The sequence below is a fragment of the Streptomyces sp. CS113 genome (assembly GCF_002188365.1).
GTDB classification, from domain to species: Bacteria; Actinomycetota; Actinomycetes; order Streptomycetales; family Streptomycetaceae; genus Streptomyces; species Streptomyces tendae.
In genome coordinates this window covers 288,358-346,028 of record NZ_KZ195574.1, presented here as the reverse complement: position 1 = coordinate 346,028, position 57,671 = coordinate 288,358, and the positions used below count along the sequence as shown (strand labels likewise).

The window sequence follows — 57,671 nt, the reverse complement described above, 5'->3', positions numbered from 1 at the left end:
GTACGAGCACCGCACCAGCTTGGCTTCACCGGCTCCGGAGCGCAGGTGCAGGCCGCGCAGCACCCCCCGGACCGAGCGGGACACGCTGTCCTGCACGAAGGCGGCCGGGTCGAGCCCCACCGAGCGGACGACGTCGGCGTCGAAGGTGCGGCAGAAGAAGCCGCGTTCGTCGGCGTGCGGCGTCGGTTCGAACAGGTACGCGCCGGAGATCTCCGGCACCTCGGTCGCCTTCATGGTGCCTCCCGCAGGGCCTGGGGGTGGTCGGTCGCCGGGAACAGCGCCGTGGTCAGGTCGGTGAACTGCTGCTCGACGCGCCGTGCGACGGCGAGATTCCGCTCGAAGACGGTCCGGCGCACCTCGGCCGACCGCCGCTCCAGCTCACGGAACTGTTCGAGCAGCCGGTCGGCGTCGGCCTCGCGCGCCGGGTGGCAGTACGCGCTCATCCCCATCTCGGCCATGAGCGCGTCGCTCTTCGCCGAGTAGCTGAGCGCGAGGGTCGGCGTACCGACCTTCAGGGCGCAGACCAGGTTGTGGTAGCGGGTCGCCACCACGGCGTCGGCACACGCCGTCTCCTTCATCAGGTCGGCCAGCGAGGCCGCCTCGGCGACGGTGACCAGCGGCGAGCCCACCGCGTCGACGATCGCGGCGGCCACCGGGCGGTCCAGCTCGTCGCCGGTGAGCAGCCGGACCGTCCTGCCGTCCTCGACCAGCGCGCGGACGAACCGCGTCGTCCCGTCGAGGTAGCGCCGGTGGATCTCCTCGGCCACGGTCCGCTCGTCGTTGCTGCCGTGGAAGTCCATGACGCCCACGCAGACCGGGCCCCGCGCGTTCGAGGGCTCGTTCGCCGACGGCGCGGGCAGGGCGAACACGAGGTCCGCGTAGACCTCGTCCCGCGCCGTGTCCACGCCCATCGCCCGCATGGCGTCGCGCGACTGGACGTCCCGGTAGGACCGGTACGCGGCCAGCCGCGTCGACCAGCGGGTCAGGACGCGGGTCGACCGGTTGCCGATCGCGCCCGCGCCGACGCTGACCAGCGCGACCCGGGTGCCGGACAGCCGGCCCGTCAGGCACAGCAGGAACAGCGAGTACGGGAAGCCCCAGGGCCTGAGCGGCAGCGTGGTCTCCAGGACGCCGGTGCCCGGCACGATCACCGCGTCGTGCCGGCGCACCCAGGCGGCGGTGCGGAAGACGTCGACGAGTTTGCCCAGGGCCTTGGCCGCGATCGCGCTCACGCGTGAAGCGGTCCGGTACTCCCCGCGGTACCAGTTCAGCCGCGTCGCGGGAACCCCGTACCGGGTCGCGACGGTTTCGGGGCCGCCGCACATGGCGTCCACGACCGCGCCGGGATGTGCGGCCCTGAGGTGGTCGAGCACGGCTTCCAGCGACCCGTCGTTGCCGCTGTTGCCGGCTCCGAACAGTCCGAACACGCCGATGCGTAAAGGCTTCTCGCGCATGGAGGTCATGCCTGCCTTCCCTCGCGGCCGGCGACCAGGTCGTCGACGGAGACGGTGAGCCGGTCCGGGTCGACGGGAGCGCGGTCCTCGACCCGCTCGCCGGCGCCCGGCCGGACCCGGCTGGTCAGCCACGCGGCCAGATGGCGGTGGCACGCCCGCCGGTCGGCCGAGGACAGCGGTGCCCGCCCGATCGCCGAGGCGAATCCCCAGACGTACTCGGCGAGCAGCCGGGGTGTCGGGTGCAGCGGGCCCGCCCGGCGCGGGTCCAGGTTGACGCACCGGGCGCGCTTGGAGGGGTTCGCCCGCTCGGCCCGGGTGGGGTGGTCGCGGCGGAAGTACAGCAGCTCCGGCACCTGGTGGAAGGGACCGTGCAGGGTGATCTCGGCGACGAACGTGCGGTCCGCGTGGTGGTAGCTGTCGTGCGGCTTCACGCGGCGCAGCATCGCGGACCGCATCACCCCGTAGAAGTCGTCGCCCCCGGGCTCGAACAGCAGGCTGCGGAACCGCTCCGGAGCGCGCGGGGAGTCGGTGGCGAGTCCGTACTCGTAGGGGACCTTCACCTTGCCGTCGCCGTCGATGACCGCCTGGCCGCTGTGCGCGAGGACCAGCTCCGGCCGCTCGTCCAGCGCCGCCACGCAGCTGCGCAGCAGGTCACGGGCGTAGAGGTCGTCGTGCGAGGCCCATTTGAACAGCTCGCCGCGGCACTCGGTGAAGACGTAGTTGTGGTTCGGCGCGGCGCCGATGTTGCGGGGCAGCCGGATGTACCGGATGCGCGAGTCCCGGGCGGCGTACCGGCGGCAGATGGCCTGGGTGCCGTCGGTCGACGCGTTGTCGGAGATCACCAGTTCGAAGTCCTCGTAGGTCTGCCCCAGGAGGGCGTCCAGCGACTCGGCCAGATACTCCTCGCCGTTGTAGACGGGAAGGCCGATGCTCAGCCGGGGGTGGGGGGTCATGTGGTCCTCACTTCGGGAATGGGATGGTGGTCGCGCTCGCGCAGGGCGGCCCGCAGTTGCAGCCACCACACGACCGAACCGCAGACGGACGCGGCGGCGGCGCCCCAGGCTGAACCGACCGTGCCGCCCGCGACCGCACCGCCGAGCCCGCCCGCGACGTAGCAGGCGGAGGCGAACAACTGGCAGCGCAGACTGCGCCGGGCCGCGGCCAGCGCGCGCAGCCCGGCCGCCGCGCCGGTGCCGAGCCCGGCGCCCGCGACGCTGAGGGTGACCGGCACGATGAGCTCCGAGGCGCCGCTCCAGACGTCGCCGAGGACGAGTTCGCCGAGCCGGTCCGGCACCAGCAGCAGTGCCGCGCCCCACAGCAGCGCGGCGACGGTCTGCCCGGCGCCGAGCAGGAAACAGAACTTCCCGAGCCGCTCGGGTGCCTGCCGCAGCACCCGTGCCGACTCGGCCACGGTGACCAGCGACAGTCCCATCAGCACCGCGAGGAACGGGCCGAGCAGGAGTTCCGCGCCCCGGATCACACCCACCGCGCCGACCCCGACGATCGCGCCGAGTCCGTACGCCCGGATCTGGCCCGCACCGCTGACGCCGACGTTCTCGACCAGGTAGCGGTAGCCGAGGTCGCGGTGGTCGCGGTGCCACTCGCGTGCCCCGGTCGGCCTCGGCCGGATCCCGGACTGGAACCAGCCGTACGCCGCGGCCACCGCGGCCGACCCGCCCCAGGCGAGCAGGAAGGCCGGCACGGTGCCCACCCGGGCCGCCACCACCATGGCCGGGACGAGGGCGACGGCCCACGCGACGTCGTTGACGAACGCCTTGCGGCCGACGCCGGCGGCGAAGAACGAGTAACGCCAGGCGTCCTGGAGCAGCAGGCCCGGCAGCACGATGCCGAGCGCCGCGAACGCGGCCCCCACCCGGCCGCCGATGCCGAGCCCGGCGATCAGGGACACCGCCCCGATCCCGGCGCCGACCAGGAGGGCGGCGCCCGACGCCCGGGCCACCGCCCCGCGCCAGGACGCCTCCGGCACTGCGCTGAAGCGCACCACGAGCGGGTCGGTGGCCAGCCCGCGGGAGACGTTGAGGACCACGCCGTAGGTCACCCAGGCCAGGCTGAACACACCGAAAGCGGTCAGCCCGAGCGAGCGGGCCACGTAGATGCCCACCACGAAGTTGGACAGGCTGGAGGCCGCCTGGTCGGCCAGCCCCCAGGACAGCCTGCCGACGACGCCCCGCCGGGCGGCCCCCGCCGCCGGCGTCGTCTTCTCCCCCTCGACGGTCATCGGCGTCATGCCTTGATCAGACCGGCGCCGTGCAGGGCGTCGGCCGCCGCGGCGACGGTGTCGAACGGCAGCCCCGACCGCTCGGCGACGTCCAGCAGACCGTGCTCGCCGTCGGCGAGGCTGAGCACCCAGAGCATGGCCATCTGGGCCTGCTTGGCGTCACTGCGGCCGCCGAGCGACTCGTACAGCCCGCGCCGTCCCAACTGCGGCTCCCCGTACGGACTCAGGTTGACGTAGTGCCGGTTGCGGTCGAGGACGGCGAACGCCTCTCGGCAGACGGCGAGCGTGTCCGCCATCGCCGCCGGGGAGACGAAGCCGAGGTTGTCCGCCGACGTGTGGTACTCGGGATAGCCCGCGTACGGGGTCCGGGTGAGAGAGCCCACGCCGAGGTCGAACCCGGGCGAGCAGTACTGCCGCTCGTCGTAGCCGTAGGGCGTGAACTCGGTCACGCGGTGCGGGCGTTCGGAGTCGGCCAGCACGTGCCGCAGCACTCGGTCGATCTCCGCGTCGCCGCGCCTGCTCTGCTTGTACGTCAACTGCCCCGGGTCTCCGGCGCAGGCCAGCACCAGGCCGTGCTTGACCCGCTCGACCCGCTCCCGGTTGCGGGCCAGCCAGGTGATCGCCCCGATCGTGCCGGGCGCGAAGACGAACCGGTAGGTGTAGTACGGGTCGCGCTGCGCCAGTTCCCGGGCCAGGAACGTCGCCACCGCGATGCCGGCCAGGTTGTCGTTGGCCAGCGACGGGTGGCACGTGTGGCAGGAGACGAGCACCTCGTCGGGCACCTGTCCGGGGACCACGTGCTCGGCGTAGGTGAGGTGGCCGTCCGTCAGGGTGGAGTCGATGCGGACCTCGTAGTCGCCCTCCGGCAGCGCGTCCAGCGTCTCCTGGGCCAGGCAGAAGCCCCACTCGGGCTGGTAGTAGCTCGTGCGGTACGGCACCCAGGACGGGTGGTCCGGCAGGGTGTGCAGGTGCGGGCGCAGCTCGGCCAGCGGCATGGTCGCCGACACCGGCACGCTGTAGCCGAGCACATGGAGGCTGGACGCGGCGAAGTCGACGACCCGGCGGCCGGCGGCGTCGGCGACGTACGCGTCCCGGATGTTCCACTCCTTGGGCACCGTCCAGTCGAGCACCTGCGTCCCGGTCGGTACCTCGTGCACGTGCAGAGGGATGTACTCGTCGACGATGCGCAGGGTGGCGCGCACCCCGTCGCCCGTGATGCTCCGGCAGAGCGGATACAGCCGCTCCACCAGGGCGTACATCTCCTCTCCGGGCTCGGTCATCGGCGCCACCGCAGGGTGTCGTCGACGGCCCCGGCATCGGAGGCGGCCCGCAGCACGGCCAGGCGGGTGAAACGACGCTCGAAGTCCTCCCGGGTCAGCCCGTGCTCGCGGTAGGCGTCGGCGAGTTCGAGCGCGCCCTGCTTGACCGTCCACTCGCAGTCGAAGCCGGGGATCGCGGCCCGGAACCGGGAGAAGTCCACCCGGTAGGAGCGCGGATCGGCCCCCGTCTCCCCGGTGATCACCACCTTCGAGCCGGACACCGCCGCGGCCACCTCCTCCGCGATCTCGGCGACTGTGACGTTGTTGACCTCGCTGCCGATGTTGAACGCCCGGTCGTGCACCGCCTCCCGGGGCGCATCCAGGGCGGCGGTGAAGGCCCGGGCGATGTCGGCGGCGTGCACCAGGGGGCGCCACGGGGTGCCGTCGGAGAGCACGAGCACCTCGCCGGACAGCAGCGCGTGGCCCACCAGGTTGTTCAGCACGATGTCCGCGCGCAGCCGGGGCGAGTAGCCGAAGGCGGTGGCGTTGCGCATGTACACCGGACTGAAGTCGCCGTCGGACAGCGCGTGCAGATCGTCCTCCACCCGCACCTTGGACTCCGCGTACGGCGTCACCGGGCGCAGCGGGGCGTCCTCGGTCACCAGGTCGCCACCGCCCGCGGCGCCGTAGACCGAGCACGTCGAGGCGTACAGGAAGCGCTGCACCCCGGCGTCGCGGGCCAGCCGGGCCAGCCGCACCGACGCGTGGTGGTTGATGTCGTAGGTCAGCTCCGGCGCCAGCGAGCCCAGCGGGTCGTTGGAGAGCGCGGCCAGGTGGATCACCGCGTCCACCCCGGCCACGTGCTCGGCCGTGAGGTCGCGCAGGTCCACCCGCCGCCCCGGGGGGTCGGCGGGCGCCGGTCCCAGGACGCAGTCGGCGAACAGGCCGGCGTCCAGCCCGACGACCTCGTGTCCGGCGGCCGTGAGGACCGGTGCCATCACGGTGCCCAGGTAGCCCTGGTGTCCGGTGAGCAGTACGCGCAAGGTTCAACCCCCCAGGTTGAGAGTGAGTTTGGCGACGTCGAACGCCTCGGCGTAGCGGGCGTGGCATTCGATGCCGCGGATCCGGGCGAGGCCCAGGAAGGCCTCCCGGTCGTACCAGGGGCGGTGCCGCTGCGAGGGGTAGTGCTCCTGCAACAGCCGCACCTTCTCTTCGGCGACCTCCGGCGTCAAGGGCTGGTACGCCGACGGGCGGCCCAGGTCGCCGTCCCACTTGACGATCTCGTACCGCAGCACGAGGTGGTCGCGGAACGCGGTGGTCATCAGCTTCGCCAGGCCGCGGTGGTCCTGGTGGGCGTCGCCGGTGCGCGGGGCCAGGACGAGGTCCGGTTCGGTCCGCTCGCGCAGCTCCTCGACCGCGGCCTTGGCCTCCTCCCAGTGGGCCGGTATCCGGCCGTCCGGCAGCTTGAGCACCGTCAGCCGCAGGTCGGCGTCCGGGCAGAAGGCGGCGAGGGCGGCCCGCTCCTCCCGCTCCCGTTCGCCGCCACCGCCGGAGAGCACCAGCGCGTCGACGCGGATGCCCGGCCGGGCCCGGCACAGCGTCAGCAGGGTGCCGCCGGCGCCGATGGCGATGTCGTCGCAGTGCGCGCCCACCGCGACGATCCGGTCCGCCCGCCCGGCGCCGAGGCGGATCACGCCCTCACCCCGGCGGGCGCCCCCGCGCCGTTCCGTTCCCACACGGCCCACGGACGCTCGCCCCGGGTGTAAGCGGTGTCCAGCGCGGCCCGCTCCTTCACGGTGTCGGTCGGCTTCCAGAAGCCGCGGTGCTGGTGCGCCACCAGCCGCCCGCGCTTGGCCAGTTGGGTGCAGCCGTCGGCCACCAGGTCGCCGTTCTCCGGGATGTGGTCGAAGACCTCCTGGCGGAGCACGAAGTAGCCGCCGTTCTCCCACAGCGGCAGGTCGCTCACCGGCGTGATGCCGCCCACCAGACCGTCCTCGCCCAGGTCCACGCAGTGGAACGAGGACTGCGGCGGCACCACCATCATGGACGCGCCGGCGTCGCGCCGCGCGAAGGAGTCGATCATCTGCGGCAGGGGTGCGTCGGTGAGCACGTCGGCGTAGTTGGCGAGGAACATCTCGTCGCCGTCCAGATGGTGCCGCACCCGGCGCAGCCGCTCCCCGATGGGCGACTCGATGCCGGTCTGCGCGAACGTGATCGTCCAGTCGGCTATGTCGGCGGACAGCAACTCGGTCCGGCCGCCCCGCAGCACGAAGTCGTTGGACGTCGTCTCCTCGTAGTTGAGGAAGAAGTCCTTGATGTGGTGGGCCCCGTAGCCCAGGCACAGGATGAACTCCTTGTGCCCGAAGTGCGCGTAGTAGCGCATCACGTGCCAGATCAGCGGCCGCGGCCCGACCATCGCCATCGGCTTGGGCACGTCGTCGGACGCGCCCTCGCGCATCCGCATCCCGTAACCGCCGCAGAACAGTACGACCTTCATGCTGTGACCTCTCGGGACGCGGCCTCGACGATGCTCAGCTCCGGGATGGGAAAGACCAGCCGGCCTCCCCACTCGTGCACGAACGAGAGCTGCTCGACCAGCTCGGCCCGCAGGTTCCACGGCAGGACGAGGACGTAGTCCGGCCGGTCGGCCGCGATCCGCTCGGGCGCCAGGATCGGGATGCGGGTGCCCGGAGTGAACCTGCCGTGCTTGTAGGGGTTGCGGTCGACCGTGTACGCGAGCAGGTCGGGCCGGATGCCGCAGTGGTTGAGCAGCGTGTTGCCCTTGCCGGGCGCTCCGTAGCCGACCACCGTCTCGCCGCGCTCGGCCGCCTCGATCAGGAACCGCAGCAGGTCCCGGCGCACCTTGGCCACCCGGGCGGAGAACTCGGTGTACCCGGACAGCTCCCGCAGCCCGGCCGCCTTCTCCCGGTCCAGCACCTCGGCCACCCGCCTGCCCGGCTCGCCGGCCACCTCCGCCGGCCGGGCCCACAGCCGGATGGACCCGCCGTGCGTGGGCAGCAACTCGACGTCCACCAGGGCGAGTCCGCCACTGGCCAGCGCCCGGATCGCGGACGCGACCGTGTAGTACTGGAAGTGCTCGTGGTAGATCGTGTCGTACTGGTTCTCCTCGATCAGCGTCAGCAGGTGCTGCACCTCGATCGAGACCCAGCCGTCGTCGGCGACCAGGGCGCGCAGCCCCTTGGTGAAGCCGACGACGTCCGGGATGTGCGCGTACACGTTGTTGGCCACGACCAGGTTGGCCGGGCCGTGCTCGGCGCGGACGGCCGCTCCGGTGTCCGGGCTCAGGAACTCCGTGAGCGTGGGCACACCCGCCTCCCGCGCCGCGGCACCGACGTTCACCGACGGCTCCACGCCGAGGCAGCGGATCCCTCGGTCCACCAGGTGCCGCAGCAGGTACCCGTCGTTGCTGGCGACCTCGACCACGAACGCGTCCGGGCCGAGGCCCAGCCGCTCCACGGCGCCGGTGACGAAGGTCCGCGCGTGCTCCACCCAGGAGGTCGAGTAGGAGGAGAAGTACGCGTACTGCGTGAACGTCTCCTCCGGTGTGATCAGCGCGGGGATCTGCGCCAGCCAGCAGTCGGTGCAGACCCGCAGGTGCAGCGGGTACGCCGGTTCCGGCCGGTCCAGTTGGTCCGCCGCGAGGAAGCTCTCGCACGGCGGAGTCGCTCCGAGATCGACGACGCTCTCCATCGCCGCCGAACCGCACAGTCGGCATCGTGTCATCTACTGCCCCCATCCCCCCTGCCCGCGCGGGTGTCCCCGCCACGAGCCAGTGCCGACCGCCCCGCGATCGCGGTGCGGTACCCCTCCAGCAGGCGCTCCAGCCCGACGGCCGGGCTGAACCCCTGTTCGTAACGGCGCCGGGCCGCCCGGCCCATCGCCTCGTTGCGGTCCGGCTCCGCCGTGATCCGGCGCAGACAGGCCGCGAGCGAGGCGGCATCCCCGGGACCGTGCAGCAGCCCGGTCGCCCCGTCCTCGACGAGTTCGACGAAGGCGCCGTGCCCGGCGGCGACGGCCGGTACCCCCGCCGCCATCGCCTCCACGACCACCAGGCCGAACGCCTCCAGCCACGTCGAGGGCGCCACCACGGCCACCGATCGCGCCAGGGCCCGCCTGCACTGCTCCGGGTCGTACAGACCGACGTACCGCACGTCGTCCCGGCCGGCCGCCCAGGCGGTCACCTCGCGCTCCAGCGGCCCCGTCCCGGCGACGACGAGCGGGACGCCCACACCTCCGGCGGCGGCGATCTCGTCCCACGCCGTCATGAGCAGCCGTACGCCCTTGGCCTCGGCGAGCCGCCCGAGATACAGCAGGTGCTCGCCGGCGCCCGCACGGCGCTCTTCCGGCTCGGGCACGAAGTTGTGCTTCACCGCCAGCCGTTCGGCCGGCATGCCCGAGCCGACCAGCACGTCGCGCTGCGCCGCCGAGATGCAGAAGAACCGCTCCACCCCGGACCACCAGCGCCGCCGGTTGGCCGACAGGCTGACCGCGAGCGGCAGCGTCGCGAGCCGGGAGCCGCGGTAGCAGCCGTGCCGTACGGCGGGCAGCGGCGTCCCCCCGACGCACTCGGTGCAGGGCCGCCCGTCGCGTTGCAGGGTGCCGGGCGGGCAGACCTGCGTGTAGTTGTGCAGCGTGGCGACGGCGGGCACCCCGGCGTCGGCGCAGGCGGCCAGCACCGCCGGCGACAGGAGCGGGAAGACGTTGTGGACGTGCACCACGTCCGGCCGCTCGGCCCGCAGCCGGGCGGTCAGCTCCTTGCGGACCGCCGGGTTCCACGGCACCAGGAGCGGGAGCGCGGCCTTCTCCGGCAGGGACCGGGCGGCGATGTCGTCGCTGCGCCGCTCGAACACCCCGACCCGGTGACCGGCCGTGCGCAGCAGTTCCACCTCCTGGTCGACGACGTTGTTCTCGCCGCTCGGCTGGGCCGAGTTGTACCGGTTGTGCACCACGAGGACGTGCATGCTCAGGTCACCTCCGAGGTCCGCGCCCAGCGCGGGACGCGACGTCGAGGGGGGTCGGGCACCGGCAGGGGTGTGGCCGCCGCGGGCTGCGCCAGCAGGGAGGCGGCCACGGCGAGATGCAGCAGATACGGCGAGGCGTCGCCGAGCCCCGCCTCGGTGTACGACGCCAGGGCGCAGTAGCCGATCAGGAAGATCGCACAGGCCCTGGCCAGGGACGGCGGCCGCAGCAGCGCGACACCGCCCAGCGCGACGAAGACCGCCGCCACCAGGGCGATGCCGATCAGCCCCTGCTCGTGGTAGACGGCCAGCCAGCTGTTGTCGATCGGCAGCCCGTCGAACGACTTGTCGCCCAGGCCCATGCCGAAGACCTGCTCCCCGATCGTGCGGGGCGCCGCCAGCAGGGCGTCCCACACCTTGGCCCGGCCGGTGAGATTGCTGAAGTTCTCCTCGCTCTGGCCGCGCAGGAACCACGCCTGTAGCGCGGAGGCGAACACCACGGCGGCCACCGCGGCGCACAGCACCGCCCACGAGAAGAACCGGCGGGCGGCGGCGCTGGTCAGGGTGAGCGAGCCGATGGCGAGCGTCAGGCCGACGAGCAGGCCGAGCGTGGCCGTACGGGTGTGGGTGAGCATCAGCAGGACGAGTGAGGGCACGATGACCAGCGCCGCGCTGCGCCGGTCGGTCCGGCCGCCGAGAACGAGCAGCACGGCGAGCCCGATGATCACCGCCGCGTACTGGCCGATCTGCGGCGGGGTGAGCGGCCACAACGCCCCGACCAGCCGTCCTCCGTAGAGGTCGGGCATCGCCGCGCCCGGCGAGACGAGCGCACCGGCGGCCACCGTGCACAGGACCAGGAAGTACATCCGGATGTGGTGCCGGACGAACGTCGGGCCGCCGTCCCACCAGCGGCTCAGCAGCCACAGCGTGCCGACGAAGAGGGCCAGCCGGGCGCACCGGAACAGCGCGCCGAGCCCCGACTCCAGGTCCGCGCTGGCGATCAGGCTCGGCACCAGCAGCAGGGTGAGCAGGAACAGGAAGGCACTGGGGCGCACACGCAGCCGGAGATTGAGCACGAGCGCCAGCGAGAACGCGGCGACCAGCGCACCCATGGTGACCATCTGGATGAGCGAACGGGGGAGCGGGACGACGGTCTCCGCCCCCGTGGAGCCCAGCGTGTTGAGGACCAGCAGCCCCCACACCGTCCCGACCAGCTTCGGTGTGCGCTCCACGGTCATCTCAACCCCCGTCCCGTGCGCGCAGGGTGCTGCCCTTGTCCTGCCGGTAGGGCGACCCCTGCCACTGTCCGAAGTCGAGGACCCGGCTCGGGTCGTGGGCGACGAACTTCCACGGGCCGACGTAGACGTTGTCGTGCCAGCGGTTGTGCTGCCGGTGGGTGATGGCCTCGGCCACCCGCTCGCCCTGGTACGGGGACCAGTCCGGATAGGTGCCGTAGTTCGCCAGCAGCGCCATGCGGTCGCAGCTCGACGTGCACTCCAGGACGGTCTTGTCCAGGACGAAGCGGTTGTCGTGGACGTCCACCCGCTGGGTCTTCCACCGGCAGTCGTCGTACAGCGGTGCCTTGCCGATCGCCGGGCGGGCGCAGCGCTCGATGTCCTTCACCAGCAGGGTGCAGTCGCCGGAGGACGTGTTGGCGGGACTGTTGCAGAACCGGTCGGCGTTCTCCCACAGGGTGATGCCGGACCAGTTGTTCTCCAGGACGTTCCCGTAGATCTCGATCTTGTCCGTGCGGGCCTCGACGCGCGGTTCGCCGCCGGACTCGGAGATGTAGACGGTCGCGAACGGGAAGTTGTCGCCGCCGTCGGTGTTCTCCCGGCCCTCGACCCAGTTGTTCTGCCGGATCGCGTTGTTCCGGACGACCGCGTTGTAACTGGTCTCGTAGATGAGCGCGGCCCCGTCGTTGGACTCGATGACGTTGTCCTCGATGAGGAAGTCGTTGTTGTTGGTGTCCGCCCACAGACCGGTGCCGAGGTTGTCGTGCACCCAGTTGCCGCGGATGTCGGCGCCCTCGACGGCCCAGAACTTGACGCCTCCGGTGCAGCCGCACCCCTGCCGCTTCCGCTCCCAGTCGCCGGTGTTGTTGCCCGTGATCTCGTTGTCCTCGAGCACCAGGTCGTTGATGGTGCCGTTGCCCTTGTACGCGTTGAGGCCGTACTGGCCGTTGCCGCGCAGACAGCTGGAGCGGACCTGCTGGCGGTCACCGGCCATCAGCCCGGCGCCGGAGTTGTTCTGGACCGTGGCGTGCTCGATCACCCACCCGTCGGCCGAGTCGTGGTTGACCACGCCCTCGTCGTGCGGCGCGACGAAACCCTGCACGGTGAAGTGGCTGAGCGTGACGTCGCGGGCGTGGCCGCCGAACGCGTACCGGTTGGTCTTGCCGCCGTCGAGGACCGCGCCCGGCCCGCCGAGGTAGCGGTTCCCGTCCTTGGGGACGACCTGCGCGTACTGGTCGGGTTCGAGGCGGTGCTTGCCCGGCCGCAGCCAGAAGGTGGTGTGCGCGGGGCTGTTGCGGGTCTTGGCCGCCAGGTCGCCGACGACGGCCGGATCGACGGTCACCGCACCGGCCGGTGCCTTCGCCGGTCCGGCCTCGGGCTTCGCGCACACGCGGGCCACGGGGGGCCCGTCCGACCCGGCGGGCGGAGCGGACGAGGCGGACGAGCCGGACGAGCCGGACGGCCCCGGCGACGGCGCGTCCGAGGTGCCGACACAGCCGGCCGCCAGCAGCGCCAGCGCCAGGGGCGCCGCGGCCGACAGCGTGCGGCGCCGCCAGGTGATCCCCATGCGTCCTCCCCCCTTCCTGTGCCTAGTCGCGGAACGCGAGTACGGTCGTGAAGCCCCGCGCGCCGTCGGTGAAGCCCGGCGCGCCGTCGGTGAAGCCGGTGCCGACCAGCGTGGTGGCCGGCTCCTTCCGCCCGAAGCCGGGGGAGTACCAGCCCAGCGGCGGATCGGTCTCACCGCGATGCGCCCGCCAGGACAGCTCGCCCGGCAGGTCGAGCACCGCCGAGCGCTCCTCGCCGTCCCGGGCCCAGGTGAGCCGGGCGCGGCTGCCCACCAGGTCGGCGGCGACCGCCGGGCCGAGGTGGAACGCCAGCCGCACGGCCCGGCGCGGGCCGCGCACCTCGTCCACCACCCGCAGCTCACGGCTCGCGGCCGTCAGCTCCACCCGGCGGCGGTGCACCGACCCCCCGTACCCGTCGTGCTCGGCACACCAGCGGGACACCCCCGCGTCGGAGGTGTCGACGGCCAGCACGCGGCTGCGGGCGTGCCGGGTCCACAGGAACGGGCCGCCGGAGACGGACTGGTCGGTGCCGTCCAGCTCCAGGGTGTTGTGGCCGAGGGTCGAACGGAAGTAGCGCCGCCACCCGGGCTGCCCGTGGTAGCAGTACGTCCCCGGGTCGGCGAGCACGTCGACCCCGTCGTGCCGCACCTCCACCGAGAGCGCGTCCGCGTGGGCGTGCGCCGCGATGGACAGGAAACCGTGCGGACCGCCGTCGCAGCGGCACCAGATCCCGTCGGGGCCGCGCAGCACCGTGAGCCCCGCGTCGGCGAAGTGGGCCGGCCTGTCCGCCGGGCGGCGCACGGCCCGGCCCGCGCCGTCCTTGCCGTACGGCCGGATCAGCGCCGTCAGCAGCGGGGTGCGCACATCGGTGCCGGTCACCGCCGGCCACCAGGGCAGCGACCCGAACACGGCGTCGCCGGTGGCCAGCAGCGATGCCCAGCGGTCGGTGCCCGCGCCGTCCACCACCAGGCCGTGCCCGTCGTCCGCGTCCCCCTGCCGCGGCGGCCGCAGCCGGTCGTCCACGACGGCCGCGAGCGCGTCGGTCATCCGCAGCAGCACCAGCCGGACCGTCGCGGGCACCGGCACCCCGGCGGCGTCCGCCTCCGCGACCGCGGCCAGGCCCAGTTCCAGGACGAGCCCGTGGTACTCGGTGGCCAGTTCGCGGTTGAGGCCGGAGAGGAACGTGTTGGCGCGCAGCTGCCGGTCCAGCGACCGCAGCGCCTCGTCCCGCCACTTCGCCGAGTCGGGGAACCAGCCGAAGGCGCAGGCCGCGGCCAACTGCCCGGCGGCCTCCGCCACGACGTGGTTGTTCGCCGACGACCCCCGGCTGGGGAAGGCGGCCAGCCAGCGCTGGTGGTGCCAGATCTGCCGCAGCGCCACCGGGTTGTCCTCGAAGAGGGCGGCCGCGCCCGGCCAGCCGTCGAGCAGCCGGCGGATCCACACCCACGACAGCAGCCGGATCCCCAGCTCGATGCCGCTGACCCAGTGCACCGAGCGCAGCGGTGCGTTGGCCGCCCACCAGGACCGCAGGTGCTCGGCCACCCGCTCGGCGTACCGCTCGTCCCCGGTGACCGCGTAGGCGGCGGCGAGCACCGTGAGGTAGTGGTGCCGGGACAACTCCCAGATCTGCTTGATGTCCCCGACCGCGTCCTCGTCGCGGTAGGGCACGTCGAAGGCGTAGCCGCCCGGCGCCCGGCGCCCGGTCTTCGGGTCGTACCACCAGTCCGGGTCGGCCAGGTCGTCGCGGACCACGCCGAAGTACTCGACGTGCCCGGCCATCAGGCGGTCCGCCTCCGCGACGAGACGCTTCGCGGCGTCCGGCGGCACCGCCGCGAGCGCTTGGGCGGGCAGGACCGCGGTGAACCGGGCCCCGGTCACGCTCGGGGCGTCCGGCCGCGCCGAGCGCCACCGCCGCCTGCGCACGGTGTCGCCCGCCCGGCCGCCCACCTCCCGCGGCCCCATCCGGGACAGCCGCCGCAGGTACCAGCCCGGGCTCCCCGGGGTCGCGGTCATCGCGCCTCCGCCAGGGTCACCGGAGCGCCGCCGGCCAGGGCGGCCCGCACGGCCAGGGTGGCCGCGGTGGTGGCGACCAGCGACCGCAGCGGCACCGGCATCGGCCCGCCGGTCCGCACCGCCCGGACGAACGCGGCCAGTTCGGCCGCCTGGCCCTTGTCCCGGGCCTTGGGCAGCCGGGAACTGACCCACCGCTTGCGGCCGTCGTAGACCGACGTACGCACGAAGTCGTCGAGTTGCAGCACCTTGCCGTCCGCGACCAGGTCGAGCGTCTCCTTCGGGAAACCCGCCGCGCCGGTGGTGACGTAGCTGAGGGTGGCGGTGGACCCGTCGGGGTAGCCCAGCACGACCTGGAGGTCCTCGTTGCCGGACGGGGCGACGGCGTACACGGAGACCGGGTCGGCGCCCAGCAGCCAGCTCGCCGTGTCGACGAAGTGCCCGCCCTCGCCGGCGAACCGCGAGCCCTCGGTGCCCTGCTGGAGGTACCAGCTGCCGTGGTCGAGCCGCCCCGCGTTGACGAGGTAGCGCAGGCTCGCCGGGCCGGTGCGGGCGCCGAACCGCTTCCGGGCCTCCTGGAGCAGCGGCGCGAACCGGCGGTTGAAGCCCACCTGCAACCGGTCGTTGCCGGACTCCTCCACCGCGTCGAGCACGCCGGCCAGCTCCTCCGAGGTGAGCGCCAACGGCTTCTCCACGAACACGGCCTTCCCGGCCAGCAGCGCCTTGCGGGTCAGTTCGGCATGTGAGCTGTGCCGGGTGACCACGAACACCGCGTCGACGGACGCGTCACCGAGCACGGCGTCCAGATCGGTGGTCGCCTCCCGGAAGCCGAACTTCCGCTGCGCGTTGGCCGCGGACAGCGCCGTCGTGGTGACGACCGTCGACAGCTCGACACCGTCGCGCTGTGCCAGGTGGGGCAGCAGCATCGACGTCGCGTAGTTCCCCGCGCCGACGAACGCGAGGCGCACCGGCGTCTTCGCCGCCCGCGCCGGGGCGGAGGACGTGCCGCCGCCGGGCACCACGGGCACGGACACCACCGGGGCGTCGGCCGACGGCCCGTCCCCGGCGGCCTGTTCGGGGTACCGGAACAGCACGGCCACGGCCTTGAGATCACCGTCCTTGAGACGCTGGTACGTCTCCACCGCGTCGTCGAAGGCGGCCGTGCGGGTGATCAGCGGCTCCACGTCGACGCGGCCCCGGGCGGCGAGATCGAGGAAGCACGCCAGGTTGCGCCGCTCGGTCCAGCGCACGTAGCCGATCGGGTAGTCGCGTCCCTCGATCTCGTACTCCGGGTCGTAACGCCCGGGGCCGTAGGAGCGGGAGAACCGGACGTCCAGCTCCTTCTCGTAGTACGCGTTCCACGGCAGGTCCAGACGGCACTTGCCGATGTCGACGACCCGGCCGCGGTCCCGGCACAGCCGCGCGGCCAGCTCGACGGGCTGGTTGCTGCCACCGCCGGCGGCCAGGTACACCTGGTCCACCCCGTGGCCGTCGGTGAGTTCCGCCACGGCGTTCTCCACCGCCGGGGACGCCGGGTCGCCGCAGGCCGCCGCGCCCAGCCGCTCCGCCAGCTCGCAGCGCGCCGGGTCGGGATCGGCGCCGACGACCCGGACGCCCGAGGCGGTCAGCAGCTGCGCCACCAACTGCCCGATCAGCCCGAGCCCGACGACCAGGGCCACCTCGCCGAGCCGCGACTCGCCCTGGCGGACCCCTTGGAGCGCGATCGACCCGACGGTGCCGAAGGCCGCGTGCCGCGGCGCGAGACCGTCGGGCACCGGGGTGTAGAGGTTCTTCGGAACCCAGTTCAGCTCGGCGTGCAGGGCGTGCTCGTTGCCGGCGCAGGCCACGAGGTCGCCGGCCTTGACGTCGTCGATCCCGTCCCCGACCTGCTCGACCACCCCGCACAGCGAGTAGCCGAGCGGTGTGTACGAGTCCAGCTTGCCCATCACCTTGCGGTAGGTGGCGGGCACCCCGTTGGTGGCTACGCTCTGCACGACCTTGGCCACCTGGTCCGGCCGGGAACGGGCCTTGCCCAGCATCGACATGCCGGCCTCGGACACCTTCATCAGTTCCGTGCCGGTGGAGATCAGGGAGTAGGCGGTCCGCACCAGCACACCGCCCGGCTTGCAGCCCGGTACCGGCACGTCGAGCAGCGCCAGCTCGCCGCTCTTGTAGTTCTGCACAACCTGTTTCACCGAAGGTCCTCTTGTCTCTTGGCCGGTCTTGGTGCGGGAGAAGTGCCGAGGCGCTACGACGTCGACGGGGAGTGGTGGTCGGCCCCGGAGGTCGCGCCGCGGTACCAGTACTCGAGGGTCAGCACGTGCCACAGGTGCTTGGAGAAGTCCCGCTGCCCGGCGGCGTCCTCGGCGACGAGGCGCCGCAGCGCGTCGCGCCGCAGGAAACCGGACCGCACCAGCTCGCCGTCGTTCACCACCTCACGCACCAGCGGCGCCAGATCCCGGCTCATCCAGGCCCGCAGCGGCGCGCTGAACAGGCCCTTGGGCCGGTACACGATCTCCCGGGGCAGGACCGAGGTGGCCGCCTCCTTCAGCACCGCCTTGCCCTGCCGTCCGACGATCTTGCGGTCGCCGGGGAAGGCGAACGCCGCCTTCACCACCTCGACGTCCACGTACGGCACCCGCACCTCGGTCGAGGCGGCCATGCTGGAGCGGTCCGTGTAGGCGAGGTTCAGACCCGGCAGGAACATCCGGGCGTCGCCCAGGCACATGCGGTTCACGAAGTCGTCGAGGTCGTTGTCCTCGTAGACGTCCGCGTGCTCGGTCAGCACGTCCTCGACCGTCCCCGCCAGGTCCGGATCGATCAGGCCGAGCAGCTCCGCCCGGTCGTACATCGTGTAACTGCGCCGGAAGGCCGTCTCCTCCGGCAGATCCGCGAAGGACAGGAAGCGCTTCGCGAAGCGCACCGAACGCAGGCCCCGGCGGCTCGTCGCGACCGGCAGCCGGTCCACGGCCGCGGACAGCCCGCGCCGCAGCGGCCGCGGGACGCGCTGGTAGCGCAGCGCCAGCACGTTGGCCAGGTGCTTGCGGTAGCCGGCGAACAGCTCGTCGGCGCCCATCCCCGAGAGCATCACCTTGACCCCGGCCTCCCGGGCGGCCGAGCAGATCAGGAAGGTGTTGATCGCGGCGGGGTCGCCGATCGGCTCGTCCAGGTGGTACGTCATCCGCGGCAGCAGGTCGAGCACGTCCGGAGCGATCTCGATCTCGTGCAGGTCGACGCCGAACCGCTCGGCCACCTGCCGGGCGTAGCGCAGGTCGTCGGGCATCGCCTCGAACCTGGCGTCCTCGGCGCGGAACCCGATCGTGTAGGCGGAGATCCCGGGCCGGTCGCGGGCCGCCAGCGCGGTCAGATAGCTGGAGTCCAGACCGCCCGAGAGGAACGTCGCCACCGGCACGTCGGAGAGCAGGTGGCGCCGGGTCGACTCCTCGACCACGGCGGCCAGGTCCGGCCGCTCGCCGTCCAGGGCCCGCTCCCGGCCCTCGGCGGCGACGTCCCTCAGGTTCCAGAACCGGCCGCGCTCCACCCGGCCGTCGGGGCGGCACCGCAGCCAGCTGCCCGGCGGCAGTTTCTCCGCCTCGCGGAACGCGCAGCGCGAGTCCGGCACCCAGTAGTACAGCAGCGAGGCCACCAGCGCCGCGTGGTCCACCTCCAGCTTCCCGCCGGACACGGCGGCGAGCGCCTTCAGCTCGGAGGCGAACACCAGACCCCCGCCGCGCCGGAGCAGGAACAGCGGTTTGATGCCGAGCTGGTCGCGGGCGAGCACCAGTTCCCCGGTGCGCTCGTCGAAGACCGCGAACGCGAACATGCCGCGCAGCCGGGCCAGGCAGTCCGTCCCCCAGCGCCGCCAGGCCTCCAGCACCACCTCGGTGTCGGACGTACCCCGAAAGCGCGTCCCGGCGGACTCCAGCTCGGCGCGGAGTTCGGGCGCGTTGTACAGCTCGCCGTTGTACGTCAGGGCGAGACCGTCCGAGACCATCGGCTGGGCGCCGGTCCCGGACAGGTCGATGATGGCCAGCCTGCGGTGCCCGAGCTGCACCTCGCCGTCCCCGGCGGGGTGGCTGTAGCGGCCCGCCCCGTCCGGACCGCGGTGGGCGAGGACGTCGGTGAGCCGGTCGGTCACGGCCTTCCCGTCCGGCCAGTGGTACGTGCCTGCGATGCCGCACATGTGCTACCGCGCCTCCTGATCAGTGTCCGGGACCGTCGCGGCCGGCACCACCGGCCGTTCCGCCCGGACCCGCCCCGTACCGTTGTGCCGCTTCGGAGGTTCGTCGCGGCCGTGTGGCGCGGTGACGTGCGGACCGTCCCACAGGGTGCCGTCGGTCCGGTCCCGCGGATCGGGATCGACCAGGACCACCCCGATCACCGCGATGCGCTGGTCCGCGAGCTGCCGGGCCACGGTGTGCAGCCACGCGGCGCTGCCGTGTCCCGCGCGGACGACGAGCACGGTCCGGCTGCCGAGGTGGTGGAGGTCGGTCCACGCCGTACCGGGCGCCACCGAGCCGACCCCGAGCCGGCGCACGTGGTGCGGCTCGGCCGCGGCACGCTCACCGCTCAGCACCGTCGGGCCGCCGGACTTGCGGCGGGCGCCCGCCAGGTCCGTGCCGGGCAGCGCGTCGACGACGACCACGGGCCCGTCCGCCTCCAGCGCACCGGCGACGTCCAGGGCGATCACACCGGCACCGCGCGCACAGCCCAGCTCCAGCAGCGACACCGGTTCCGCGGAGCCGCGCACCAGGCGGGCCAGGGTGGTCGTGAGCCGTTCGCGGGCCGCCCGGGTGCGCCGGCGCTGCCAGGACCGGACCGACCGGCGCGGCCCGCGGCGCAGCTCCGCGAGGACCGACGCGCCCAGGTTCGCCGCGATCTCCCGGCGCAGCACGGGGCGGTCCGCCACCACCGCGCCGACCGCGGCCAGCGCGAGCCCGAGAACGAGCCCGAGGGCCAGCCCGATACCGGCGTTGGTGACCACCGCCCTGGGCAAGGAGTGCCGCACCGCGTGCGGGGCGTCCACGATCTGCGTCCCGGCGACGACCTCGGGCGTGCCGGTGAGCGCCTCCGCGGCCCGTTGGTCGAACTCGGCGATCCGCGAGTCCAGTTCGGCCCGGCGGGCGAAGAGCGACTCGATGCTCGCCGACGCCTTCGGTTCGTCGTCCGGCGAACGGTCCCCGATCGACCTGTTGACCTCGGCCAGCTCCTTGCGCATGCGGTCGCGCTGGTCCAGCAGGGACTTGGACTCGGCCTCGGCGGCCTCCCGCAGGCGCCGCACGTGGTCCGCGACGAACGTCTCGGCCAGCGCCTCGGCCCGGGCCACCGCGTCCGCGTCGCTGTCGCCCGTCACGTCGATCCGCAGCAGGTTGTTGGTCAGTCCGGTGCCCCGGTAGTCCTGCATGAAGTCCTCCGGGTCCTCCCCGGAGCCGAGCGACCGCAGGGCCTCGGCGGCGATCTGCGTGGTGCCCAGCAGCTCCACGTCGGTGCGGATCAGCGTTCCGGTGTCGTTCGGCTGGTCGTCCTTGTGCGCGACCAGCACTTTGGTGACCGCGGCCGGCCGGGGCGGCAGCAGGACCGCCACCGCCGCACCGGCCAGCAGGCCGAGCAGGGCCAGACCGGCCCACAGACGCCGCCGCCTGCGCACCGCCACGACCAGTGCGTGCAGGTCCAGCAGCGGAGCGGAGGCGGACGACTGCGGAGCCGTACTCGTCGTCATGCGGCACCTCCTGTCGCGTTCTCGGGCACCGGAGCCGCCGCGGTGGCGCTCTCCGCGGGGCGGTCGGCCGGTCTTGTCGCACGGGCCCGGACCGCGCCGGCGACGACGACACCGACGACCTCGTGGCCGCCGTCCGCGCACGCCTCGGCGAGGCCGGCGAGCTCCTCCGCGGTGCGGCTGCCCGCGCCGAGCACGACCAGGACACCGGACTCGGTGTCGCGGTCCGGCACCATCGGCCGGGACACGGCGACCTCCACCACCCGCAGCACCGGTTCACCGTCGGTCTCGACGGCGAGCTGCTCCGCGGCCCGGCGGGCGACCTCGTCGTCGTCCGGGACCACGACCAGCAGGCGCCGGGCGGCCGGCAGCCGTGCCCGCAGGCGCCCGCACACCCGCCGGTAGCGGACGAGCCGCCCGGCCTCGTCGGAGGAGTGCGGAGTCGGCAGGTCCCAGCGCACGTCGATGCCCAGCAGCCGCCGGAACCGGGCCCGCGCGCCGCGTGCCTTCGGCCGGTGGGCGCGGCGGTCACCGGGTACGTCGACGGTGCCCAGCAGTGCCGCGCGCAGCGCCGCGGCCATCTCGGGTTCGGAGCGCAGCCGCCGGTTCACCCGCGCCGCGGCGAGATGACCGACGACGGCGAGCACGAAGAACAGCAGGGCACCGCCGCCGACGAGTTGCAGCCTCGTCGGCGGAGCCTCGCCGGTCGGGCGGGCCGCCGGCCCCATGACGACCAGACCGGCCCTGTTGTTCGCCGGGTCGGCCTCCTCCAGCTTCTGCATGGCCTCCTGCAACGTGCTGCGCAGCTTCTCCAGCTCGGTGCGGGCCTGCACGCTCTCCACCGTCTGCCCGGGATCGGCCGCGTTGGCCAGGTCGGTGATGCGCTGGTTGGTCCGCTTCACCTGCTCCCGCAGCGCCTCGGGCCCCGCCGCCCCGTCGGCATCGGTGCCGCCGCTCGCGATCCGTGCCGAGTACGCCACGAACTGCTGGGCCATCTCGTCGGAGAGCCGCTGCGCACGCTCCGGGGTCTCGGCCGTCCCGGAGATCTTGACGACGTTCCCGTCGGCGGTCGCGGCGCTCACCCGGTCGCGCAGCTCGCTGTCGCTGACCCCGCTCCAGCCGAGCGCCTCGCCCGCCCGGTCGACCACCGACGAACTGGTCGCGATCTCCACCTGGGTGATCAGCTCGCGCTCCTCCCACGGCCCCGGCAGCAGGACCGAGGCGGACGCCGTGTAGCGCGGCGGGAAGAGCACCGAAACGCCGTAGCCGACGAGCGCGCCCACCACGACGAGGACGGCGAGCAGCCGCCGGCGCCGGCGCAGTATTCGCCCGACCGTGACCAGGCGTATCGTGTCATCGCTCAACGGCGCGGCCTTCCCCCTGCTTTGGTCCCGGCGGCGGCGTACGCGGCGAGCAGTGCCTTCTGCGAATTGCGCCAGGAGAGCTGCCCGTTGACGCGTTCCTGGCCGATCTTGCCCATCCGGGCCCGCTCGCCGGGGTCGTCCAGCAACCGCGCGACGAGCCCGGCGAACTCGGACTCGTCGTTGGCGGCGGCGTAGAGGGCCGCCTCACCGGCGGAGACGCGCGCCTCCCGGAGGTCGAACGAGACGATCGGCCGGCCCATCGCCATGTACTCCAGGACCTTGTTCATGGTCGACACGTCGTTGAGCGGATTGCGCGGGTCGGGGGAGAGGCACACGTCCGCCGTGGACAGGTAGCGCACCAGGTCGGCGTCCGGGATGCGCCCGGTGAACTGCACCTGCTCGCCGAGCCCCAGCGACCGGGACAGCTCCACCATCGCGTCGAAGGCGTCACCGGAGCCCACGAACACCGCGTGCCAGTCGGTCCGCCCGGCCTCGTCGCGCAGCTTGGCGAGCGCCCGCAAGGCGTAGTCGACGCCGTCCTGGGGGCCCATGACGCCGAGGTAGCACAGCAGATGGGGCTTGCCCCGCTTCAACTCCGGTTCGGCGGGCACCGGCTGGAAGCGGTCGGTCGCGGGCGCGCTGCGCACCACGAACACGTCGTCCGGGCGCCGGCCGCCGCGGCGCAGCGCGACGTCCTTGTAGCTCTCGTTCGTGGCGAGCACGATGTCCGCGGTCCGGTAGGTGAGCCGTTCCAGGGCGCACACGGCGCGGTAGAGCAGGTCCTTGCCGCGGCCGAACCGCGAGAGGTACAGCTCGGGTATCAGGTCGTGCTGGTCGAAGACGAACCGCGCGCCGCGCCGCTTGAGCCACAGGGCCGGCAGGAACAGCAGGTCGGGCGGATTGCAGGCGTGCACCACGTCGACCGGACCGACCTTGCGGGCCAGCCGGAAGGTGTGCCAGAGCGCCGCCCCGTACTCCCGCAGATAACCGGCCGGCCCTCCGGTCGCCGCGCGCAGCGGGTAGCGGTGGATGCGCACCCCGTCGACGACCGCTTCCCGCTCCGTGTCCCGCTTGGTGCCGCGGGGACAGATGACGTGCACCTCCCAGCCCGCGTCGCGCAGCGTCGTGCACTCCTGCCACACCCGCCGGTCGAAGGGCACCGACAGGTTCTCCACCAGGATCAGCGCGCGCCGCCCCGGCCGGTCGCCGGTGCTGCCGCCGCGCGGCGTGCCCCCGGACGTCGTGTCACCAAGCAAGGCCCATGTACCCCGGTTCGGTCCGGCGCGCGTCGGCGTCGGGAAGGTGGATGAGGTCGATCAGCAGCGGGCCCCCGCCACGGGGGAGCGCCGCCAGCACGGCCGGGTCCCTGGTCCCGACCAGGCACACCTCGGCGTGTTCCAGCACCTCGTCGACGGAGTCCGCGAGCAGCTGGGCGAGGTGCGGCAGCCGGGTCTCGACGTACTCGCGGTTCGCGCCCAGCAGCCGGGACAGGCTCACGTTGGCGTCGTGGATCCTCAGGTCGTAGCCCTTGCCGAAGAGCCGCTCCGCCAGCTCGACCAGCGGGCTCTCCCGGAGGTCGTCGGTGCCGGGCTTGAAGGACAGCCCGAACAGCCCCACCCGGCGCTTCCCGGTGCGCTCCACCAGCTCCACCGCGCGCTCCAGGTGGGCGGAGTTGGAGGGCAGCACATGGGCGAGGATCGGCACCGACACGTCCGCCCGCTGCGCCGCGTGGACCAGGCTGCGCAGGTCCTTGGGCAGGCAGGAGCCTCCGAAGGCGAAGCCGGGCCGCAGGTAGGCGGGGCTGATGTTCAGCTTGCGGTCGGCCAGGAAGACGTCCATGACCTGGTGCGAGTCCACGCCGAGCGCCTGGCACACCGCGCCCAGCTCGTTCGCGAAGCCGATCTTGAGGCCGTGGAAGGCGTTGTCCGCGTACTTGATCGCCTCGGCCGTCGCGACCGGCACCCGGAACACCTCCCCGGGCAGGCTGTCGTACAGCCCCAGCACCGCGTCGCCGCTCGCCGGGTCGAGTTCGCCGATGACGGTCTTGGGCGGGTCGAAGAAGTCCCGCACGCTCGTGCCCTCGCGCAGGAACTCCGGGTTGACCGCGACCCCGAAGTCCACCCCGGCGGTGCCGCCGACGTACTTCTCCAGGATCGGCACCAGCAGGTTCGTGCAGGTGCCCGGGAGCATGGTGCTGCGGAACACCACGGTGTGCCGCCCGGCGCTTCCGCCGTGCCCACCGCGGTCCGCCAGCGCGGCACCGATCTCCTCGGTGACGCGTTCCAAGTACGTGGTGCACAGGCTGCCGTTGGGCTCCGACGGCGTGCCCACGCAGATCAGGGAGATGTCGCTCTCCATGATCGCCTCGCGGACGTCACCGGTGGCGCGCAGCGCTCCGGTGCCCACGACCTCGGCGATCAGTTCCCCGATGCGCTCCTCGACCACCGGGGCCTTGCCGTCGTTGACCAGGTCGACCTTGACCTGGTTCACGTCCACCCCGATGACCTCGTGCCCCATGCCGGCCAGGCACGCGGCCGACACGCAGCCCACGTAGCCCAGGCCGAAAACGCTGACCCTCATGACCCGTTCCTCCCCCCAGGCAGGCCCCGAGGGCCTGCGATCCGCGCGTCGGCCCGGCGGCCCCCGCGCATCAGTACGCCCCCTGCCCGTGGACCACCGCGCGCAGCGTCTTCCACAGGATCACCGCGTCCAGCGCGAGCGACCAGTCCTCCACGTACCGCAGGTCCAGCCGGACCGCCTCCTCCCACGGCAGGTCGCTGCGTCCGCTGATCTGCCACAGGCCGGTGAGTCCCGGCTTGACCAGCAGCCGTCTTCGGATGTCCGGGCCGTACGCCGCGGACTCCTCCGGCAGCGGGGGCCGCGGACCGACGAGCGACATCGAGCCGGTGAGCACGTTGAACAGCTGCGGCAGTTCGTCGACCGAGTACCGGCGCAGCACGGCCCCCACCCGGGTCACCCGCGGGTCCCGGCGGAGCTTGAACAGCAGGCCCGCGCCCTCGTTGCGGTCGGCCAGCGCGGCACGGGCCCGGTCGGCCCCCGAGACCATGGTGCGGAACTTGAGAATCGTGAACTCACGGCCGTCCTTGCCGACCCTGCGCTGGCGGTAGAACGCCCCACCCCGGCTGTCCACCAGGACGAGCAGGGCGACGAACACCATCAGGGGCGCGAACAGCGTCAGCAGGATCGCCGCGCCCAACCGGTCGACCACCGCCTTGACGGCCCGGCGGCCCCCGGTGAAGGTCGGCATGCTGACCCGCAGCAGCGGGATCCCGAGCACCGCGTCGACGTGCAGCCGCGGGCCGGCCACCTCCATCAGGACGGGGGCGACGACCATCTCCGCGTCGCTGCCCTCCAGGTTCCAGGCCAGCCGCTGCAACCGGTGCGGCGACCAGTGCGGGTCCGGGGTGACCGCGACGACCCGGTACCCGTCGCGGCGTACGTGGTGGGCGACGTTCTCCAGTGGGCCGACGACCGGCACCCCGTCCAACTGGTCGCCCTCGATTCCGGGGCCGACCGTCGTGCAGACCGCGTCCACGCGCCAGCCGAGGTGCGGGAACCTCCGGGTCCGGGCGATCAGATCGCGCACGGTGGCCGGGCTGCCGGCGGCCAGCACCGGCCTCAGGCAGCGCCCTTCCTTGCGCTGCCGGTGCAGCCGTACCCGCAGCGCGTAACGCGAGATCATCGTGACGATCGCGATCGCCGGGACGGCGACGAAGATCCAGAGTTTGATGTTGCGCGAGGTGAGGGCGATTCCGCCGAGCGCCAGTACGACGGTCGCCATGAACAGTGAGCGTCCGAGCCGGCGGAATTCCTCGGCACCCTGGCCGAGTACGGCCGGTGCCCACGACCGGCTCACCGCCAGCGCGCCGAGAACCAGCAGCTCGGTTCCGAACGCGAGAATTCCCCATTTCTCATGCCAGTTGGCCGCGTCCCGGACCCCGAAGAAATTGCCGATGCCCGCCACCACGAAGGCGGTGGCCACGGTGTCGCTGGTGATCACGGTACGGCGGTACCGCTGCTCCCAGTCGCTCGCTGACCGGCTGACGGCCCCGTCGGCCAGATGCCCGCGCGTAGACGGAAACGGGCTGACCACTCCCCCTTGCCGCACAGAACCCCCCAGGTCCCCAGTGGTTCGACGTGTTCGCCTAGCACTGTTCCTCCCCCTCGGGAGGCCCCCGCCTCCCGCGCCGCGCTGTTCCTCCCCACGGGCGGCCCCCGCCTGCCCGCGCACAACGTTCCGGCTATGCCACAGCAATACGAGCCATGCACAGTGACAGCAGCAGACCCCCCTGCCCCGGATCTAAAGATCATTACCGGTCGCCCCGTGCCTGAACGGCTGAAGCACGGTCAATCTAGACCATCGGGGCCACCGTGTAGAGGGGATGTGTGTAATTCGTGCTCAAGCTTTGGGAGTTGATCAAGGGGCCTGTGAAACCCCAGGTATCTCTTCCCGCCACCGTGTACTCCGCATTCCCGCCACTACGTACTCCGGTACCCGCCGACGCGTCGTCCGGGGCCGCCGAGCGTCACCGTGATTCTCCCGCCGCCCACGCGCTCGCGCACCGCCGCTTTTCAGGCCACGAGCAGCCGGAGGCCGAGTTCGGCCGCGTCGAGATCCAGGAGATCGCGGTTGCGCTCGGACCAGCGGCCCGAGGCGAGGTCGTCGCGCAGGCCGGCCACCGCCCGCCCCTCGGCCCGCGGGCCGACCCTCGTCCACACGGAGACCGCGCGGCGCACGGGGTCCTCCAGATACGCCTCCGGCCGGCGCCAGTAGGCCTCCAGGAAGCCGTCGGCGCAGTCCCACGGGATGAGCACCGGCTCCAGGCGGCCCCCGATCGCACGGGCCAGCCGGTCCACCGGAGGCCGGTCCGCGACCAGGTCGGCCACCTCGGGCAGGTAGTCACGGGTCAGCCAGAACCGGTGCCGCCAGGCGGCGTCGCCGGCGTCGTGGGTGAACACCACCACGCGACGGGCGACGCGGCGCATCTCCCGCAGCCCGGCGATCGGGTCCCGCCAGTGGTGCACGGTGCTGAAGGCCATCGCGGCGTCGAAGGACCGGTCCGCGAACGGCAGGTTCTCCGCGGCGGCGGCCACGCACCGGGCCGCGCCGGCGGGGCGCCGCGCCCGCATCACCGCCGACGGTTCCACCGCGGTCACCTCGCGGTCCGGGGGCTCGTAGGAGCCGGTGCCGGCGCCCACGTTCAGCACCGTCCGCGCGTCGCCGAGCGCCTCCCAGACCTTCGCGGCGATCCGCGGCTCGGTGCGCCGCGTCGCCGGATAGGCGGCCCCGATGGCCTCGTACAACTCCGTGCCGAACGCCTTGAGTTGGTCCTCCGGCGTGGTCCTGATCCCCATTGTCCGCGCCTCCAGCTCCCGGTCGATGGCCGTCACCATGGAGGCGGCGCGGTCGCGCCGTTCGACCAGCAGGCCGCGCAGCCGGCGCAGCCGCGCCACCGCGTCGGCGGCCGGGTCGTCGACCAGGTCCGCGATGTCGCGCAGCCCGAAACCCAGGCGCCGGTGGGCCAGGACCCCCCGCAGCCGCCGCACGTCGTCCGCCGAGTAGGCCCGGTATCCGGCGGCGGTCCGCGCGGAGGGCCGGACGAGGCCGATGTCGTCGTAGTGGTGCAGCGTGCGGACGCTCACGCCGGTCAGCTCGGCCACGCGTCCCACGGTCAGGTGCTCCTCCATGACGGGGAGGATGCGGCATCACGCCACGTGAGGGTCAAGCCCCGCGGTCAGCCGGCGAGCAGGTGGTCCCGGCCGAACATCGCCGCCGTGGCCCGCGCGGTCGGCGTACCGGAGTCCAGGTCCGCGCCGGCTTCGATCAGTACGGTCACCACGTCGTCGGCCCCCTTGAACAGGGCACCGGCGAGGGGGGACTGGTCCCGGCCGTTGCGGAGGTCCGGGTCGGCGCCGTGCCGGATCAGGGCCCGCACGCTGTCGGCGTGACCGTGGTACGCGGCGAGCATGAGGAGGGTGTTGCCCGCCGGATCGCGTACGTCCGCCGGCAGGCCGTGTGCCAGGAACTCCAGCAGCTGCTCGGTGCGGCCCTCCCGGGCCAGGTCCATGGCGACGGCCACGACGCGCTCCGTCTGCTCGGGAGTCAGGCCACCGCTGTTGTCCATGTCCATGATGTCTCCGTGGCGGTACACGCCCGCACCGGCACGGGCACCTCGGTGGTGCCCGCGCCGGTGCGGTGCACGGCTACCGCGCGTCGTTGTGACCGGCCGGGTCAGCGGTTGCCGGCGGCCAGGGCCTCGATCGCCTTGCGGACGCCCGCGCCGTAGGCCGGGTCGGCCTGGGTGCAGTTGCCGATGTGGCGCTCGATCGTCTGCTCCGAGGCGCCGTCGATCGCGCGCGCCGTGTTCTCGAAGAGCACCTGCTGCTGCTCCGGGCTCATCTGCCGGAACAGGTTGCCGGGCTGCTCGAAGTAGTTGTCGTCGTCCTCGCGGTAGTTGAACCGGTCGGCGACGGCACCCACGGCCTGGCTCGGCTCGCGGTAGGCCGGCTGCTCCTGCCAGCGCCCGTAGGAGTTGGGCTCGATGCCCGGGGTGGCCCCCTGGTTGCCGTCGACGCGCATGCCACCGTCGCGGTGGTAGGAGTTCACCGGGTTCTTCGGGGCGTTGACGGGGATCTGGTGGTGGTTGACCCCGAGGCGGTAGCGCTGGGCGTCGCCGTAGGAGAAGAGCCGGCCCTGCAGCATCCGGTCGGGGGAGAAGCTGATGCCCGGGACCACGTTGGCCGGGCTGAAGGCGGCCTGCTCGACGTCCGCGAAGTAGTTGTCGGGGTTGCGGTTGAGCTCCCACTCGCCGACCTCGATCAGCGGGTAGTCCTTCTTCGACCAGACCTTGGTGAGGTCGAAGGGGTGGAAGCGGTAGTTCTCCGCGTCGGCCTCCGGCATGACCTGGATGAACAGCTTCCACTTCGGGAAGTCGCCGTCCTCGATCGCGTCGAAGAGGTCGCGCTGGTGGGACTCGCGGTCCTTGCCGACCAGGGCCTCGGCCTCGGCGTCGGTGAGGTTCTTGATGCCCTGCTGGGTGCGGTGGTGGAACTTGACCCAGAACCGCTCGCCCTCGGCGTTGATCAGGCTGTAGGTGTGCGAACCGAAGCCGTGCATGTGCCGGTAGGAGGCCGGGATGCCGCGGTCGGACATCACGATCGTGACCTGGTGCAGGGCCTCGGGGAGGTTGGTCCAGAAGTCCCAGTTGTTCTCGGCGTTGCGGAGGTTGGTGCGCGGGTCGCGCTTCACCGCGTGGTTGAGGTCGGGGAACTTCAGCGGGTCACGGAAGAAGAAGACGGGGGTGTTGTTGCCGACCAGGTCCCAGTTGCCCTCCTCCGTGTAGAACTTCACGGCGAAGCCGCGGATGTCGCGCTCGGCGTCGGCGGCGCCGCGCTCACCGGCAACCGTGGAGAACCGGGTGAACAGCGGGGTCTTCTTGCCGATCTCGGAGAAGATCTTGGCGCTCGTGTACCGGGTGATGTCGTGGGTCACCGTGAAGGTGCCGAACGCGCCCGAGCCCTTGGCGTGCATCCGGCGCTCCGGAATGACCTCGCGGTCGAAGTGGGCGAGCTTCTCCAGGAACCACACATCCTGTAGGAGCATCGGACCGCGCGGGCCGGACGTCAGCGAGTTCTGGTTGTCGGGAACCGGTGCACCGGCAACCGTGGTCAGCGGCTTCTGGTTGTTCTCAGGCAAGGCTTGCTCCTCGGTGTGGTTCTTCGCGGGCACCACCCTACCTTGGACAGGATCTAAGGCAAGGAGCCATCTAGAGCCATATCGGCTCTTGAGTTGACGCCGGACCCTGCTAGGGTGCTGCGCATGAGTGATCTCCTGGACCGGCTCCGTGAACGCGGCTGGCGCCTGACCGCGCAGCGCCGCGTGGTCGCCGAGGTCCTCGACGGAGACCACGTGCACCTGACGGCCGACGAGGTGCACGCCCGTGCGGCGGCGCGACTGCCCGAGATCTCCCGGGCGACGGTGTACAACACCCTGCGCGAACTGGTGCACCGGGGCGAGGTCGTCGAGGTGTCGACCGACGGCCGCGCCAAGCGCTACGACCCGAACGCGCACCGCCCGCACCACCACCTGCTCTGCGCGCGCTGCGGCTCGATCCGCGACGTGCACCCGACGGGCGACCCCCTGGCGAACCTCCCGGCCTCGCAGTCCTTCGGCTTCACCGTCCTGGAGGCCGAAGTGACCTACCGCGGCATCTGCCCGGACTGTGCCGCCTGACACCGTCGGCGATCCCGTCCGCTCTCATCCCTTCGGGGCGTTCAAGGCGCAGCCCTCCGCGCGTACCGACACAGTGGTTCCTGAACCACTGTGTCGGTAGAAAGCGAGGCGCGCCGTGAAGATCGCGGTCATCGGAGGTACAGGACTCATCGGCTCCCAGGTCGTCGAGAAGCTGGACGCGGCCGGACACCGGGCGGTGCCCCACTCGCTGTCCACCGGAGTGGACGTCGTCAGCGGCGAGGGCGTGGACCGGGCGGTCGAGGGAGCCGACGTCGTCGTCAACCTGACGAACTCGCCGACCTTCGACGACGCCTCGCCCGGCTTCTTCCAGGCGTCGATGGACAACCTGCTGGCCGCGGCGGAGCGGGCCGGAGCGGGTCACTTCGTGATTCTCTCGATCGTCGGCGTCGACCGGGTGCCGGGGCTGGACTACTACCGCGCCAAGGTCCTTCAGGAGGAGATCCTCCGGGGCGGTCGGGTGCCGTACTCGATCGTGCGCGCCACCCAGTTCATGGAGTTCATGGAGGCCGTCCTGTCCTGGACCGCGGACGGTGACACCGTCCGGCTGCCCGCCACGCCGATCCAGCCCATTGCCGCGAAGGACGTGGCGGCCGCGGTGGCGGAAGTCGCCGTGGGCAGCCCGCTGAACGGCATCCGCAACATCGGCGGACCGGAGGTGTTCCCCCTCGACGACCTGGGCCGCCTGACCCTCTCCCGCAAGGGCGACGGGCGTACGGTCGTCACCGACCCGGCCGCGGGCATGTTCGCGGCGGTCGAGGGGGACGTCCTGACCGACACGGACGCCCACCTGGCCCCCACCCGGTACACCGACTGGCTGTCCTGAATGCCCGAGCGCGCCGGCCACGACCCCGCCGAGGGCGTCGCGCCGAGGGGATTCCCGCGACGCCGGCCGAAGGGGTGGCTGTTCCAGGCGATCTACGGCCTGGTACTGGCCAGCGCCCTGGTGGCCGCGCTGGACGTGCCGGGCGAGGAGGCCAACCCCGGCCAGGACGCGCTGTGGGTCCTGCTCACGGCGCTGACGTCGGGCGCCGCCCACGGGTACGCGCACGTCATCGCCCAGCGCGCGTCCGGCGACGGGACCGCCCGGCCGAGCCGGCTGCGCGCGGCAGCCGCCGAGTGGCCGCTGGTCGCCGCCGTGCTGCCGACGGTGGCCATGCTGCTCGCCGCGACGGCCGGGTGGTGGGCGGAGGACACTGCCGCCGACACGGCCCTGGTGCTCAACACCGTCCTGCTCTTCGCCCTGGGCACCTCCGCGGCCCGCACCGCCGGGCTCGGCCGCCTGTCCTCGTGTCGCGCGGGACTCCTGGACATGCTGATCGGCCTGGTGATCATCGTCGCGGACGCGCTGATCGAGTAGCGGGTCGTGCCGCCCGCAGCACGCCGTCCCGGTGCGCGGCGGTCGCCGGCCCGACGGCTCAGCCGTGGAAGGCCGCGACCTCGTCGTGCCATGGTGCTCGGCGACGCCGACTACGGCCGCCACGCGCGGGCCGCGGCGGAGACCCTCCTCGCGCACGCCCTGCCCGCCGGGGACTGACGCCCCCCCGCCGTCACTCGGCCGGCTCCCGGGGGTCGCGGTCGCCGCCCTCGCGCTGGTGGCCGCGGCGGGCGTCGCGGTCGAAGATGCCCAGGATCTCGCAGGGACCGCCCGCGGTGCCGATCGCGTGCGGCATCATCGTGGGGAACTCGGCGGCCTGGTGCGTCTCGACGCGCAGACGGCGGTGGCCGAGCATGAGGACCGCCGTGCCGGACAGCACCACGAGCCATTCGCGCCCCGGGTGTGCGCGCATGCGCGCCGGATTCTCGGGCGGCGGCTGGGTCATGCGCTGGCGCACCACGGTCATGCCGGGATCGCCCTTCACCGGCCAGCGCATCAGGCCGTGGGCGCCGTCGACCATCGGACTGATGATGACGTCGTCGTCGGCCGTCTCCACGAGCTGGTCCAACGTGGTGTCCAGGGCGCGGGCGAGAGTGACCAGCTGATCCAGGGCGAGGCGGCGCCGGCCGTTCTCGATGCGGCTCAGCGAGGACTGGCTGAGATTGGCGCGCCCGGCCAATTCCTCCAGGGACCACCCCTGCGCGACCCGCAGGGCGCGGATGCGTTTGCGTACGAGGCTGTCCAGGTCTCCATCTTCTTGCGTCATGAGCAACATCGTATGCTTCGCAAGCAAAGCGGGCTTAGCTTCGGACGCAGTCGAGCCGCTCTTCCCCGACATCCTCCACACCCCGTCGGGCGGCGGCATGCCCTGCGAAAGGAACCCATGCGTACCAGCCCACCCGTACAGGCCGCCCGGGCCGGCGGCGGGGACACCCCCGACGCGCGTCAACTGCGCACGATCCTGATCGCCGTCTCCGTCGCGCTGATGGCCGTCATCGCGTCGGTGTCCGGTCTGAACGTCGCACAGACCCACATGGCCGTCGAGTTCGGCGCCTCCCAGGACACGGTCCTGTGGATCATCAACATCTACACGCTCGCCCTGGCCGCACTGCTGCTCCCGCTCGGCGCCGTCGGCGACCGCCTGGGCCGCAAGCCCATGCTCGTCGCCGGACTGGGCGTCTTCGGTGCCGCGAGTGTCGTCGCGGGACTCGCGCCCTCGGCGGAGGTCATGCTCGCCGCCCGGGTGGCCGCCGGTGCCGGCGCCGCGATGATCATGCCCGTGACCCTCGCCGTCATCACCTCCACCTTCCCCGAGGAGCGGCGCGGCAAGGCGATCGGCGTGTGGACCGGTGTCGCCGGAGGCGGCGGCATCCTGGGCATGTTCCTCTCCGCCCTCCTCGTCGACGTCGCCGACTGGCGTCTTCAGTTCGTCCTCCCGGTGGTCCTGGTCCTCGTGTCCCTGGCCCTGGCCCTGAAGTCGGTCCCCAACTCCCGCGAGACGCCGGGCCACCGGTTCGACACGGCCGGCGCGCTGATCTCCACCATCGCCGTGACCGGCCTCATCTTCGTGTTGCAGGAAGGCCCCGAACGCGGCTGGACCGCCCCGGTGACGCTGACCGGACTCGCCGTCGGCATCGGCGCCGCCGTCGCCTTCGTCGCCTGGGAACTGCACCGCCGCGACGCCTCGCTGCTGGACGTGCGCCTGTTCCGCGAGCGCGGCCTGGCAGGCGGCTCGATCACCCTCCTGGTGGTCTTCGGCGTCCAGGCGGGCATCGCGGTGGTTCTCTTCCCGTACTTCCAGGCCGTACTCGGCTGGTCGGGCCTGCTGTCCACGGTGGCGCTGATGCCCATGGCCGTCATGATGATGGCGACCTCCGGTCTGGCCCCCGCGCTCGCCGCACGCGCCGGCTCCCGCCCGACCATGGCCCTGGGCATCGCCCTGGCCGGCGTCGGCCTCGCGCTCATGGCCCTGTTCGTCTCCGTGGACGACGGATATCTGACGATCCTGCCCGGCATGGTGGTCATGGGCGTCGGCATGGGCCTGTCGATGACCCCGTCCACCGAGGCGATCACCGGCTCCCTGCCGCGCGGGAAGCAGGGCGTCGCGTCCGCACTCAACGACGTCACCCGCGAGTTCGGCACCGCACTCGGTGTCGCCCTGCTGGGGGCGCTGCTGACCAGCGGCTACCGCAGCGCCGTCGACGCACGGTTGGACGGCATTCCCGAGGGGCCCGCGGACAGCGCCCGGGAGGGCGTGGCCAACGCCGTCGAGGCCGCGGGCAGCGCCGGTCCGCACGGCCCGGACCTGCTGCACGCCGCCCGGCAGTCCTTCGTCGACGGCTGGCAGCAGGCCATGTGGGCCGGCGTGGCCGTCATGGGCGTCCTGTTCGTCTACATCGCGTTCCGCGGGCCCGGCAGGACGGCACCCGCGGAGGCGGACGAACCGGAGGCCGCCGAGGCCCTCACCGGCCCGTGACCACGGGCGAGTCAGCGGTCCTGGGAGAGCGCGAGGAGTTCCGCGAAGGTGCCGCCGGCGTGGACGAGGTCGTCGTAGCGGCCCTGCTCGGTGATCCGGCCGTGCTCCATGACGACGATGTGATCCGCGATCTTCGTGTTCTCCAGGCGGTGGGTGACCACGATGGTGATGCGCTCGGCGGCGATCGCCTTGATCCGCTCGAAGATCCGGTGCTCACCGCGCGGGTCCATCTGGGACGTCGGCTCGTCCAGGATCAGCAGCCCCGGGCGCCGGTACAGGGCCCGGGAGCACGCCACGCGCTGCCACTGGCCGCCCGAGAGCTCGGTGCCGCCGAAGACGTCCCGGGACAGCAGGGTGTCCAGCCCCGCGGGGAGGCCGTCGACCGCTTCGCGCAGACCGACGGCTTCCACGGCCTCCCACACCGGGGCGTCGTCGTGGGTGCGGGGCTGGCCGAGGGTGACGTTCTCGCGGACCGGCATCGGCCACTGGGCGAAGATCTGCGGCACCAGACCGATGTGCGCCCACACGGTCGCGGGGTCCAGGTCGGCGAGGTCCGTGCCGTCCCAGGTGACCCGTCCCTTGTCCGGGAGGTAGATGCCGGTCAGCAGCCGGGTCAGGGTGGACTTGCCCGAGCCGTTCGCCCCGACGATCGCGAGGATCTGGCCGCGCTCCAGGGTGAGGGAGACGCGGTCGACGGCGGGCCTGTCCTTGCCCGGGTACTGGTAGACGACCTCCTCGAGCCGGATCCGCTCGGTCGGCGCGCGGTGCCGGCCCGGTCCGCGCCGCGGGGCGCGGGCCGCGGCGTCGTCGAGGAAGGCCTGCATGTCGCTCAGGTACAGGCTGGTGTGGAAGACCGCGGCGCCGTTGACGACGACCTGGGAGAGCGCGGCGAGGGTGGTCTGCACGGCGATGACGGCCGTGGCCGCGACCGCGAGTCCGATCCGCTCCGAGACCGCCAGCCAGGCAAGCGTCCCCCAGGTCAGGACCAGGAAGAGGCCGCCGGCCGACGCGGACGCCACCGCGATCCGCAGCGTGCGCGGTGCGGCGGCCAGGGTGCGCCGGTCGCACCGGTCCGACAGGGTCCGGTACCAGTGGACGAGGTAGTCGGTCATCGAGTTGGCGCGGACTTCGTCGCCGTACTTGGACGTCGTCGCCCACCAGCGCATCATGCCGCGCACGTTGCGGTCGGCGATGTTGGCGTAGTGGACCTCGTAGTCGACCCGTGCGGTGAGGACCGCGCCTACACCGGCCGGCAGCACGGCGAGCAGGAGCAGCGGCAGCATCAGCGGGTTGAGCGCCGACAGCACCCCGGCGGCCGTCACCATCCGGATCAGCGCGGCCAGGAACCGCTGGGCGTCGGTCACCATCACCTGGGTCCGCATCACCCCCATCTCGGCGGCTTCGTGCCGGTCGGAGAAGCCCTCCTGGGCGTACGCGGACGCCTCCACCCGGCACACCGCCTCGACCAGGGCGCTGTCCGTCTCCGTGGTCAGCCGGGGGGTGACGCGCCGCTCGGCGTAGGTGGCCACCGCCCCCGCGGCGCGGCCCAGCGCGGCGGCGAGCGCCACCACCAGCAGCGCGGGCGCCGCGTCGTGCAACCGGTCGGCGGCGGAGCCGTCGCCGAGGAGGGGCGTCATGGCGCGGGCCGTGGCGGTCAGCAGCACGGCGGCCGAGACACCGGTGATCACCTGGCAGCCGAGCAGCAACTGCACGGCCCGCCGGTCGGTCCGCCACGACAGCCGTGCGATCCGGCCCAGGACGGCCGGGATCTGCGCGCACATCCGCCCGAAGGACACCTCGGCGAGCGGATTGACGGAATACCGCCCGCTGTAGGTGATCTCCGCGGGAGCCGGTCGAGGCAGCGGCGGCGGTGGTGGAGGTGATGAGGAGTTCTGCTGTCCGTTCGCGGCGTTCGAGGTCAACGCATCCCCCTGGACGGTCGTTCGGCGCGGTCACCCAGCTCAACGACCCGACCGAGGTATCGAACACACGTGTTTCAGTCGCGGTCGCGACCCCGAGGTACCGCGCGTGTCGGTGGGTGGCGGCTGCACCGACCCGGGCGGGACAACAGGCGTGCGAAGCGGGGAGGTTGGCCGAATCGCCGACGCCGACGCACAGGGCGGCGGCGGGCCCCCGAGAACGCCGCGGCTAAGGTGCCAACACCGGTGCAGCAGACCATCGGTATCGGGCGCTCGCCGACTTCGCCCGGGCCTGCACGGCGCCGGAGCGCGGGGGACGCGGAGGGCAGGGGGAGGGCGGCCTCAGTCCTCGATCCAGCCGTGGCCCTCGCTGAACTTCAGGAGCGCGCCGCGGATGGTGAGGATCTGCTCCGCGGTCAGCTGCGGACTCGCGGTCAGCAGCAGCTCCGTCACGTCACGCCGGTACTCGTCGGAACTCAGCACATCGCACAGCGGTTGGCCGTTCTCGTCGGACAGCGCGGCCCTGGGCGCGGCCTCCTGGTGGCGCCGCGCGGGCTGGTGCCGCTCTCCCTCGGCGAGCCGGATGCCCGAGGCCTTCAGCCCGCGCTCACCGCTCTCCACCTCGAACTCCACGACCAGTCCGGCGCGCACGTACTCCTCGGGGATGAGCAGGTCGTTCACGTGCAGGAAGATGTCCTCACCGCCGTCCTCCGGCGCGATGAACCCGTAACCCCGCGTACTGTCGAAACGCACCACACGACCCGCGACCATGCGGACCCCCAACCTCTGCGAACCACACCCGTCCGGAGCCCGTCCCCGGAACCGGATGCATGCTATCGGGTGCTGTCCGCCAGGTGCCCGGTACACCGCACCGCGCCGGGGGAGCGGGCTGCGGGAGCCGCGGCGCACGGAAGTTACCGGTGCGACATCTCTTGACCCCCATGATCGCCTCGGCTTACCGTTCCCGCGTTTGCACCGGATTGAAACGATTCAATCAAGGAATTCCTCTCCGAACCCTGGGGCGCACATGCACGAACTCGTCTCGCAGCGTGGCGGGATGTCCCGACGCGCGGTGCTCGCCGCCGCCGTGACCGCGGGGGTGACCGCCACCGCGGTCGCCGCCCCGCCCGACGCCGCCGCGCTCCCCACCGGCCCTGCCGCCGGCCCGGCCGCCGGAACCGCCCGGTGGTTCACCGACCCCGCCCGGTCGGTGCGCCCGAAGTTCCGGTGGTGGTGGCCGGACGGTCTGGTCGACCCCGACGAGGTGGCCCGCGAGATCGACCAGATCGCGGACGCCGGTTTCGGCGGAGCCGAGATCGCCGCCGTCCACCACAGCATCCGGGACAAGTCGCTCCTGGACACCGCCCACCACGGCTGGGGCAGCAGACCCTGGCGCGACGGCGTCGAGGCCGCCCTGCGCCGGGCCGTGCGGCGCGGCCTGACCGTCGACCTCACCCTGGGCCCGAGCTGGCCCGCGGCCGTCCCCGGAGTCACCCCCGACGACGAGGCCGCCGCCCAGGAACTCGCCCACGGGCACACCTCGCTGGCCGCCGGGGCCACGTACCGCGGGCCCGTGCCCGCACCCGTCCACGCGGCGGCGTCCGGCGTCCGCGCCCAGCGCCTCCTCGCGGTCCAGGCCGCCCGCGTCGAGCCCGCCCACTCCACCCGCAAGGAGACGGGCCTCGACCCCGACAGCGTCCGCGACCTCACGGACACCGTCACCGACGACGGCCTGACCTGGACGGCACCCGCGGACGGCGAGTGGATGCTGATCGCCTACTGGCAGCGGGGCTCGGGACAGCAGCCGGAATCGGGGCCGCACTCCGCGCCCGCCGCCTTCGTCGTCGACCACCTGAGCGCGGCGGGCACCACCGCCGTCACCGACTACTGGGAACGGCACATCCTCACCGGTTCTCTGCGACGCCTGCTCAGAGCCGCGGGCGGTGCCTTCTTCGAGGACTCGGTGGAACTCGAGTCCGACGGACTGGTCTGGACGGCGCGCCTGCCCGAGGCCTTCGAGCGGCGCACGGGCCGGCCGCTGCTGCCCTGCCTGCCCGCCCTCGTCCTCGACGACAGCGACCAGGTGTTCGCCTTCGAGGCCCAGCAGACCCGGCAGATCCGGCACGACTTCTGGGCCACGGTCTCCGACCTGTTCAACCGGCACCACGTGGGCGCCCTGAAGGACTGGGCGCACTCCCTCGGCATGACCCTGCGCGCCCAGCCGTACGGCCTTCAGACCGACGCCATCGCCACCGCAGCGATCCTCGACATCGCGGAGGGGGAGTCCCTCGGCTTCAAGAACCTGGACGACTACCGGTGCCTGGCCGGCGGCCGGGACATGGCGGGGCACACCGTGCTCTCCTGCGAGGCGGGCGCCTACAACGGCTCGGCCTACAGCACCACGTGGGACCGCGTGCTGCGCACCATGGGCGGGGCCTACGCCGCGGGTGTCAACCAGACGGTGCTGCACGGCTTCTCGTACGCGAGTGCCCCGGAGGCCGAGTGGCCCGGATTCGCCGCGTTCAGCCCCTACAACGGGGCGCCGGGATACGGCGAGTCGTGGGGACCGCGGCAGCCGACCTGGCGGCACGCGCGGGACGTCGCCGGCTACCTCGGCCGTGTGCACGCGGTGCTCCAGGCGGGCAGGGCACGCGCGGACGTCGCCGTCTTCCGGCAGACCGGCTACACGGCCACGGGCATCGGCGCGTCCTGGTTCACCTCGACCGGTGTCCCGCTCGGCTGGACGCACCAGTTCCTGAGCGGCCCGCTCCTCGACCTGCCGAACGCGACCGTCTCCGGCGGCCGGCTCGCCCCCGAGGGACCGGCCTACAAGGCGCTCTTCGTCGAGGGGGACTTCTTCTACGGCTCCACTCCGACCCTCGCCCTCGACGACGCCCGCAGGATCCTCGGATTCGCGGAGGCCGGGCTGCCCGTGGTGCTCCTGGGCGCCTTCGACCAGGCGCTGACCCCGGGCGTGCCGGCGGCCGGTGAGACCGAGCGGCTGCGCGAGGTCCTCGCCCGTCTGACGGCGCTGCCGGGCGTCGTCCGGGTCACCGAGAAGACTGCGGTCGGCGATGCCCTCGCCAAGCTCGGCGTCACCCCGGACGTACGGCACTCCGTACCCTCGACCCTCCTGAACGCCCACCGGGCCACGGCGGACGCGGACTACTACTACCTGGTCAACGGCAGGCACGCCGAGACCGTCAAACCGCCCGTGGCCGCGATCGACCACGACGTCACCCTGCGCCGCACCCGCGGCCGCGACGCGGTCCCCTACGTCCTCGACCCCTGGACCGGCCGGGCGGTACGGGTGGGCCGGTACACCCAGGACGGCCGGGACGTGACCTTCCGGGTCGCCCTGCGACCGGGCCAGACGCTCGTGGTCGCGCTGGGACGTCCGGGACTCTTCGGCGACCGGCACGGCAGCCGCCCGCACGCCCTCGCCTCGGAGGCCGACGAGGTGCTGTTCACCGAACGCGGCCTCACCGTACGGGCCGCCGCGGCCGGCACCTACCGCACGCGGCTGTCCCGGGGACGGTCCGTCACCACCACCCTTCCCGAGGTCCCCGGCCCGATCGAGCCGGACCGGTGGCACGTCGAGGTCGAGGACTGGCGTCCCGGTGACCGCCCGACCCGCACCGAAAAGGTGCGCCGCACCCTGACGCTCGACACTCTGCTGCCCTGGTCGGGCATCCCGGAGCTGGAGGACTGCGCGGGCATCGGCCGCTACCGCACCACGGTCACCCTCCCCGGCGACTGGAGCGCCGCCCACGGCGCACTCCTGGAGCTGGGGCAGGTCGCCGACACCTTCCGGGTACGCGTCAACGGCCGGGAAGCGGGCCCCGTCGACCGGCTCGATCCCGTCGTCGACGTGGGCCCGTTGCTGCGCCGGGGCGCGAACACCCTCGAGATAGAGGTCGCGACGCCCCTCGTCAACCGGCTCCGGGTGAGCCGCCCCGAGGTCTTCGGAGGGCTCGCCCGCCAGGAGTACGGGCTGGTGGGGCCGGTGCGGCTGGTGCCGTACGCGCAGAAGACGGTCTGACCCCAGCGGGATTGAACGATTCAAAACAGCGCGGACGGTGCCGAGGCCCGTCCGCGCCGGGTCATGCCCGCTCCACACCCGCCAGCGCGCGCCGCGAAGGGACTTATGAGGCGTCAGCTGGTTCTTGTGAGACCCCTTGACGCTCCTGACGGTGCCACTTAGCGTCTCCGTCGAATCGAGTAAAACGATTCAATCGAAGGGAGCTGAGTCCCGCACCATGCCCGCACCGCACCGCAGACCCGTCCCCTCCCGGCGCCAGGTCCTGTTCACCGCGTCGGCCGCCGCGGCCGCCACCGCGATACCGACCGCACCCGCCGGGGCGGCCCCCGCCACCGCACCCGCCGCACCCGTCGCCCCGGCCCCCGCCGCCGCGGCACCCCGGCCGACGGACGGCACGCGTCGCCCACGTCCCGCGCTGGACGCCTTCCCGCTCTCGGCCGTCCGGCTCCTCGACAGCCCCTTCCGCGCCAACATGCGGCGCACCTGCGCGTACCTCCTCTTCGTGGACCCCGACCGGCTGCTGCACACCTTCCGGCTCAACGTCGGCCTGCCCTCCTCGGCCGAACCCTGCGGCGGCTGGGAGGCCCCCGACGTCCAACTGCGCGGCCACAGCACCGGACACCTCCTCAGCGCGCTGGCCCAGGCCCACGCGAGCACCGGCGAGCGTGCCTACGCGGACCGGGCCCGGCTGCTCGTCTCGGCACTGGCCGAGTGCCAGCGGGCGGCGCCCGCGGCCGGGTTCACCCGCGGCTACCTCTCCGCGTTCCCCGAGTCCGTCTTCGACCAGCTGGAGGCCGGGGGCAAGCCCTGGGCGCCCTACTACACCCTGCACAAGATCATGGCCGGTCTCCTGGACCAGTACCGGCTCAGCGGGAACCGGGAGGCGTTCGACGTCCTGCTGGAGATGGCCGCCTGGGCCGAGGCCCGTACGGCCCCGCTCTCGCACGAGCGGATGCAGAGCGTGCTCAAGGTCGAGTTCGGCGGCATGAACGACGTCCTCGCCCGGCTCCACCTGGAGACCGGCGACCCGGCGCACCTGCGCACCGCCCGCCGCTTCGACCACGACGAGCTGTACGCGCCGCTCGCCGCGGGCCGCGACGAACTCGCCGGGCGGCACGCCAACACCGAGATCGCCAAGGTGGTCGGTGCCGTACCGGCCTACGAGGCCACCGGTGACCGGCGCTACCTGGACGTCGCCGACACCTTCTGGACCACCGTCGTGCGCCACCACTCGTACGCCATCGGCGGCAACTCCAACCAGGAACTCTTCGGACCGCCGGACGAGATCGCGAGCCGGCTCTCGGAAGTCACCTGCGAGAACTGCAACAGCTACAACATGCTCAAGCTCGGCCGGGACCTCTTCCGCCACGACCCGGAGCGCACCGAGTATCTGGACCACTACGAGTGGACGCTGTACAACCAGATGCTCGCCGAGCAGGACCCCGACTCGGCGCACGGCTTCGTCACCTACTACACCGGGCTGTGGGCGGGCTCCCGGCGCGAATCGAAGGGCGGCCTCGGCTCGGCCCCCGGCAGCTACAGCGGGGACTACGACAACTTCTCCTGCGACCACGGCACGGGCCTGGAAACGCACACCAAGTTCGCCGACACCGTCTACTTCCGCACACCCGGCACCCGCCGGCCCGCGCTCCACGTCAACCTGTTCATCCCCTCCGAAGTGCGCTGGGACGAACTGGGCGTGACACTCCGCCAGGAGACCGACATGCCCACCGGCGACCGCACCCGCCTGACCGTCACCGGAGGAGAGGCCCGGTTCTCGCTGCGGATCCGCGTGCCCGGCTGGCTGGCGGCGAGCGATCGCCACGCCGAGCTGACGGTGAACGGCCGACGCGCCGGCGGACGCCTCGAACCGGGCACCTACGCGACGGTGACACGTCGCTGGCGGACCGGGGACCGCGTCGAACTGGTCCTGCCCCGCACTCCCGTCTGGCGACCGGCTCCCGACAATCCGCAGGTCAAGAGTGTGTCGTACGGCCCGCTCGTCCTGGCGGGCGGCTACGGGGACACGCCGCTCGCCACGCTGCCCGCCATCCGACCCGAGACGCTGCGCCGCACACCGGGCGAGCCGACCCGGTTCACCGCCCTGGCGGACGGCCGGCAGGTCCCCCTCCGCCCCTTCCACGAGATCCACCACCAGCGCTACAACGTGTACTGGTCCGTCGCACCGCGGCCCGCACCCCCCGGTGACGTGGCCCGCTACCCCCTCGACGAAGGGGGCGGCGCCTCGGTGACCGACCGCACGGGGGCGTTCGCCGACGGCCTGCTGGCCGGCGGCGCCACCTGGAGCACCGACGGCGACCCGACCGCGGTGACGCTCGACGGACGCGACGGCCACGTCGTCCTGCCCGCCGGACTGCCCAGCGGACTGGCGGAGCTGACCGTGTCCGCGCGGGTCCGCGTCGACACCCTCGCCCCCTCCGCCCGCGTCTTCGACCTGGGCTACAGCAAGGACACGTACCTCTTCCTCACCGCGACCACGGGCGCCGGCCGGGCCCGCGCCGCCCTGAAGATCGCCGGAATGGAGGCCGAGGACTTCGTCGACGCCACCGGACCGCTGACCCTCGGCCGATGGACCCACGTGGCGCTGACCCTCGCCGGGGGCACCGGTGTGCTCTACGTCGACGGAACCGAAGCCGGGCGGAACCCCGCCATGGTCGCCGGCCCCCTCCTGCTCGGCCGGACCAGCCGGAACTACCTGGGCCGGTCCCAGAACAGCACCCACCCGTACCTGCACGGCGCCGTCCGCGACTTCCGGCTGCACAACCGCGCCCTCACCGCCGACCAGGTACGGCGCCTCGCCCAGGGCTGACCACCACCGCGGCCACGCCGCGGCCCACCGCACCACCCCACCACCCGGGAGCACAGCCATGCCCGAACACCCCCTGTCCAGACGCCGTTTCGTGGCCGCGGCCGGTGCCACCGGCGCCCTGGCCGCCGTGGGCCTGCCCGACGCCGCCCACGCCGCCGGTCCACCGGCCGGCCCGGACCGCCCGGAGCGCGACGCCTGGTCCGCCCGGCACTTCGCCGACCCGCGCCACGACAGCCGTCCCACCGTCTACTGGTACTGGAACGGCCCGGTCACGCCCGAACTGGTGGACCGCCAGCTCGCGGACCTCAGGTCCAAGGGCATGTACGAGGTGATCCTCTTCTCCTTCGACAACGCCGAGATGACACCGGTGTTCTTCACCGAGGAGTGGTTCGACATCGTCGGCCACGTCCTGCGCACCGCCGAACGCACCGGTATGCGCGTCTGGTTGTTCAACGACGACCACTTCCCCAGCGGGCGGGCCGGCGAGTTCATCGTCAAGGGCGGACAGGTCGGCACCCGCACCTACACCCCCCGGCCCGAGCTGCGCCTGAAGGCACTCGCCCGCTCCACCACCGTGGTGCGCGGGCCCGCCTCGATCGACCTCCGGCACAGCACCGGCGTGGGCGTGGACGCGGGGCGGCTGGTCGCGGACGCCGCGGTGCTCGACGGCGCCACCGTCCTGAGGGACAGCACGGGGTGGGGCGAGTGCACCGTCACCGGCAGCGCGAAGGCCGAGCACGGCGCGGCCGGACTCCTCGTACGGGCCTCGGCCGACGGGCGCACCGGATACGCCGTCGCCTTCGACCAGAGCGGCGTGGTCACCGTGGAGCGGCTGACCGACGGTGCCGAACCGGCCGAACTGCTGCGCAGCACCCGCACCGACGGCTTCAACAAGACCAAGTTCCACTCCCTCCGGGTCGCCCTGCGCGCCGACGGCCTCTCCGTCACCCTCGACGGCAAGGACAAGGGCACCCTGGAGGACCTGACCGAGCGGACGGGCGGAGTCGGCGTGCGCGCCGTCGGCGACCAGCGCGCGGTGTGGGAGAGCCTCACCGTCGAGGCGGCCGACGGCACCACCCTGTACGCCGGCTCCTTCGACCGCTCCGCCGCCGCGGGCGACTTCCCCGAACGCGCCCAGCCGGCCGCGGGGTTCACCGTCGCGGCCGCCGCCGCCCGGCCCACGGCGGCCACCGCCGCCACCGACGTCGTGGACCTGACCGACCGCCTCACCGGCGGCCACACCTGGCAGGTCCCGGCGGGGGAGTGGCAGGTCGACCTCTTCGGCGGCGTACTCCTCGCCGACGACAGCCAGGGCTACAGCCGCAGCTACGTCGACCTGCTCGACGACGAACCCGTCGAGCTGTTCCTGGACATCCTGCCCGGCGAGTACCACCGCCGGTTCGGGCGCTACTTCGGCACGGTCGTCCCCGGCTTCTGGGACGACGAGCCGTTCTTCGCCTCGGCCGAGGCCCACTTCAAGCGCCTGCCGTGGTCACCCGCCCTCGACCGTGCGCTGCGCACCGTCGGCGTCACCCCCGGCACCGCCTACGCCGCCGCCTTCGACGACCTCGGCCGCTCCGGCCGCATCGCCCGCGGAAACTACTGGAAGGCCGTCTCCGACCGCTTCGCCACCGCCTTCCGCAAGCAGGCCCAATGGTACGAGAAGCGCGGCGTCGCCCTGATCACCAACCCGCTCTACGACGAGACCGCCCCCGCCAAGCGCATCGCCTCCACCGGCGACCTGCACAAGGTCAACCAGTGGGCCCAGGTGCCCGGTGGCGACATCATCACCGCCGAGTACGTGGCGGGCGAGCCCACCATGATCCCGCGCAACCCGGTGTCCGTGGCCCACCAGATGGGCCGCGAGCGGGCCCTGCTGGAGATGTTCGGCAACATGGGCTGGCAGGTCACTCCCGGCTTCGTGCACGCCACCGTCGGCGCGCAGGCCGCCCGCGGCATCAACCTGACGGTGCTGCACGCCCTGTGGACCGACGAGAGCCGCGTGTACTTCCCGCCGCCCTTCGGCCCGCGCGCCCCCTGGTGGTGGGCCATGCGGCCGCTCGCCGAGTGGATCGGCCGGGTCATGGAGGCCGGCCGCGGCACCTCCGCCGCCCGCACCGCGCTGCTACAGCCGCAGCGGGCCGCCGAGCAGTGGGCCGGCACGGACCGGCAGCAGGACGTGGACACCCCGCTCGCCGAGGCGGCCTACGCCCTGGAACGCGCCCAGGTGGACTTCGACCTGCTGCACGAGGGCGCCCTGACCCGGGACCCCGCGCTGCTGGCCCACGCCGAGGTCCGCGAGGGGCGCCTCGTCGTCGGGGCGGCCGCCTACGACCTCGTCGTGATCCCGCGGACACCGGTCCTGGACGCCGACGGGGTGCGCGTGCTGCGCGAGTTCGTCCGGGCCGGCGGCACCGTGATCGCGGTGGGCGCCCTGGAGACCGAGGAGGCCGACGGCGGCGACCGCACCCTCGCCCACGGCCTCTCCGACCTGTTCGGCGACCGGACACCCGCCCGCAGGCCCCTGGGCCGCGGACACGCCGTCCGGGTCGCGGACACCGGCGCGCTCGGAGCCGCCGCCGTCGAGGCCGGCACCGCGGCCGCCGTCCTGGAGCCGGCCCAGGACGCCGTCCGGGTGCTGCGGGTGCGCCGGGGCCCCGACACCGTCTTCCTGATCAACAACGAGAGCGGCGCGCAGGTGCGCACCGCCGCCGCGCTCCCGGCCACCGGCCTGCCCGAGACCTGGGACCCCGCGACCGGCACCGGCGGCCCCGCCCCCGTGTACCGGGCCACCAAGGACGGCGTACGGGTGCCGCTGGACCTGGAGCCGTACCGGACCGCCGTCGTCGTGGTCCGCGGCGGCCACCGCGACCGGCCCCACCTCACCGACTCGACCGTGCCCGTCCGGTCCGTGGAACGCCACGGGCGCGTGCTGCGCGCCACGGTGGAGGCCTCGGCGGCCGGAACCCACCGACTCGCCGGCGTCGACGGCGGCCACCGCTACCACGGCACCGTCCGCGTCGACGACCCGCTCGCCCCGCTCCCGGTGGTCGGCGACTGGACCCTCACCCTCGAACGCGAGGGCGCCGAACCCGTCACCGGGCCGCTGGGGAGCTGGACGGAGCACGACGAGCTGTTCTCCGGCAGCGGCACGTACACCACCGACATCGATGTCGACGCCGCCCGGCTGCACGGCCGCCGCGTCCTGCTGGACCTCGGGGACGTCCGCGACGTCGCGGAGGTGTCCGTCAACGGCACCGCGCTGCCGCCGCTGCTGTGGGCCCCGTTCACGGCCGACGTCACCGGGCACCTCCGGGCCGGGCGCAACACGCTGCGGGTCCGGGTCGCCAACACGCTGTCCAACGAACGCAAGAAGCCGCTGCCGTCCGGCCTGCTGGGCCCCGTGACCCTGCGCTTCCGGCACCGGACCACCGTCGAACTGCGCCGCGTGTGACCACCCGGCCCCCCTCCGGCCCCACCCCTTCCCCGCCTTCCGCCCCGTCCCGCCTCACCCGCCCGCCCGGCAAGGAGCCGCCATGCCCAGAACGACCCCGCTCGGCAGACACCGAACCGCCGCCGCCCTCGCCGGTGTCACCGCCTTCGTCACGCTGCTGGCCGGCGCGGTCACCGCCGACGCCGCGACCACCGGCACCATCGCCCCGACCGCGCTGCGCACCCAGCACCTGACCGAGGCCCTCGGTATCGACGACACCACCCCGGAACTCAGCTGGCAGACCACCGCCGGCGCCCCGAACACCCGCCAGGCCGCCTACCGCGTCCAGGCCGCCACCTCCCTCCAGCGGCTCCGCGCCTCCCGCCCCGACCTGTGGGACTCCGGGAAGGTGGAGTCGTCGGTGCCCGGCACGACGTACGCCGGGAAGGACCCGGGTTCGCGGGCGAAGGTCTACTGGCGCGTGATGCTCTGGTCCGGCGACGGGAAGCGGCACAGCGGCTGGAGCACCACCGCCGTCTTCGAGACCGGCCTCACCCGGCAGTCGGACTGGGACGCGCAGTGGATCACCCACCCCGACTGGCGGCTGAGCGAGCGGACGATCGAACCGGTCGTCGTCCGCCTGCCCCGCACCACCGCCCGCTACGTACGACTGGACGTCACCCGGCTCGGCCTGCCGCTGGCCGAGTCCTTCCCGGACCGCACCTGGCGCCTCCAGCTCGGCGAGATCGACGTCCGCGACTCCGGCACCGACACCGCCGGCCTGGCCCGCGGCGCCGCGGTCACCGCGTCCGAGAGCAACACCGTACGCAAGACCTGGGAACCCGCACTCGCCGTCGACGGCCTGCCCAACAGCGCCTTGCAGACCGCGGCGGGCTACGCGAGCGCCGCGCACACCGGTCCTGACGTCTCCGACGCGCCGATCACCCTCACCCTCGACCTGAAGGCCGCGAAGACCTTCGACGAGGTGGCGCTCTACCCCCGCGCCGACGTCCTCACCGACGACGGCCGGATCCCCGGACTGCCCGCCGACTACACCGTCTCCGCCGCCGACAGCGCCGAAGGACCCGCCACCCGGCTCGCGAAGGTCACCGGCCAGCGGCAGCCCACCCCCTACCTACCCGCCGGACTGCCCCTGCTCACCGACGACTTCACCCTCCCCAAGCGGGTCCGCAGTGCCCGCCTCTACCTCGCCGGACTCGGCATCTACGACGCGACCGTGAACGGCGAACCCGTGGGCGACGCGGTCCTCGAACCGGCCAACACGGACTTCGCCGAACGCGTCCAGTACGCCACCTACGACGTCACCGACCAACTGCGCACCGGCGCCAACACCCTCGGCGTCGGCCTCGGCAACGGCATGTCCAACGTCGTCAGCACCGCCGACCGCTACCGCAAGCTCTACGGCAACCTCAGCGACCCCAAACTGATCGCCCGGCTCGAAGTGACCCTGGCCGACGGCCGGGTGCGCACGATCACCAGCGGCGACGACTGGCGCACGACACTGGGCCCGACCACCGCGTCGAACTGGTACGGCGGCGAGGACTACGACGCACGCCGTGAGATCCCCCGGTGGGACGAGCCCTCCGGCGACCGGCGCGGCTGGCGGCACGCGGTCGAGGTGGCGGGCCCCGGCACCGCCGGCCGGCCCGCCCTGCTCAGCGCCCGCGAGACCGAGCCGATCCGCGTCGTGGAGACCCTGAACGGCAAGGAGGTCGACGGCGCCGAGGGCAGCCGCGTCTTCGACCTGGGCCGCAACATCGCGGGCTGGCCCGAGATCACCGTCCGCGCACCCGAGGGCACCGCGATCCGCGCCTACCCGGCGGAGAGCCTGAAGGACGGCCACGCCTTCCAGTCCATCAGCAACGTCGGCGCCCCTCTGTGGGACAGCTACACCACCGGCGGCCGGGGCGCCGAGACCTGGCACCCCCGGTTCAGCTACCACGGCTTCCGCTACCTGGAGCTGCGCGGGGTGCCCGAGAACGCGACGGTGAGCGTCCGGGGACACGTCCTGCGCGCCGACAACGCCTCGGCCGGCGACTTCACCAGCTCCGACCCCCTCATCAACGGCATCCACTCGCTGATCCGCCGTTCCATCGAGGGCAACATGATGAGCGTGCTCACCGACTGCCCGAGCCGCGAGAAGCTGGGCTGGCTCGAACAGAACCAGCTGGTCTTCCCCGCCCTCGCGGGCAACTACGACATGCGGTCCTACCTCCGCAAGATCGTCCGGGACATGGCCGACGCGCAGACCACCGACGGGCTGGTCCCGAGCACCGTCCCGGAGTACACCAGCCTCCCGGGCGCCTACCGTAACGACGCCAACTGGGGCGGCGCCTTCGTCCTCGTCCCCTGGCAGCTCTACCTCACCTACGGGGACCGCGAGACCCTGGAGACGTACTACCCGGACATGCGGCGCTACGCCGCCTTCCTGGAGACCCAGGTCGCCGACGGCATCCTCGACTACGGCCTGGGCGACTGGTTCACCCCCGACCGGACCTTCCCCCGGGCGGTGGCGGGCACCTACGGGTACTGGCGGGTGGTCGACACCCTGGGCCGCATCGCCACGCTCCTCGGCGACACCGCCGCGGCCGACACGTACCGCCACAAGGCCGCCGCGAGCGTCGCGGCGCTGACGGCGAAGTACTACGACACCACCACCGGCACCTTCGGCGGCGGCGGACACGGCGCCGAGGCACTCGCCCTCGACATGGGCGCGTACCCGCAGGGCGAGCGGGACCGTCTGCTCGCCCACTTCACCGGCGCCATCGAGGACGCCGGAAACCACCTGGTCCTGGGCGAGATCTCGCTGCCCGCCGCCTTCCGGGTGCTGAGCGGGGCGGACCGCGACGACCTCGTGCACGCCATCGCCACGCAGACGACCAGCCCCAGTTACGGCTACCAGGTGCTGGCCGGCAACACCACCCTGGGCGAGTCCTGGGACGGCGGGCCGGGACAGTCCCAGAACCACTTCATGCTCGGCGCCATCGACTCCTGGTTCACCACCCGCGTCGCGGGCATCGCCCAGACCGAGGACTCCGTCGGCTACGCGAAGCTCCTCATAGACCCGGCGGTGGAGGGCGACATGACCTCGGCGGCGGGCTCCTACCGCACCCCGTACGGCACCGCACGCACCGACTGGGAACGCGCGGACGGCCGCTTCCGCCTCACCGTGGACGTCCCCGCGGGCAGCACCGCGCAGGTGCACGTACCGGCCGACGGCAGCCGTGCGAAGGCACCCGACGGCGCACGGCTGCTGCGCCGGACGGGAGAGGAGGCCGTGTACGAGGTCGGCTCGGGCCACTGGACCTTCCGGTCGGCCATGCCCCGCGGACACTAGGACGCGGAGCCGGGGGGCGGGCGGCCGACCGTAGGTCGCGCCCGCCCGTCCGGCATGTCGCGGTCCGTGCCGGTATGACGGTCGGCCAGGATGCCGTCCGGGGCCCGGACGAGGCGAGGAGAGGACCACGGAAGGCGATCGGTCTCAGGATCTCCCGCCGGGGTCGCGGCAGCGCGCGGACACGTGGGCCGCGCGGCTGCTGACCCTCTCCGCGGGCGCCGTCAACGCCTGGGGCTTCCTCTCCCTCGGCGGCGTCTTCACCAGCGTGGTCACCGCCAACTCGGCGTTGATCGGGGTCGGTCTCGGTGGCGCGGACCCGACGCTCGGCGGACTGGCCGCCGTCGCGGTGCTCTGCTACGTGCTCGGCGCGGCGGGAGCCGGATGGGTGGCCGGGCACGCTCAACGGGGCGGGCGCCCGCACGGCGCCGGCTTCCTGCTGCTCGAACTCCTCCTGCTGTGGGCCGTCGTGGGATGGTGGCTCGCCGCGGACGGGGACCCAGCGGGCGGGCAGCGCACGGCGATGCTGGGCACGGTGGCGGCCGCGATGGGCTGCCAGAACGGCGGTGTCCGCGTCGCCATGGGCGCACAGATGCCGACCGCGTACTTGACGGGTCTGCTGACCGGGTTCGTCACCGACGCGGTGACGGACCGGCGCGTCCAGTGGCGCGTCCTGGTCACGCCGACTCTCCTGATCCTGGGCGCGGCCGCCGCCACGCTGCTGGAGCGGCTGCTGCCGCACGCCGCCCCGCTGCTCCCCGCGCTGCTGGTGACGGCGGCGTGGCTGACGGCCCATGCGCGTACGGGGGCCCGGCGCGCGCCCTGACCTCGGTCTTCGCCGGCACCGTGCACGCCTTCTCCACGGCGGTGGCGGCCCACGGCTACCAGATCTTCGTCGGGACCAGCTCGCGGTGGGGACCCGCCACACCCCGGGCACCCTGACGCTGCTCCGGGCGGCCGGGGTGCCGGTCGTGGAGACCTGGGGCTGGCCCGAGGACCCGGTGGACCTGCTGGTCGGCTTCTCCAACGCGGCGGCCGCGGCGGCGACGGTGGACCACCTCGTCCGGCGCGCGGCGCCACGGTGGACGTCCCGCACCGGGACGTGGGGTACCGGGCCGTCGCAGGCGAGAGCACCCGAAGCGTGGCGTACCGGACTCCCGTGGGCGGGGACACCCGAGGCGGCCCCGGGTGACCCCATGGGTCACGCGCGCGCCGCCCACACGAGCCCGCGGCCGACGATCGCCGCCGTCTGCGGCACCCGGAGGTCCGCGACGCGGTGGCCGAGGGTGCAGACGAAGACCCGCCCCGCTCCCCAGCGGCGCGTCCACACCACCGGGAACTCGACGGGTTCGTGCCACGGGTCGGCCGGGCCCGGGGTCAGCACGGACGTGGCCAGGACGGTGTTGAGGGAGTCCGTGACCACCCAGTAGTGCTCGGTCTCCACGTCGTAGTCCGTGACGCCCTCGACGATCTCGCCGTCCCGGTCCGGCGCGGCGGCGATGCGCACGGTGAACTCCTGGAACCCCTCCGGGTGCCACAGGAAGCGGCCTCCGAGCATCCGCAGGTAGCGCGGGTTGGCGACGTTCGTGGCGACCACGCCCCCGTGCCAGCCGGCGAAGCCGGTGCCCGCCTCCACAGCGTCGACCAGGTTGGCCTCCTGAGCCGCCGTCAGGTCCCCCGCCGACCACGAGTGCACGACGAGGTCGGTCGCGGCGAGCAGGCCGGCGTCCTCGTACACCGCGAGGTCCTCGGCCACCTCGACCTCGAACCCAGCGTGCTCCAGCGCGGGCATGACCGACTCGGTGCAGCCGACCGGGTCGTGCCCCTCCCACCCGCCGCGGACCACCAGGGCCTTTCGCATCCTCATGTCCTGTTCCCTCCGCGCGCCCTCGACGCGCTCTCGTCGTGTCCCCGGCGCAATCTCATCGCGCCTGCGGCGCCAGGGCCGGCAGACCAGGTCCTGTTCCTGGCCCTCCAGGGCGGGGAAGACCCGCGCGACGTCCGCGTTTTCGCCGAGCCTCACTCCGGTCAGGCCCTCGTCGGTCTCGAGCAGCAGCACCGGCACCTCGGTGACACCGGCGGTGACGACGCCGTTCACGTCGCCCACCGGCCGCCCCCACGCGTGGACCGTGGCAAGGGGACCGGTATCCGGTGATGCGCATCGCTCTCCCACGGGTGGGTCGTAACTTGTCATACGAGTGATGACTTTAGCGTGTTCGGCTAACCTGGGCCATTGGGCAGCCGGGCCGGGCGAACCTGCACGAACATGGGGAGTCTTTGACCAGATGATCAAGCCATCCGCGGACACCACTGCCGTGTCCCGACCTCAACGGCGCCGGCCGCCGCTCGCTGCGGCCGTCGTCCAGAGCCTCGCCACGGCCATCGTGCTCGGTGAGTACCCGCCCGGCACCGTGCTGCCGTCGGCGGGTGAGCTCTGCGAGGAGTACGAGGTGAGCCGGACCGTGATCCGGGAGGCGACGACGACGCTCGCCGAGAAGGGACTGGTGGCGACCCGTCAGGGCTGGGGGACCGTCGTCCTGGGTCAGGACCAGTGGAGCCTGCTCGACCCACTGGTCCTCGACGCGCTGTTCCAGCGCGAGGACCGCCTGGTCTACCTGGACAACCTCATCGAGATCAGGACCACCCTGGAGTGCGCGATGGCCGCTCGCGCCGCCGGACTCATCGAGGCGGAGCAGTCGGCGGCGCTCTCCGCCAAGCTCGACGAACTCGCGGGCCTGATCGACGACCCCGAGGCGTACTCGCGTGCGGACATCGAGTTCCACGAGATCATCCACTGCGCCTCCCGGGACGCGTTCGGACGGGCCATCGTCTCCAGCATCCAGGACAAGGCCGTGCGCTCCCCGCAGTACAGCGGGGACCCGACCCGCGAGGACATCGAGCTGACCCACGAGGCACACGCCCGGGTCGCCGCCGCGGTGCTCGCCGGGGACGGCGAGGCGGCCGCGGAGGAGATGCGCGAGCACATCACGTCCTCGTGGGCCCGCCGCCGGCCGGCCGACGCGCCGGACGCGAAGGACGCGTAGGACGCGCGACGAACAGGCCGAGGGACCCGGCTCCGGACGGCTCCGGGGGGCCGGGGCTCCGGCACGAGCCGCAGACCGGCGTCGCGCGGACGCAGGTGCCGGCACCGCTTGTTGTCAATGGACTGCTTTACCAGTCAACAGGCTGACGGCTAGGGTGTGGCGCCATGAGTACTCGGGACGCATCGGTATGGGCCAGTGCCGCACCGGCGCCGGCCGTGCTGCGGGCGGGCGCGATCCTCGACGCGCTGGCGGACGCCCGCGGCCGCGCACTGTCGCCCGCCCAACTGGCGGCCGCCGCGGGCGGCATACCGCGAGCCTCCGTCGTCAACATCTGCGCGGCCCTGCACGAGAGGCAACTCGTCCGGGCCGTGGAGGGCGGCTTCGTCCTCGGACCGGGGCTGCTGGGGCTCGCCCAGTCCTACCTGGACGCCCTCGACCCGGTACACGCCTTCCGGGAGCAGGTGGGCCGCCTGGGCGACCGGGAGGAGACGCTGCAACTGGCCACCATGGACGGCACGGACGTCGTCTACCTGGCGGTGCACGAGGGCACCGTCCTGATGCGCCTCACCAGCAGGGCGGGCGCGAGACTCCCGGTCACCTGCACGGCGCTGGGCAAGGCCATGCTGGCTGGCCTGGACGACACCGGCGTGCGTGAACTGCTGTCCGGCCGTGAGCCGTTCGAGGCCCGTACACCCTGGTCGATCACGACCCTCCACGCACTGCTCGCGGACGTGCGCGAGGCGCGCTCGGCCGGTCACGCCGTCGACGACCAGGAGACCGCCGAGGGCATCGTCTGCGTCGCGGCGGCCGTGCCCGGACCGCCGACGGGCGGCCGGTCCTTCGCCGTCAGCTCCTCGCTGCTCAAGTCCCAGGCCACCCCCGAGCGGGTGGCGGCGCTCGCCGCGCTCATCAAGGGTGTCGTACGACGGATGGGCGGGGCGGAGTGAGGTGGTGGCGGTCGCCTCACCGTCCGGGACCGGGGGCGGGCCCGGACCGGTCGGGAAGGTAGCGGGCGACCTCGCCCGCGGCGTGGTCGGCGAACATCGGTCCGGCGGTGTCCGGGTCTCCGTGGCGCAGGACGTCCAGCAGGTCGGCGTGGTGCTCGGCCATCGCACCCCAACTGCCTGCGTAGCGCGGGTCGCCGAGCACATGCAGGTCCCACATGCTGGACTTGATCATGCGCCACAGACGGATCATCGCCGCGTTGCCGGCCGCTTCGCACACAGGCCGGTGAAATGACATGTCGCCGTCGCGGAAGGCGCCGATGTCGTCCTCGGCCGCGGCCCGGCGCAGTCGGGCCACGTCCTCGGCGAGCAGCCGGGTGGGCTCGGCGTCGAGCCGGCCGGTCACCCGGCGGGCCCGTCCCTGACCGGTCGGCCGACGAGCGCCCCCGGGCAGCGTGCGGCACGCGCCGCTGTCCGGGGTGCGGTGCGCGTGATCGGTCCCGAACCCGTCCGTGCCGAGGGCACCGAGCACCCGGTGAGCGTCGAGGGCGCCGACGCCGACCACCCGAACCGGCCGCGAACACGTGGCGAGCGAGTTCACCCGCCGGCGCTCAGCTCGTTGACGGGGTACCGCGCAGGCTCTCCCGTCAGGACCCGTACGGCCTCCTCCGCCGCGATGGTGCGGACGGTGCCGATGGCTTCCTCCGAGTAATAGGCCGCGTGCGGGGTGACGATGACGTTGGGCAGTTCGAAGAGGGGGTTGCCCGGCTGCCAGTCGCGTTGCTTGGCGGGTTCCTCCTCGAGGTCGTCCAGCGCCGCGCCGGCGATCCACCCCTCGGTCAGCGCCTCGTACAGCGCCGCGTCCGCCACGATCGGCCCGCGTGCCGTGTTGACGAGAAGGGCGGTGGGCTTCATCCGGCGGAGCGTCGCACGGTCGAAGGTGTGGTGCGTCTGCGGGGTGAGCGGAGCCTGGACCACCAGGTGGTCGACCCCCTCCACCAGGGCGTCGAAGGAGACCGGCCGGACCTGCCGGGCGCGGATCTCGGACTCGTCGACGAACGGGTCGTGCGCCCACACTTCGACACCGAAGGCTCGCGCCCGCTCGGCGACGAGCCGTGCGATGACGCCGAAGGACAGCAGGCCCAGCACCTGTCCCCGGAGCCGGTGGACGGGCCTGCCCGTCTTCCAGTGCCATTCGCCCCGGCGCGTGGCCCCGTCGTAACGGCAGATCTTGCGGGCCGCCGCGAGCCACAGCGCCACGGCATGGTCGGCGACCTCGTCGGCACACCAGTCGTTGGGCGCGTTCGTGACCTGGACGCCGTGCCGCGTCGCGGCGGCCACGTCGACGATGTCCACGCCGGTGCCGTAGCGGGCGATCACCCGGCAGTGCGGCAGCGCCTCGATGGCGCGGGACCCGACGCGCGCGTACTGGGTCAGGATGGCCCCTGCCTCCCTGCCCGCCTCGATCACCTCGTCCTCGCTCTTGCACTGCGCGGCGACGAGCCGGAGTCCGGCGCCTTCGACGATCGCGCGTTCGATGTCCACGTCGCCGAAGTCGGAGTCGGCGATCAGGACCGTTCGGCCGGGGTCAGTGCGAGTCACGCGGAATCCCCTTGGTGTGGACGAGGTCCTGGTAGGAGACGGCCAGTTCGAGGCAGCCGCCACTGTCCAGCTGACCGACCGTGGCACGGTAGATCTCCTGCCACGGCGTCTGGTGCTCCAGCGCCGGAGGTTCGTGCCGGGCCATCCGCTCGGAGATCTCTTCCTCCGGCAGGAGGACGTCGACACGTGCTCGGTCCAGGTCGATGCGGATGCGGTCACCGGTGCGCAGGACGGCGAGGTTGCCGCCGACCGCCGCCTCGGGGCTGGCGTTGAGGATGGACGGCGCGTCCGACGTGCCGCTCTGGCGACCGTCCCCCAGGGCGGGCAGCGCGGTGAGGCCCCGGCGGCTCAGCGAGGCGGGAAGCTCCATGTTCACGACCTCGGCCGAGCCCGGGTATCCGACCGGCCCGGTGTAGCGGATGACGAGGATGCAGTCCTGGTCGATGTCCAGTTCCGGGTCCTCGATGCGGGCGTGGTAGTCCTCGGGGCCGTCGAAGACGATCGCCCGGAACTCGAAGACGGACCTGTCGTCGGGGCCCGGCAGGCGACGGGACCGGAAGTCGTCGGTGATCACCGACGTCTTCATGATCGCGGAATCGAACAGGTTCCCGCTCATGACGAGGAGTCCGCCCCGTGCGGTCACGGGATCCTCCACGGGGCGGATGACCGCCGGGTCGGCGGACGGGGCGCCCCGCAGGTTCTCGGCCACGGTACCGCCCGAGACCGTCACCGCGTCACCGTGCAGGTGCCCCGCCGCCAGCAGCGACCGCATGACCGCCGGGACCCCGCCGGCGCGGTGGAAGTCCTCGCCGAGGTACTCGCCCGCCGGGGCGAGGTTCACCAGTACCGGGATGTCGCGGCCCACGCGCTGCCAGTCCTCGTTGGACAGCTCCACCCCCACATGACGCGCGATGGCGTTGACGTGGATGGGCGCGTTGGTCGACGCGGCGATGGCCGACGCGACGACGATAGCGTTCTCGAAGGCCTGCCGGGTCATGACCTTGCGCGGGGTCAGGTCCTCACGCACCACGTCCACCGCCCGGCGGCCCGTGTCGTAGGCCATCTGCGCCCGCTCCGCGGACGGGGCCGGGATGGCGGCGCAGCCGGGGAGGGACATGCCCAGGGCCTCCGCCAGACTGTTCATCGACAGCGCGGTGCCCATCGTGTTGCAGTGCCCGGTGCTGGGTGCGGAGGCGGTGACGCGCGCCATGTACTCGGCGTAGTCGATCTCCCCACTGGCGAGCAGGCGTTTCGACTGCCAGATCACCAGTCCCGAGCCGGTCCGCATTCCGTTGTGGTAGCCGTTGAGCATGGGACCGCCGGACAGGACGATCGCCGGGAGGTTCACCGTCGCCGCCGCCATCAGGCACGCGGGGGTGGTCTTGTCACAGCCCGTCGTCAGGACCACGCCGTCGAGCGGATATCCGTAGAGGATCTCGACCAGCCCGAGATAGGCCAGGTTGCGGTCCAGCGCCGCGGTAGGTCGCTTGCCCGTCTCCTGCAACGGATGGACGGGAAACTCGAACGGGATCCCGCCACCGTCCCTGACCCCGTCCCTGACCCGGTCGGCGAGGCCGAGATGGTGCCGGTTGCAGGGGACCAGGTCGTTGCCCGTCTGGGCGATGCCGATGATCGGCCGCCCCGACTGGAGCTCCGCCGCCGTGAGGCCGTAGTTCAGGAACCGCTCGAGATACAGGGCGGTCATCTCGGGGTTGGCCGAGTTGTCCCACCAGGCCCGGCTGCGCAGCTCCCGGGGCGGTCCGTCCGTCTGCGACATCCGGGCTCCTCAGGCGTCCTCGCCACGCACCACGAGGACGGGGCACGGCGCGTGCTGAACGCAGTGCTGCGCCACCGATCCCAGCAGCAGCCCGGCGAATCCCCCGCGACCCCGGCTTCCGACCACGAGCAGGGACGCCCCCTGCGCCGCTTTCAGCAGCACCCCGGCCGCGGTGCCGTAGTGCACCTCGGCACGCACCTCCACCGGGGGCTGTGAACCCACCGCCTCATCGACGGTCTGGGTGAGTTCCTGCCGGGCCCGGGCCTCCAGCGCGCCTTCGTCGCTGCTCGACGGCGGCAGCCAGCCCAACGCGCCGTGGAACTGCGGAAACTCCCAAGCGGTCACCGCGGCGACCGCAGCGCGCGTGGCCTCCGCCTGACGCACCGCCCAGCGGACGGCCTGTTTCGACGAGTCCGAGCCGTCCACTCCGACCACGATGCGGCCCGTTTCCTCGCGCTGGTCAACCATGAACGCTTCTCCGCTCCACGCTGGCGGACGGCCTGCGGGCATTGGTGGTCCCCGGCCGCAGGGGTCACTCACAGTATTGCCCGGCCCCGCCGTACGCGCAGTTCGGCGACCCGGCCCGCCCCGCGGCCCGCGCACGCCGCCGACCCGGCGGCCTGGTTTGCGGGCCGCGCCGGCTTCGGTGACTCTGGGTCATGAGCACCAGGCGCAGGCGGGCTGCTGAGGAGCGAACTGTATGTACGATCCCGACCCGCCGTTCCGGCATGTGCGCCGGCCGGACGGCTACCTGCCCCTCGAGGACCTCGGTCTGATC

43 protein-coding genes (2 of these 43 only partly in view) are annotated in these 57,671 nt (G+C 72.9%); 12 read left to right on the top strand and 31 right to left on the bottom strand.

Going from position 1 to position 57,671, the window contains the following annotated elements; translation table 11 throughout:
• The 23 genes from B9W62_RS01230 to B9W62_RS01120 form a co-directional block, all read right to left on the bottom strand.
• Positions 1 to 234: the beginning of a dTDP-4-dehydrorhamnose 3,5-epimerase family protein gene (locus B9W62_RS01230; protein WP_087804288.1), read on the bottom strand. It extends 318 nt beyond the left edge of the window; 234 of the gene's 552 nt are visible here — the first part of the coding sequence; the start codon lies at positions 232 to 234; its stop codon lies beyond the left edge, outside the window.
• Entirely contained in the window at positions 231 to 1,463 is a 1,233-nt protein-coding gene (locus B9W62_RS01225) for a polysaccharide pyruvyl transferase family protein (protein WP_179235296.1), read from the bottom strand. Before B9W62_RS01225 ends, B9W62_RS01230 begins: the two co-directional genes overlap by 4 nt.
• On the bottom strand, positions 1,460 to 2,407 hold the full coding sequence (locus B9W62_RS01220; RefSeq protein WP_087804286.1) for a glycosyltransferase family 2 protein: 948 nt from the start codon (positions 2,405 to 2,407) through the stop codon (positions 1,460 to 1,462). The genes B9W62_RS01225 and B9W62_RS01220 overlap by 4 nt, the downstream gene beginning before the upstream one ends.
• Positions 2,404 to 3,693: an MATE family efflux transporter gene (locus B9W62_RS01215; protein WP_087804284.1), complete on the bottom strand. Its 1,290-nt coding sequence runs from the start codon at positions 3,691 to 3,693 to the stop codon at positions 2,404 to 2,406. Before B9W62_RS01215 ends, B9W62_RS01220 begins: the two co-directional genes overlap by 4 nt.
• A gap of 5 nt (positions 3,694 to 3,698) precedes the next feature.
• Positions 3,699 to 4,982: a DUF4910 domain-containing protein gene (locus B9W62_RS01210; protein ID WP_179235295.1), complete on the bottom strand. Its 1,284-nt coding sequence runs from the start codon at positions 4,980 to 4,982 to the stop codon at positions 3,699 to 3,701.
• Complete coding sequence (locus B9W62_RS01205; RefSeq protein ID WP_087804282.1) at positions 4,970 to 5,995, bottom strand: NAD-dependent epimerase/dehydratase family protein; 1,026 nt, start codon at positions 5,993 to 5,995, stop codon at positions 4,970 to 4,972. The genes B9W62_RS01210 and B9W62_RS01205 overlap by 13 nt, the downstream gene beginning before the upstream one ends.
• Positions 5,996 to 5,998: 3 nt before the next feature.
• On the bottom strand, positions 5,999 to 6,646 hold the full coding sequence (locus B9W62_RS01200) for a PIG-L deacetylase family protein (protein ID WP_087811682.1): 648 nt from the start codon (positions 6,644 to 6,646) through the stop codon (positions 5,999 to 6,001).
• Complete coding sequence (locus B9W62_RS01195; protein ID WP_087804280.1) at positions 6,643 to 7,449, bottom strand: sugar phosphate nucleotidyltransferase; 807 nt, start codon at positions 7,447 to 7,449, stop codon at positions 6,643 to 6,645. Before B9W62_RS01195 ends, B9W62_RS01200 begins: the two co-directional genes overlap by 4 nt.
• Complete coding sequence (locus B9W62_RS01190) at positions 7,446 to 8,696, bottom strand: class I SAM-dependent methyltransferase (RefSeq protein ID WP_087804279.1); 1,251 nt, start codon at positions 8,694 to 8,696, stop codon at positions 7,446 to 7,448. The genes B9W62_RS01195 and B9W62_RS01190 overlap by 4 nt, the downstream gene beginning before the upstream one ends.
• Positions 8,693 to 9,934 (bottom strand): glycosyltransferase, encoded by a 1,242-nt coding sequence (locus B9W62_RS01185; RefSeq protein WP_087804278.1) that lies wholly within the window; start codon positions 9,932 to 9,934, stop codon positions 8,693 to 8,695. Before B9W62_RS01185 ends, B9W62_RS01190 begins: the two co-directional genes overlap by 4 nt.
• A gap of 2 nt (positions 9,935 to 9,936) precedes the next feature.
• Complete coding sequence (locus tag B9W62_RS01180; protein WP_087804276.1) at positions 9,937 to 11,169, bottom strand: hypothetical protein; 1,233 nt, start codon at positions 11,167 to 11,169, stop codon at positions 9,937 to 9,939.
• Position 11,170: 1 nt separating this feature from the next.
• Positions 11,171 to 12,733 (bottom strand): right-handed parallel beta-helix repeat-containing protein, encoded by a 1,563-nt coding sequence (locus B9W62_RS01175; protein WP_087804274.1) that lies wholly within the window; start codon positions 12,731 to 12,733, stop codon positions 11,171 to 11,173.
• A gap of 22 nt (positions 12,734 to 12,755) precedes the next feature.
• Positions 12,756 to 14,744: a heparinase II/III family protein gene (locus B9W62_RS01170; RefSeq protein WP_087804272.1), complete on the bottom strand. Its 1,989-nt coding sequence runs from the start codon at positions 14,742 to 14,744 to the stop codon at positions 12,756 to 12,758.
• Positions 14,741 to 16,936 (bottom strand): bi-domain-containing oxidoreductase, encoded by a 2,196-nt coding sequence (locus tag B9W62_RS01165; protein ID WP_179235294.1) that lies wholly within the window; start codon positions 16,934 to 16,936, stop codon positions 14,741 to 14,743. The genes B9W62_RS01170 and B9W62_RS01165 overlap by 4 nt, the downstream gene beginning before the upstream one ends.
• A 53-nt stretch (positions 16,937 to 16,989) precedes the next feature.
• Positions 16,990 to 18,924 carry an asparagine synthase (glutamine-hydrolyzing) gene (gene asnB, locus B9W62_RS01160; RefSeq protein ID WP_087804268.1) on the bottom strand — a complete coding sequence of 645 codons (1,935 nt, stop codon included), beginning with the start codon at positions 18,922 to 18,924 and terminating at the stop codon, positions 16,990 to 16,992.
• 3 nt (positions 18,925 to 18,927) lie between these two features.
• Positions 18,928 to 20,460, bottom strand: coding sequence for a Wzz/FepE/Etk N-terminal domain-containing protein (locus B9W62_RS01155; RefSeq protein WP_087804266.1), 1,533 nt, complete (start codon positions 20,458 to 20,460; stop codon positions 18,928 to 18,930).
• Entirely contained in the window at positions 20,457 to 21,821 is a 1,365-nt protein-coding gene (locus B9W62_RS01150) for a Wzz/FepE/Etk N-terminal domain-containing protein (protein WP_107424180.1), read from the bottom strand. The genes B9W62_RS01155 and B9W62_RS01150 overlap by 4 nt, the downstream gene beginning before the upstream one ends.
• Positions 21,818 to 23,077 (bottom strand): glycosyltransferase family 4 protein, encoded by a 1,260-nt coding sequence (locus tag B9W62_RS01145; protein ID WP_179235293.1) that lies wholly within the window; start codon positions 23,075 to 23,077, stop codon positions 21,818 to 21,820. Before B9W62_RS01145 ends, B9W62_RS01150 begins: the two co-directional genes overlap by 4 nt.
• Positions 23,067 to 24,401, bottom strand: coding sequence for a nucleotide sugar dehydrogenase (locus tag B9W62_RS01140; protein WP_087804264.1), 1,335 nt, complete (start codon positions 24,399 to 24,401; stop codon positions 23,067 to 23,069). Before B9W62_RS01140 ends, B9W62_RS01145 begins: the two co-directional genes overlap by 11 nt.
• A 70-nt stretch (positions 24,402 to 24,471) precedes the next feature.
• Positions 24,472 to 25,950 carry a sugar transferase gene (locus B9W62_RS01135; RefSeq protein ID WP_087804262.1) on the bottom strand — a complete coding sequence of 493 codons (1,479 nt, stop codon included), beginning with the start codon at positions 25,948 to 25,950 and terminating at the stop codon, positions 24,472 to 24,474.
• Positions 25,951 to 26,414: 464 nt separating this feature from the next.
• On the bottom strand, positions 26,415 to 27,530 hold the full coding sequence (locus tag B9W62_RS01130; RefSeq protein WP_087804260.1) for a MerR family transcriptional regulator: 1,116 nt from the start codon (positions 27,528 to 27,530) through the stop codon (positions 26,415 to 26,417).
• 47 nt (positions 27,531 to 27,577) lie between these two features.
• Complete coding sequence (locus tag B9W62_RS01125; protein WP_087804258.1) at positions 27,578 to 27,973, bottom strand: ankyrin repeat domain-containing protein; 396 nt, start codon at positions 27,971 to 27,973, stop codon at positions 27,578 to 27,580.
• A 101-nt stretch (positions 27,974 to 28,074) separates the two neighbouring features.
• Positions 28,075 to 29,538 carry a catalase gene (locus tag B9W62_RS01120; RefSeq protein ID WP_087811679.1) on the bottom strand — a complete coding sequence of 488 codons (1,464 nt, stop codon included), beginning with the start codon at positions 29,536 to 29,538 and terminating at the stop codon, positions 28,075 to 28,077.
• A 123-nt stretch (positions 29,539 to 29,661) separates the two neighbouring features.
• Here B9W62_RS01120 and B9W62_RS01115 point away from each other — a divergent pair, with 123 nt between their 5' ends.
• The 3 genes from B9W62_RS01115 (at position 29,662) to B9W62_RS01105 (ending at position 31,453) form a co-directional block, all read left to right on the top strand.
• A complete protein-coding gene (locus B9W62_RS01115; RefSeq protein WP_087811678.1) occupies positions 29,662 to 30,075 on the top strand; it encodes a Fur family transcriptional regulator in 414 nt (137 codons plus the stop codon).
• Between the two features lie 115 nt (positions 30,076 to 30,190).
• Positions 30,191 to 30,919, top strand: coding sequence for an SDR family oxidoreductase (locus tag B9W62_RS01110; RefSeq protein WP_087804256.1), 729 nt, complete (start codon positions 30,191 to 30,193; stop codon positions 30,917 to 30,919).
• Positions 30,920 to 31,453 (top strand): hypothetical protein, encoded by a 534-nt coding sequence (locus B9W62_RS01105; RefSeq protein WP_087804254.1) that lies wholly within the window; start codon positions 30,920 to 30,922, stop codon positions 31,451 to 31,453.
• 190 nt (positions 31,454 to 31,643) lie between these two features.
• Here the strand turns inward: B9W62_RS01105 and B9W62_RS01100 are convergent, their stop codons facing one another.
• Complete coding sequence (locus B9W62_RS01100; RefSeq protein ID WP_200838416.1) at positions 31,644 to 32,237, bottom strand: helix-turn-helix domain-containing protein; 594 nt, start codon at positions 32,235 to 32,237, stop codon at positions 31,644 to 31,646.
• A 117-nt stretch (positions 32,238 to 32,354) separates the two neighbouring features.
• Here B9W62_RS01100 and B9W62_RS01095 point away from each other — a divergent pair, with 117 nt between their 5' ends.
• Positions 32,355 to 33,947: an MFS transporter gene (locus tag B9W62_RS01095; RefSeq protein WP_087804253.1), complete on the top strand. Its 1,593-nt coding sequence runs from the start codon at positions 32,355 to 32,357 to the stop codon at positions 33,945 to 33,947.
• 11 nt (positions 33,948 to 33,958) lie between these two features.
• Here B9W62_RS01095 and B9W62_RS01090 read toward each other — a convergent pair whose 3' ends face one another.
• Both B9W62_RS01090 and B9W62_RS01080 read right to left on the bottom strand, forming a co-directional pair.
• On the bottom strand, positions 33,959 to 35,869 hold the full coding sequence (locus B9W62_RS01090; RefSeq protein ID WP_179235292.1) for an ABC transporter ATP-binding protein: 1,911 nt from the start codon (positions 35,867 to 35,869) through the stop codon (positions 33,959 to 33,961).
• Positions 35,870 to 36,208: 339 nt separating this feature from the next.
• A complete protein-coding gene (locus B9W62_RS01080) occupies positions 36,209 to 36,637 on the bottom strand; it encodes a cold-shock protein (protein ID WP_087804249.1) in 429 nt (142 codons plus the stop codon).
• A gap of 256 nt (positions 36,638 to 36,893) precedes the next feature.
• On the opposite strand from B9W62_RS01080, the gene B9W62_RS01075 reads away from it, so the two are divergent.
• The 5 genes from B9W62_RS01075 to B9W62_RS01055 all read left to right on the top strand — a co-directional run bounded on the left by B9W62_RS01075 (position 36,894) and on the right by B9W62_RS01055 (position 50,352).
• On the top strand, positions 36,894 to 39,908 hold the full coding sequence (locus B9W62_RS01075; protein ID WP_087804247.1) for a glycosyl hydrolase: 3,015 nt from the start codon (positions 36,894 to 36,896) through the stop codon (positions 39,906 to 39,908).
• A gap of 217 nt (positions 39,909 to 40,125) precedes the next feature.
• Positions 40,126 to 42,738 carry a glycoside hydrolase family 127 protein gene (locus B9W62_RS01070; protein WP_087804245.1) on the top strand — a complete coding sequence of 871 codons (2,613 nt, stop codon included), beginning with the start codon at positions 40,126 to 40,128 and terminating at the stop codon, positions 42,736 to 42,738.
• A 58-nt stretch (positions 42,739 to 42,796) separates the two neighbouring features.
• Positions 42,797 to 46,192 carry a glycosylhydrolase-like jelly roll fold domain-containing protein gene (locus B9W62_RS01065; RefSeq protein ID WP_087804244.1) on the top strand — a complete coding sequence of 1,132 codons (3,396 nt, stop codon included), beginning with the start codon at positions 42,797 to 42,799 and terminating at the stop codon, positions 46,190 to 46,192.
• A gap of 82 nt (positions 46,193 to 46,274) precedes the next feature.
• Complete coding sequence (locus tag B9W62_RS01060; RefSeq protein WP_087804242.1) at positions 46,275 to 49,529, top strand: family 78 glycoside hydrolase catalytic domain; 3,255 nt, start codon at positions 46,275 to 46,277, stop codon at positions 49,527 to 49,529.
• Positions 49,530 to 49,725: 196 nt separating this feature from the next.
• Positions 49,726 to 50,352 carry a DUF1275 family protein gene (locus tag B9W62_RS01055; RefSeq protein WP_179235913.1) on the top strand — a complete coding sequence of 209 codons (627 nt, stop codon included), beginning with the start codon at positions 49,726 to 49,728 and terminating at the stop codon, positions 50,350 to 50,352.
• A gap of 375 nt (positions 50,353 to 50,727) precedes the next feature.
• On the opposite strand, the gene B9W62_RS01045 is transcribed toward B9W62_RS01055, so the two are convergent.
• Complete coding sequence (locus tag B9W62_RS01045; RefSeq protein ID WP_306426446.1) at positions 50,728 to 51,633, bottom strand: ThuA domain-containing protein; 906 nt, start codon at positions 51,631 to 51,633, stop codon at positions 50,728 to 50,730.
• 178 nt (positions 51,634 to 51,811) lie between these two features.
• On the opposite strand from B9W62_RS01045, the gene B9W62_RS01035 reads away from it, so the two are divergent.
• On the top strand, positions 51,812 to 52,570 hold the full coding sequence (locus B9W62_RS01035; protein WP_179235291.1) for a FadR/GntR family transcriptional regulator: 759 nt from the start codon (positions 51,812 to 51,814) through the stop codon (positions 52,568 to 52,570).
• 164 nt (positions 52,571 to 52,734) lie between these two features.
• The gene (locus B9W62_RS01030) at positions 52,735 to 53,517 is read left to right on the top strand and encodes an IclR family transcriptional regulator (RefSeq protein ID WP_087804238.1); all 783 of its coding nucleotides are present in this window, start codon (positions 52,735 to 52,737) and stop codon (positions 53,515 to 53,517) included.
• A gap of 16 nt (positions 53,518 to 53,533) precedes the next feature.
• Here B9W62_RS01030 and B9W62_RS01025 read toward each other — a convergent pair whose 3' ends face one another.
• Genes B9W62_RS01025 through B9W62_RS01010 form a run of 4 tightly spaced genes read right to left on the bottom strand, consistent with a single transcriptional unit; the run spans position 53,534 to position 57,361 of the window.
• A complete protein-coding gene (locus tag B9W62_RS01025; protein WP_256976154.1) occupies positions 53,534 to 54,115 on the bottom strand; it encodes an FCD domain-containing protein in 582 nt (193 codons plus the stop codon).
• Positions 54,112 to 55,116: a C-terminal binding protein gene (locus tag B9W62_RS01020; protein ID WP_179235290.1), complete on the bottom strand. Its 1,005-nt coding sequence runs from the start codon at positions 55,114 to 55,116 to the stop codon at positions 54,112 to 54,114. Before B9W62_RS01020 ends, B9W62_RS01025 begins: the two co-directional genes overlap by 4 nt.
• The gene (locus tag B9W62_RS01015) at positions 55,103 to 56,893 is read right to left on the bottom strand and encodes an IlvD/Edd family dehydratase (protein ID WP_087804237.1); all 1,791 of its coding nucleotides are present in this window, start codon (positions 56,891 to 56,893) and stop codon (positions 55,103 to 55,105) included. Before B9W62_RS01015 ends, B9W62_RS01020 begins: the two co-directional genes overlap by 14 nt.
• A 9-nt stretch (positions 56,894 to 56,902) precedes the next feature.
• On the bottom strand, positions 56,903 to 57,361 hold the full coding sequence (locus B9W62_RS01010; RefSeq protein WP_087804236.1) for a universal stress protein: 459 nt from the start codon (positions 57,359 to 57,361) through the stop codon (positions 56,903 to 56,905).
• Positions 57,362 to 57,593: 232 nt separating this feature from the next.
• Between B9W62_RS01010 and B9W62_RS01005 the strand changes: the two genes are divergently transcribed.
• Positions 57,594 to 57,671 carry the 5' portion of a glycoside hydrolase family 15 protein gene (locus B9W62_RS01005; RefSeq protein WP_087804234.1) on the top strand. It continues 1,749 nt past the right edge of the window, so 78 of the gene's 1,827 nt are visible here — the first part of the coding sequence; the start codon lies at positions 57,594 to 57,596; the stop codon falls past the right edge of the window.

Excerpts from the sequence above, each read along its gene's own strand:
- B9W62_RS01225 (WP_179235296.1), bottom strand. The coding sequence starts at position 1,463 with ATGACCTCCATGCGCGAGAAGCCTTTACGCATCGGCGTGTTCGGACTG.
- B9W62_RS01220 (WP_087804286.1), bottom strand. The coding sequence starts at position 2,407 with ATGACCCCCCACCCCCGGCTGAGCATCGGCCTTCCCGTCTACAACGGC.
- B9W62_RS01215 (WP_087804284.1), bottom strand. The coding sequence starts at position 3,693 with ATGACCGTCGAGGGGGAGAAGACGACGCCGGCGGCGGGGGCCGCCCGG.
- B9W62_RS01195 (WP_087804280.1), bottom strand. The coding sequence starts at position 7,449 with ATGAAGGTCGTACTGTTCTGCGGCGGTTACGGGATGCGGATGCGCGAG.
- B9W62_RS01190 (WP_087804279.1), bottom strand. The coding sequence starts at position 8,696 with ATGACACGATGCCGACTGTGCGGTTCGGCGGCGATGGAGAGCGTCGTC.
- B9W62_RS01185 (WP_087804278.1), bottom strand. The coding sequence starts at position 9,934 with ATGCACGTCCTCGTGGTGCACAACCGGTACAACTCGGCCCAGCCGAGC.
- B9W62_RS01180 (WP_087804276.1), bottom strand. The coding sequence starts at position 11,169 with ATGACCGTGGAGCGCACACCGAAGCTGGTCGGGACGGTGTGGGGGCTG.
- B9W62_RS01175 (WP_087804274.1), bottom strand. The coding sequence starts at position 12,733 with ATGGGGATCACCTGGCGGCGCCGCACGCTGTCGGCCGCGGCGCCCCTG.
- B9W62_RS01170 (WP_087804272.1), bottom strand. The coding sequence starts at position 14,744 with ATGACCGCGACCCCGGGGAGCCCGGGCTGGTACCTGCGGCGGCTGTCC.
- asnB (WP_087804268.1), bottom strand. The coding sequence starts at position 18,924 with ATGTGCGGCATCGCAGGCACGTACCACTGGCCGGACGGGAAGGCCGTG.
- B9W62_RS01155 (WP_087804266.1), bottom strand. The coding sequence starts at position 20,460 with ATGACGACGAGTACGGCTCCGCAGTCGTCCGCCTCCGCTCCGCTGCTG.
- B9W62_RS01140 (WP_087804264.1), bottom strand. The coding sequence starts at position 24,401 with ATGAGGGTCAGCGTTTTCGGCCTGGGCTACGTGGGCTGCGTGTCGGCC.
- B9W62_RS01130 (WP_087804260.1), bottom strand. The coding sequence starts at position 27,530 with ATGGAGGAGCACCTGACCGTGGGACGCGTGGCCGAGCTGACCGGCGTG.
- B9W62_RS01125 (WP_087804258.1), bottom strand. The coding sequence starts at position 27,973 with ATGGACATGGACAACAGCGGTGGCCTGACTCCCGAGCAGACGGAGCGC.
- B9W62_RS01115 (WP_087811678.1), top strand. The coding sequence starts at position 29,662 with ATGAGTGATCTCCTGGACCGGCTCCGTGAACGCGGCTGGCGCCTGACC.
- B9W62_RS01105 (WP_087804254.1), top strand. The coding sequence starts at position 30,920 with ATGCCCGAGCGCGCCGGCCACGACCCCGCCGAGGGCGTCGCGCCGAGG.
- B9W62_RS01100 (WP_200838416.1), bottom strand. The coding sequence starts at position 32,237 with ATGACGCAAGAAGATGGAGACCTGGACAGCCTCGTACGCAAACGCATC.
- B9W62_RS01095 (WP_087804253.1), top strand. The coding sequence starts at position 32,355 with ATGCGTACCAGCCCACCCGTACAGGCCGCCCGGGCCGGCGGCGGGGAC.
- B9W62_RS01080 (WP_087804249.1), bottom strand. The coding sequence starts at position 36,637 with ATGGTCGCGGGTCGTGTGGTGCGTTTCGACAGTACGCGGGGTTACGGG.
- B9W62_RS01075 (WP_087804247.1), top strand. The coding sequence starts at position 36,894 with ATGCACGAACTCGTCTCGCAGCGTGGCGGGATGTCCCGACGCGCGGTG.
- B9W62_RS01070 (WP_087804245.1), top strand. The coding sequence starts at position 40,126 with ATGCCCGCACCGCACCGCAGACCCGTCCCCTCCCGGCGCCAGGTCCTG.
- B9W62_RS01065 (WP_087804244.1), top strand. The coding sequence starts at position 42,797 with ATGCCCGAACACCCCCTGTCCAGACGCCGTTTCGTGGCCGCGGCCGGT.
- B9W62_RS01060 (WP_087804242.1), top strand. The coding sequence starts at position 46,275 with ATGCCCAGAACGACCCCGCTCGGCAGACACCGAACCGCCGCCGCCCTC.
- B9W62_RS01035 (WP_179235291.1), top strand. The coding sequence starts at position 51,812 with ATGATCAAGCCATCCGCGGACACCACTGCCGTGTCCCGACCTCAACGG.
- B9W62_RS01030 (WP_087804238.1), top strand. The coding sequence starts at position 52,735 with ATGAGTACTCGGGACGCATCGGTATGGGCCAGTGCCGCACCGGCGCCG.
- B9W62_RS01015 (WP_087804237.1), bottom strand. The coding sequence starts at position 56,893 with ATGTCGCAGACGGACGGACCGCCCCGGGAGCTGCGCAGCCGGGCCTGG.
- B9W62_RS01010 (WP_087804236.1), bottom strand. The coding sequence starts at position 57,361 with ATGGTTGACCAGCGCGAGGAAACGGGCCGCATCGTGGTCGGAGTGGAC.